Below are 49,829 nucleotides of genomic sequence, written 5' to 3' on the forward strand. Positions count from 1 at the left end.
AAGTGCTTTGTGCTAAAGCTGATTGGCACCCCTGACCAACAGATACGTTGCTTTTATTCCTTTTCCCAATCTTGCTTTATATAAGAGGAAAATACTATTTATATAGGAAGACTTTCGATACTTTTTGTTTAATTCCGTAAAAATGTCCTTCTTTCTAGGAAAGAACCAATTGTATACCTCTCTCACACTATGCTGAAATGTGTCATAGCTTAAGAATTGAAAGTCGATGAAATTCCAATAGAGAAACAGTCCACCTTTACTATCCTTCATTTGTCGTTTTACAGGCAGCTTCATCATGTTCTCGAGCATTGGATACTCACCATATACAATGGAAAGAGTACGAACCATCCTCTTCAACGTCCCATCTTTTCTGGCTTGCTGAAATAATTGATGAAGATCTATTCGATTGTTCAAGCCGTAAATCAACTGAATGATATCAAGGTAATATCGTGGAGAATCCAGATTATGCCTCCACCCATGCAGACAAATCATATAAAATGTATGTTGATCGGATAATCTTTTAATGTAGGAATGGCCTCCTAAAGACGTAGCCTCTTTCCAGAAAGGATCCATCTTTAAGTGTGAAGTATTTTCCTTCACAATACCCCAATGAATTTCTACTACAAGTGGAACAGGTGAACCCGGAATTCGTTTACTAAAGGAACAATGGAAATGGTCTGGGATCCATTCTTCCTCCTGTTCGAATCCTAAGGACTTTACAAGTTGCACCGTTTCTTTAATCGTTTCTTTCTTTATAAGGATATCAATATCCGATGTCCCCCTGGCAGCCAGATGACCGAAATACTCCTGGGCGAAATATACTCCCTTTAAAGGAATGGCCTCTATCCCGCCCTTTTCAAGCCCGTTGAGGATTTTGTCTGTTTCACTTTTGATAAGGATATTTTGGAATAGTACCTCATCATATTTTTGCTTTAGGCGTACTTGAAAGAATAGAGGTGTTTTTTCCAGGTCTCCCTTCTCCTTTAACAAATGATAGATCTGGGGGGAGGTGGAGTGGGATTCAATTTCTTCGATTGCCTGGTAGTAGTAAGCTGTGCTCTTGGGCAGGCTTGAAGTTTTTTCATAAAGTGAATGAACGAGAGATTTGACCAATGTGTTTCCCCTCCTGTCACGCGTTTACAGCAGTGATATGTGTTGGTTTTTCATCTTCAAAATACTGGAGTTGATGTAGCCGTTTATATAGACCTTCTTCATTTATTAAGTCTAAATGACTGCCTCTTTGTACAATTTTCCCTTCGTCCATCACTACGATAGAGTCCGCTTCCTGGATGGTGGATAACCGGTGCGCAATCACGATTGTCGTTCGCCCTTTCATTAAAGACCTTAAAGCGTTCTTCACATGATATTCCGTTTCACTATCTAGAGAAGATGTCGCTTCATCCAGTAAAAGAATGGGCGCGTCTTTCAATATAGCTCTGGCAATGGCTAACCGCTGCTTCTGCCCGCCAGATAGCCTTATACCCCTCTCCCCTATTTCTGTTTCAAAACCTTTTGGGAGAGATAGAATAAACTCATATACATTGGCCGACTTTGCAGCACTCACCATATCTTCATGTGACAAACCCGGTCGGGCTAACAACAAATTCTCCTCTATTGTTCCTGCAAAGAGGAATGTTTCCTGAGGTACATGAGCGATGGAACTGCGCAATTGAGCAAGCGTATACTCCTCCCTTGATTTTCTATTTATTAAAATAGTACCTAGTTGAGGTGTATACAACCCCTGCATAAGATTTAACAGCGTACTTTTACCGGCACCACTCGGCCCCACTATAGCCAATGTTTCCCCTCTTGGAACAGCAAGGCTGAACCCATCAAAAATTTTCTTTTCATCATCATAGCTGAAAGATACATTTTTGAATTCAATAGAGGTTAAACCTTTGAATAGAGGAGTATACTCATGTACGATAGGAGATTCGGCAGACTCCTCTAAAACGTGTACGACTCTTTCCAAAGCAGATACAGACCATTGAAACCCGGCCCATTGACTAGCTAATCCCGTTAGTGGATTCACAAGATAGCTGACCAGACTGACAAATGTAAGGAGGGACCCTACACTGATCACTCCCTTTGAAACATAGTAAGCCCCAAGGCACAAGCTAATCAGATAGGTGATAGAACTGACGAGCTGTCCCCCAGAACTGAACCATCCGCTAAGCTTAGCGTTCTCCACCTCCAATTCATATAATTTCTGATTTGCACTGGAATATTTTTTATAGATAAGCTTCTCCAACGTAAATGACCGGATCACCTGAAATCCCTGAAACGTCTCTGTTAAAGTATTGTTTATCTTTCCAATCAAACTGTGTATAAGACGGCTATTATTCCTCAGCAATAAGCCAAAATAAGCGCCTGCGAGTATCGCTAAAGGAGCTACTGAAACACTTATCAGGGAAAGCTTCCAGTGAATTTGAATTAAATAAAGAAACACTGCCATATAGGTGAGTGGAAGTCGGATCAAGTCCATCAGACTACTGCCGACTACCCCGTCCACGCTATTGATATCGTTCGTAAAATGAGAGAGCATGTCTCCAGACCGGCGAGAGGACACCTGCCTTAACGGAAGACAAAGAATGTGATGGAATAAATGGTTTTTCAAGTCTCTTTTTAAGCCATTTGAGGTAATGGTTTCAATCATAATCGAAAAGAAATTGGAAGCAATCCCGATAAGGACAAGTATGATACCAATCGGAATCAATCGTCTTAGCTCAGTGAAGTCACTCTTAACAGCAGCATCCGTCATCCTTCCGAAAAACCAGGCAAAGGCAATGGTCATAAAGATATCAACAAATAATAGCAGAAACATTGCCATATAAGCCTTCCACTGACGAAAAACAAAAGGCTTTAACATCTTAAACGTTCTCTTTAAATCATACAAGTTCATATATTGTCTTGCTAAAGCTGATAATCGATTGGTCCCTGTCTTCATCTGTCTCTCCACCTTTAAAACTAGTAACGCACAACTTTCCTATTTACATACATTCTCAACATGTGAGTCAATGAGGGGAAACGAAGGATGGCTTCCTTCCATAGAAGCGCGCCCCACGCCGAAGCAGACGAATGAATATTCCTTCTTTTAATGTACATAAGTTTTCCGATTACTTGTTGCGGAAGGATCGGTTCATCAAAACCAAAATTTGTGTCCCCTTTGCACATCAAGTATCTGTCACCATCTATCAGTGTTGTTTTAATATATCGATGTGATATCAACTGCCCCTGTACATTGTGAAACAATATTACATCCCCTTTTTCCAAATCAGGGAGAGCGCAGGTTTCAAATGTGCATATGTCCCCTTCTTTTATGTACGGGTACATGGATGTACCTTTTGCAGGGAGTTCGATCCATCGGTGCTCCCCGATTACTTTCTTGACTACCTCAATTGCATGGGGACTAACTCGCATATTCAACCAATCCGTAATGTTGAAGTTCCATTATAAAATCTCTAATATCATCTATTATCGTTTCGTGCGTTTCTGATATGTTAAAATGCCCAGCCACCGCGGCCGCAATTGAATCGATGGTTTGAGCACTTTCTAATAATGACCAGCAAAAGCCTCCCACTTCATTCACCTTAGTAACGGTATATAGATCTGTATTCAGGATAATCCACTCATCATCAAATTGAGAGGCTTCATATTTTTTTCTTTGGACGTATCTTTCACTCATTACGAAATCAGCTCCCAGAATGTATTGTTCTTTTGAAAATGAAGATCATACACCGGCACATTCCTAACTATTTCCTTCAAAAAGTCCAGTACCTTAACCACCTCATCTTCTTTATAAGGCCAGTAAAACACTTTATCCATCAGCTGCATGAAAGCATCCGATTGCTTCACTTGAGATCGTTCGTTGAATTTAGCCTGGAACAACAAATGAATACTGGATAAAGGGACATGCCCCTTATACCCCACCGTCTCCAGTTCACTTCTGAAAGGTGAATCATAGATACATATAGAATGATCAGTAACTTTTATTAATGTCGCTTCATCTGAAAGAAGTTCCCGGGGGGCTGATAGTTTGGCTGCTGTAGACTTCCCTGCACCTGAGTGCCCAGCAAAGATATGAGCTTGGTCGCCTCCCATTACACAAGAAGAATGAAGTAACAATCCCCAGTTATGGTGGAGAATAAATGAACTATAGAGGTTCATTAAAGCATGTTTGAGGGCTAGTTCATCGTAAGCAGAAATCGTTGCATTTCTGAAACAAGCATCAACCTCGATGAAATAATCTTTCCTTAGGTATACAACGTGATTCTTTTTCTTTATTACCTTCACCTCGTAGTCTTCGAAGGGAGTCCCGTACCCATGGTTAATACGTAGATTTAGATCAGGACCATCTACTTGGCCATCAGTAAAAGGGAATCTCTCCAACAGAAAAGGAAGGAATTCATTTGAAACCTGGATGATCTTACAATTATGGTCTGCAATCTTTATATATAATGAAGACATATGTTTCTCCTTTACATATCAAGTTGGTGATAAAGAGATCAACTTTTTGTACAATTGATCTCTCTAACTTGAAAATTATCTGTTTCTGCCTTTTCCGTTGCCTCCGCCTGGTTTTCCTCCTCCTCCACCATGCCACGGTTTGGGTCTTGGACCCGTGTAAGGGTCATTCGGATAATGAGTACCTCCATTACCATGTCCAGGGTGATCTAAATTCCCATGTCCTTTATTCCAGCTCTGGGCTGTTTCGAATTGGATTGGCTGGTGTGCGAGTACTTCAGGTTTAGTGTATGTTTCTTGTCTCTTCATCTTTTCACTTCCCTATTGTTATAGAATTCTTTACAAAGAACAGCAATATCTTGCATACTACTATTTTCCTAATTATATTACCAATGTTGTTCTTTTTAAAGAACATTTCGTCCGACATAATTCTACATTCATGGGAGGGCACGTACTTGTTTCTCTAGCAAATTACTGAACATGCTCTTTTTCTCTTGAGCTAATTGATGAAACGAACCTGATTGGACGATTCTGCCTTTATCCAGAACAATCACCTGATCCGCATTTCTGATAGTTGATAGGCGGTGTGCGATGACGATGATGGTCATTTTGCCTTTGAGTCGTTCAATCGCTTCTTGGATTTTGGCTTCGTTTTCGCTGTCGAGGGCACTGGTGGCTTCGTCCAGTATGAGTATCGATGGTTTTTTCAAGATTGCTCTAGCAAGTACAATTCTTTGTCTTTCCCCCCCAGATAAGCGGATGCCCCGGTCACCAATAAGTGTATCCAATCCTTCAGGCAGGTTCATTACAAATTCAGCTGCTGACGAGAATTGTAGTGCTTCCCAAATCTCTTCATCAGTGTCTTCCGGCTGAATCATTTGAAGATTTTCACGTATGCTCGCATTAAAGAGGAATGGATCTTGCGGTACGTAGCTGATTGATTTTCTAAGAGACAGAAGGTTTTTGGCGGTAAGTGGATCATTATCAATCAGCACCTCCCCTCTCTCAGGACGATTCAGCCCCATGAGGATATCAATCAATGTGCTTTTTCCGGCTCCGGAAGGTCCCACGATGGCGGACATTCGATTAGATGGAATTGAAATGTTTATATCCTTTAAGGAATCGGTATCATCGTATTTAAATGTCACACTTTTACATTCTATCCTATGGCTAAATTGTAATGGTAATATTTCAGTAGTGGATCTTTCCAAACTAAGTTCATTAGCCTCAGTGCATTCTTTTTGAAGTTGAATAAGGGAATGAAACGCAGGGATGGTAGAAGCGATTTGCTCTAAATTAGATTGTATTCCCGTAAAACGCGGCCATAGCCTGGAAAAGATTAAAATAATGATCAATAATTGCTGTGACTGACTTTTAAACAGGCTAACAGAAACAAATAGAAAAGCAGCAATTAAAACAGCCGATGTCACTTTGTATACCAGCTGTGAATTAGTACGAACCTTTAATTTTTCTTCTTGTTCCCTTCTAATCGTTCCACACCATTCTCTTAGCCACTTATGACGGGGCTCTTCCAGTGAATTGCTCTTTATATCTTTAATACCGTTAAAATGATCGGTTATGCCCGCTAAATAATTCTTTGTGACTTCGGTCGTTTGATCGCCAATCTTTCTTGATTTCATAATGAATGAACGAGAGAAAAATGCCAGAATGATTCCTGCGGCAATAACGAAAATGGTCATCGATGGAGAAAGCCAAAAGGCCACACCAATCTGAATAATAGTAAATACTGCTGAGGTAATGAGCTGAAGAAACATATTTGTCCCTCCGCTTACTCTACCTAGCTCTGTTGTTAGTGAATTAACCAAGTCAGTCTTTCTCTTTTTCATGAAAAATCCCCAATTTGCCTGCAATAGACCTTTATACGTTTCCATTCGCAGATGATTGATGAAATCCACTTGAATCATCATGTTTTTTCTGGAGATTCTTCTTTGAAATAATGCCTGCCCCGCTACCAACAAAATATATAATCCAAGTATTACACTTAAACCAGCCGTTGGAGAAATGATTTCCAAGAAAGAAAGGGTATGAATAAAGGGTATGTCAGCTGTATCAACCTGAAGAATACCGCTAACACTCAGCATGGGAATAAGTAATAAGATCCCAATCCCTTCTAGTAAACTTACGAAAACCATGCCGACTAAATTTAATATCAATACGTACCTGGAAAAAGAAAACAATTGCTTTGTAAAATACAAAAGAGCTTTCATTCTTTCACTCCTATAAAACTGCCTGCTTCTTTGCTTTCCTCCAAAACCATAAGGCCGGTCTCAGTGGAAAATACAAATAATGAAGCGATTTAGGTAAAGGCAAGGTCTCAGCATCTTCAGGATATGGATGTAAGAAGCTTAAAATAAATATGACCTTTTGTTTAAGGGACTTCATTGAGTATAAGTAATTCCTGTGATAGGTTGATACTTCCGGTGAAAGAGGCTCAGTATGCAGATTCACCAAACGCTCAAAATAAAAAATGGTCTTATTGGCCAACCTCACTGCTTCTTGTTTTCCAGCACATTCCTTCATTTCTTGATTTAGGGGCGTATGAAACAGCTTTGAGCTGAGAAGAAGTGCCTGTCCTGTCAGGTGAAGCATTTCGTATTTCCTTAGAATAGAATACAGTCTCTTCCAATTTTGACCTTGAAGAACCAGTCGATGAATATCAGCCAGCCATCGAAGCCTGGACCATCCGTGCCTTGCGCCGTGTGAAATGAGGAACATAAATAGATCTTCTTTTCCCAGCATATAAATAGGGACAGTGGAAATACTGCTTTGTCTTTTTCGGTTCCACAGATCTGTAAAGCTCGGTTCTCTACCAGGACCCGGACTTAACCTCCAGTGAATCTCAAGTTTTATTTGTCTTTGGGGATGAAAATACGTAACATGATGATGTCTCCACTTCCAATCGTTTAAAACGGTTGAGAAATAGTCATCTTTTACATAGCCCTCTTTAGACAAAAGACCGTCCACGGTCTCAATACTCTGCAGTGGAACCAGAACATCTAAATCTCCGGATGTCCTCATCGAGATGTCCCCATATAGCTCCTTGCCCAAAATCGGTCCTTTCAGAAAGATGGTCTTCACTTGATGGTGATGAAATAACTGACTGACTCGATTCATTTCACCCGTTAAATGAAGCATGTGAAGGGTGTTACGTTGATATAATCGTTGTAAGCTTTTATAAACATCAGGCGGAATTAAGCTATTCAGCTCTTTTATCTTAGAGAATAATTGAGGATAGAGACGGTGGTGTTTAGCAAGCTCCATAAACTGCTCCCAATTAAAATCTGGTGAAAAATCGAGCGATCCCGCATCAGTATCCACCTCAATCATCTCGAGTAAAATTTTCAGCTCAATTGGTATATTGTCGAAGTTAAGACTGGTATCTTTTATCAATAGATTCACCTTCATTTGTTAATGTGCAGTGTTTTGCAAACTTGCCAACGACCGTGAAATTCTCCATACCCTCCGCTCCAGTCAAATAGTAGGAGCCGCTTCTTAACCATGCATGGGCAATCAGAAAACCCTTCTCATCTCTTCCCGTGCCCAAATAAAGAGTACTTCCTATTTTTCTTCTCTTAAGCATTCTCATCGCTGCTATTGCCTTTACTAAACACTGACTTTCCCAAAACGTATACCGGCTCACAATGTTTACAGCATTCGATATATTCTTTAATGCTTTTTGATTATTCACTCTATTATTAAAAGATGTTTCTTCCATATGGCATCCAAGATGAGGGGAAAGCTTTGAAAAAGGGATTAACTTCATCACCCTTACCACCCCCAATTCAATAAATGCTTCACCTAGGAGGAGTTTTGTAGTTAAATCCATTGATAAAAACAGTCTAATGCGTCTCATATACTCACCTAATGTAATTTTTCATTTTATGAACGAATCAAGATGATCTCTTCTTTAAGTAACATTTCCAAAAAGGACAATACTTGTTGCTCGCAGATCTCTCTATCTACCTGGTATTCATTCAGAAGGTTGTCAATTAGTTCCCTCAAGGTTAACGGCATCTCAATAGCATCCCAAATGACTCCACCTATCTCCCCTAAGTTATAATACTTTCCATTGGAAATACTGAGCATTACCTTCTCACCACCCATATCGCTTACTATATTCCCTTCCACTTGACCCACGGTACTCTCTAAAGAAATCATCTGACTATTAATCATGAACAAGCTCCTCCTTAAGGACTGTTTCTTCAATTAATGTGGCTAATTCATTGGCTGTGAATCTGGATGTAGGTCTGGTTAAGCGGTACACTTCAATATTTTTTGCGAAGCTGGCAGTGTATTGTAAGTGCCATTTCCTTAAACCAAATCGCTTAACTAGAAAATTCCTATACGTGTGAAGGTAAAAAATATGCAAACGTTCCAATCCGTCTATAGGAGTCAATTTCACATTTTCACTTTCTGACTTAACAAGCTCGAAGACTCCTCCAAGTGGTAAGGGGTTATTTATGAAGTGATTTTCTACCGGAATGGCATACTTTGTTTCTCTTTTAAAAAGGGCAGTGAAGTTTGAAGTGTCCATATTAAATTCAATTAAACTTTCCTCCCAAAGCTTCTGTTGAGGATAGGAAGGATATACATAAGGTACTCCATATTCTTTGCTCGAAATGGCGATAACATCATCTGTTAATATACGGTGACCTTTATTGATCAACGCAGAAGTTAATGTGGACTTCCCCGCTCCAGATTCACCTATGATGGCATAAGCTTTTCCGTTGAAGGAAAATGAACTCCCATGGAAAGGCAGGATTTCTCTTTGGATTAGTAGAGCACCCATACAAGTACCTAATATGTAAAGACGGAGTTGTTCAAGGTAATCTTCTCCTGACGGGTCGTACAAAATTTCATTACCGCCTTGTATACAAAAGATTCCTACTCCAGGTGCTTTAAAAAGGAAATATCCTTCCTTTACTACGTACATCTTTGAATAATCTCCCACTTTTGCCCAAAGCTCTTTTAGACAGCTTTTTTTGACTTGAATACTTTTATGATAATTATATTCACTGCTTACCTTCAGCTCAGGGAAGTACAGGTCGCTGAATATGTTCAATCCAAAAGCAGAATAACTAAATGATTGTACCGACACCATCTAACATCACTCCAACGATATCAAATTTAACATAAGCCCTTATTCATTTTGGAAATGGATAAGGGCAATGTTATATTAATATCAAGTTATTAAAATTACCTGTTAGCTATGATGAAGGAATCCTTGCTCATCTTCATCCTCATAAGATTCATCTACATCTCTAATTCCTGGACCAGCCATTGTCAAATTGACGTTAAGTACTTCCAGCTTTGGTTCTTCCCAAATTTTCTTCATAATTTTCACCCCCTTTCAAATTGTTTTTTAATAAACCTATATACGATTAAAGTTCTCATGAGTGACCTTAACTCCGGATGGAAAGCTAAGTCTGGTGTTGGCTTATAATAATGTTTATCTATTCCACTCTGTATTTTTCTTAGGTCAACATATTCACTAACAAGTGGATCGTTAGTAAGTTGTTTTAGTTCATCTATAAATGAAGTCCATTCAGGCAGCATTCTGTAAAGCCAATCTGCCCCTTGAATTCCTCTGGTTCTCTGGTTCAACCTGACTTCGTCTGGCAAATAGTCTTTTGTAGAATTACGAATAAGAGCGCGATCCAACCCATTTTGCACAAACTGATTTTTTGGAACAGATAAGCAAAACTTTATCACTCTACTATCGTTAGTTGGATCACGTTTCCAAATGTTATATCGAAGGGATAGCTTGCACCCTGAAGTCCCGGAAGCATTCCACGTGTATTCTTTTTCAAAATGCTCCTTCCTTTGTTGAGCTGCATTTTTAGACTTGCTATTTTTCAAATCAAATCCTAGACTGTGTAATTTCTCTAAAACATTTGTTTTTTCAATTAATGCAGGGTTTACTAATGAAGGCAGTCGATAGTCTTGATTGCCCTTATTATTCTTTAGAAAAGAAGGAAGAGATTTTCTAGCTATCAATAAGTACAGTCTCTTTTTATTTGCTAACTTTAAATTCCTACTGTACAAATTAATTTCTCTTGAAAGACACCTCCATTTTAATTGCCTTAACAAAGTCGCATAATAATCTATTGCCGGTCCCCATGAGACCCCAAGGTTCCCCCTCCCACCATTTAACAAAATTTTCACTCCATCATTATTTGCGTTTTCAAATATTCCCTTTAACCAAAATGAATTTTCAAAAAATTTATAAGGCATTTCCATGATATCCAGCCATTCGTCAATTTCGGTTAAAGAACTTCGACCTTTAAAGTCCAAGAAGTTGCTTTCTACGTTACCTACGTGTTGAATTGTTTCATTAATAAGTGGCGTTTCATTGGCTATTCTGTGTTTAGGAGTCCAATCTAGAAATCCTTCTTCTGGTACATAACTATAAGTGTGCAATCTCTTATTTTGTTTTTGTAATGATCTAGCTGCAAAACTAACTACTGAGCTTGAGTCAAGTCCACCACTTAATTTTGCCCCTACCTTACTAAAGGTCCTCGTCCTGTTTTCAACAGCTTCTTGAAAAACCTCTCGGAATGCTTCCACATATTCTCCAGTGTTTTTTAATTTTATTGTTTCTTCACAAACCATTCGGCAATATTTCTTTATAGCAATTTGTCCATTTTCAACTGTAAGAGAATGTGCAGGAGGGATTTGGTTAATATTTTTGTGTATTGTATTTGTTACGTCTGCGACATCAATCATATTTTGTATAACAAGAAATTCCGCCAGCCATTCTTCATTTATTTCTCTCTTAATGAATGGAAGGGATAGTAATGAAGACATTACTGTACAAAATGCGAAACATTGATTGTCGTAAGAGTAATAGAGCGTTCTCGCTCCAGAAAAATCCCTGGCAGCAAATATTTTTCCTTTCCTTTCATCCCAAATGACAAATGCAAAATCACCAACCAAGTGTTTTGGGCAATCCTCTTCCCATTTTTCATATGCGAGAAGGATCAATTCACTGTCTGACATTTCTTTTCTAACAGACTGCCTAACTCCTAAGGTATTAAATAAGTCTTTTCTGTTATCTATAATGGCATCAGCGGTTATCGCTAATTTTCTTTCATTGTCATAGAAAGGGAGAATTTCACCGATGGATTCAGGAGTGATCCACTGAGCGTGACAGCCAAGAAAAATATGATCTTTCTTGTAAACTCTCACGTCATCTGCTGGGAACTGTTCCAATGAACCCATCATTGCGTGTATATGCTCCCTAGATACGGGTTCATGGTTTTGATGATATATCCCAGCAATCGCACTCATAAATTGACACCTCATATCCCCTCACGCAATTCTTAATTAAGAACACAAAGGGTGCACTATATTATTTTTGAAGAAAATCCTCTTGTACTACGTTGTTTTTTCGTTTGTTTATATATCGAACCAGCATCCACATCAGAAGGATGCCAATTACATTCTTAACGAGATCACCTATTGAAGAGGTACGGAATGGAACGAATAACTGATGTATCTCATCAGTAACGGAATATAAAAATGAAAGGATGATTGCAATGATTTCTTTGCGTCGGTTAAGGTTACCAAAAGCCCGCTGAAAAAGAACAATGAGTACATATAAAATGCCAAATTCAATTAAATGGAGTGACTCCAATAATAGGCCAGCAAATAATATTATACGTGGATCAAGAGTGAGACCGGTGTAATAGATGATTTCAGGATTAAAATGACTTGATTGGAACCAGATGAGTATCATGTAGCCTAAAATAAATAATCCCAAAACAATTTTCTTTAGAAAAAGAATCAAATTGTACTCATCCCCCAAACTGGTTATAAATACCTAATTTGTACTATATAAAGAACAATACTACAATTTTATAAAGAACGCAAGGTGTATTTAAGATTCTTCCAAAAGAAATTAGGCTATCCTGTTTTCTCTATTCATTAACGATTTATTAATTCTTAGCTGCTGAATGATTCGGTATGACTTCTTAAATACGTAACGTATAAAAAGGGATATGACTATACCTCCAACTAAATATACAAACCAAGGAAAAGCAACTCCAGGTAGTAAAAAATGATTGATGTAACTCACCAGGGGAAATGAAATTCCTGCATGCAGGATCAATATATACGCAGACTCTCTTCCTATATGACTAATGGCTCTAAACCAGTGGTGTATTCCAGTTAGTTTCCTTACTATTTCCAGACTAAGCAGACTACCCGCAACTCCGCTAATATAAAACAATAAAAGGTTTCCATATTCTCTTAAACCCATACTGACGGGATCATTGATAAAAAAAGCTGAACACAGGACCAAGCTCAAGCCGATGACTCCTGGAAATCGCGCTCCCTGTCTTAGGCAATCCCCTATAAAGATGAACAATAGTGATACCAATGAAATATCCAGTCCCCATGGAAGGTGAACCACGCTCCCAATCACTGCCCCGCCCCACCCAATTACCGCGTAAATAGCAAACTGCTGAGCTAATGCGAACCTTTGCAGATACTTCTGGCTGGCAGCATACATTAATAAAGACCCATATAAGCAAACCAAAAACCACAAAGGATAATTGAGTAGGCCCTCAATGTTTCCCTCAAGTATCCCCACTAATGGCTTATACCAGAGAAAACTTTCTTTAAAATCGCCAGTGAACTTCGTTGCAATCCAATATAAATATGAAAGTAAACACCCTATCACATACGGTATCAACAAACTTACGGAGCGTTTTTTCACTAGCAGATTAAAGTTCCCCCTATATTTCTTTGAATTGAATGTGTAGCCTGCTAGCATGAAAAATAAGGGCATTCCAAACGATTGTAGAAAGGCTGTGACCAGCTGCGGCATGTTGGAATGGACTGCAACTACCATTATGATGCCGAATCCTTTTAAGAGATCAAGGTCGATTAGTCTTTGGTTCATTGAGATCATCCTTATCTCATCCAGAGTTAAGATTATACTTTTATGATGACTGTACAAGTTGATTATTTATAGCGACAACTTTTCCATTGTTCATTCTGTATACAATATCGCAATTTTCGATGGTACTAAGTCTGTGAGCAATAATAATGAGTGTTTTATCGCCTTTTAATTCATCAATTGCCTTCATAATTTCTTTTTCAGTCTCATTGTCCAAAGCAGAGGTAGCTTCATCCATGAATAAAATTTCCGGGTTGTGATAAAGTGCACGGGCAATGCCTATTCTCTGACGTTGTCCTCCTGAAAGCCTTACTCCTCGCTCACCCACTGAAGTCTCAAGTTGCTCTGGGAGTGCTTCAACAAATTCTTTTAATTGTGCTTGTTCCAGTGCCCTCCAAACCGCTTCTTCATCTATATCTTTGTTATCTACTCCAAACGCGATATTCCCACGAATTGTGTCATCTGATAAGAAAATGGACTGCGGTATATATCCAATCTTTTTCTGCCAGGTTGATTTTTGTTCTTCCAAGTTTATTCCATCCACCAGTACTTGACCTTTTTCCGGGGTGAACAAGCCAAGTATAATATCCACTATTGTGGTTTTACCTGCTCCCGACTCCCCGATAAATGCAACTGATTGACCAATTGGGATAGTGAGTGATGCCTCTTTTACTGAGTAATTCTTTTGATTTGGATATCTAAATGAAATATTTTTCAATTCTATTGAATCATAATAAGTTTTTGAATCACTATTACCTGTTGTAATAGATTTGGCATGTACTTGTTTCTTTTCCTTATTTAAAAACAAGTCGTTATATACAACAGAGAGCGCTGGCTGGCTGTATTTTATGGTAGTGATTAACGAAACCACACGGGTGATAGATGGCATCAATCTAAATGCAGCCATAGCAAAGAGCGCCATGGTGGAAATGAGTTCTGATGTGCTTCGATCCTGGAAAACAATGATTAACATCGTAATGAGGACCACTGATACTAATAATGTTTCAATAAACAATCGCGGGACTTGTTCAAGCATTTTCATGTACCGGCTATTATTGGCTTTGATTTGGCTTTGATTTGCATAAGAATCAATAAAAAATTTCTCATTGCCTGCGACTTTCACCTCTTTACTTGCTCCCAATCCCTGGTTCACCCATTTGATCATCAATCCGCTTACAGCCTGCTGCTCTTTTCCTAAATGAGTAATTTTTTTCCTGAAAGATTTAAAAAAGACCATTACACTTCCTCCTAATAAAATCGAGGCTGTAATGGTGGCTAGGGGGGCTGTGAATAAAAGTAATAATAGAATACATAAGATTACAAGTACCTCAGTAATAAATTGGAAGCAAGAAATAATTATACCTTGAAATACTCTTGGAACTTCTACGTCAACATTTCTTAATAAGTCCGCTGAATTCCTCTGTAAGTGGAAGGTGTATGGTTTAGTTAGATACTCTTTAAATAATTCTTTAGATAATTTCACTTGCTGATTCAACACAATTCGGAACTGCACATAATTAAAGCAAAGTAAGTAAAGGTTTTTGACTACAAATACTGCAAGTAAAATAAGTATCGCACAAAATATAAATGAAGATTCTGAATTAAAATTACCCATTTTATATAGAAAAGAAAAAGTCGGCTGATCCTGGATTAGATTGGGGTTTGTTACAATACCTACAAAAGGTGCTATCAACCCTATGCCTAAAGTTTCAAATAATGCAGCAGCTATCATCAAGAAAAAGAGAGCTACTAATTTCTTCTTTTCTCTTTTATTAAATAGCTCTAATAGCTTTCCTATTGTACTTTTCAAATTGCTCAAACCTTTCCGTAAATATTCTATTTTTCAATTTAGTTAAATGCTATCTTCTTTTGTTGAAGAGCCTTTTCATTATTTAATCCTTCAGAGAACTTTTTTCTCTTTTGAGGATTGATTATTAGACTTTTCACACCTTGATATATTTCTTCGATATTCCCCCCTACCACTAATCCTGTTTCATTATTTATTATTTGTTCATTTGCTCCTGTAAAACTTGCCGAAACAATAGGTTTCAGTAAACACTTTGCTTCAGCTAGCGTTATGCAGTAACCTTCATGTCGTGATGGTTGAACATAAATATCACACCTCCGTATATATGGATAAGGGTTGGGATCAGCTCCCAGAAAAATAAAATGATTTTCTAAACTGTATTGAGCTACTAACTTTTGATATGTTTCTAGAGCATCACCTTCTCCAACACAATACCATTTAACGTTATATCCTTCCTTTACTAATCTTGCTAAAACTTTAATTGCAAGATCTTGCCCCTTTTCTTTAGATAACCTTCCTACTGTTAAAATTCTTATACCATCAAAGGTATCTTTGAAACCAACACCTAAGTTAGATTGTAATAAAACTGATTTTCTAGATAATATATTATTGAACACTTCTGTTTTTCCTCTAATGGATGGAATCTTGCTAACCAATTTATTTTCACCTTCATTTGAGACTACATATATTTTATCGAATTTTTTATAAAGGTTCTGACAAAGCCTTTTATTAAACCCTATTTTCGTAACATCAAAATGAATCCACTGTATTTTTTTTTCTGCTTTAATTTTCTTTGCAACAAAATAGCTTATGAAGTCCATTGGACCTGCATAAGCTATAGCAACATCATAGTTGTTTTTATATTCTGGTAGGTTTTTAAGGACATAGTTATAATAAAGCATTTTACTTCGTGAAATTTTTGAAAGTGTATAAACACAACCAAGCGCAATACTTTTCAATATTTTCCCCTGTTTAATTAATTCAACTGCCGTTGTTTTGACTGGTCTATTTAGTAATTGCTTATAAGCAGCATAGTCTTCCAAATATTCAACCTTAACTTCTTTAGGTATAGCCTCTAAGAATCCTCCATATTTCTCCAGCATTAAAATAGTTATTTCATACTGATCTATTGGCATCTCATTAATCATATTGAGCAGGGCCTTCTCGGTCCCACCTATATTCATATTAATAACCATAAACACTATCTTTTTCTTCATGCTTTTCTCACCCTATATAACTAGATTATAAAACTTCTCTATCTCCTCGATATTACCTTTCTTTTCAAGCTTTAAGTATTCGGTTATTTCATTTCTAAGATTATGGTTATGAATTAAACTTATTATTCCATCCGCAACACTTTCAGAATCCATGTTCACCACTAACCCATTTTTATTTTGAACCATCTGATTATAAACAGCGTCAAAATTTGTGGTCACTACAGGAACATTTAACATACGTGCCTCAGCTATCGCCAACCCAAACCCCTCAAATTTTGAGGTTTGAACATATATATCGGATTTTTTTATATAAGGGTAGGGATTTGCTTTTACACCTAAAAGAATGAAGTGATCAGTTAAATTGTGTGTAGTAACATAATGTCGTATCTCTTCTTCGAGAGGACCTTTACCCAAAACATACCATCTGAAGTTAATCCCTTTTTCCTTCAGCTTTTTACAAGCTTCAAGGGCAATATCATACCCCTTTTGACGAGCTAGCCTTCCAATAGTGAGAATCCTTACTCCATCAAAATAATCCTCATACCCATCTCCGATATCTGCCATATCAGAAATGAATTGAGGATTATTTATATCATAAATAACTTCCATTTTATTGTTATATTTAGGGAAGGTTTCCAAAAATACCTCTTTTGATGTTTCTGATACTCCAATAATTTTATCGTAATGATCATAATACTTACTCTGATACTCGCTGTCTTTTCTCTTCAATCTGTAAATCGCATTAACCCATGCTAATTTCTTTTTCGCTTTTACTTTTTCTGCCACATAGAATGTAGGGACTCCTTGGGCATAGCTTATTGCTACATCATAAGTTTTCGGGTTTGGCTCTATTACTCCAGATACACTTTGCCAAAATAATCTGGCCTTTTGAGGATTACTATATTTTTTCAACCTTATTTTGCTTGAGTATTTTATTCTGGAGAAGAGCATTTTGTAGTTACTTAAAGAAAATGAAAGAATTAAATTATCTTTGACCCTCTTCTGAGTGTAGATAGTATATTTTAGAGGTGGAAGTATATTTATCTCTTCAGGAAGGAGTTTTTCTAATTTATTCCCATGAGCAAATAACATTAAATCAACATTAAATTTAGATAAGTCCAGCATGGATAGTAACGTCACTAGGCTTTTTTCTGCCCCTGCTATTACTAATGAATCAATTACAAATAGTAAATTTTTCTTCAAAACTTCCTCCTCCTTTACTACCCAATAAAAAATTATCGATTTCTTTAAAATGAATTTCAGACTCTAGCTCAATATTTTTATGGAGCATGCTCTTTTGAAAATCGGATTTGAGGTTAATTTCATCAAATTTAAGAGTGGAAATATCTTTTATATAATGACAATCATTTTACATATTTAAATCTTTAAGAACATTATAAGTTTTTTCACTATAAATGATTGGCACTACTTTTTGCCCGTTCTTAAGTGCAAGAATTATTGAGTGGAACCTAGTTCCTAAAATAATCTCGCACGATTTAAATTTATTGAGGAAACTTTCTATATCACCCTTGTAATTAACTATTTCTATATTTTGATTATTAATTTCTCTTACGATATCTTGGATAATATCCAAGTCCCCTTCATTTTCACAAAATGAGAAAAATTTTACTCTATAGCCTTTACTTAAATAGTTCTTTGCTAATTCAATTATTTTATTATTATATAAGTGATAGTAATCTTTTAGTCCCTTTCTATTTTTCAGATTAATAATAGAAAAGCCCGCTATTTTTTCTTTCTCTTCACTTCTTTCATTACTCTTTAGACCAAACACTATATCTGGAGCTAATCTCACATTTTCCAATTCTTTAAATAAATTGAACGATTCACTATCTCTAAAACAAATATCGTCACACTTTTTAAATAATTCTCTATATTTTTGAATAAATTCTTCATCGTTATAAGGACCAAAATTTGCACCAATAATGAATGTCTTTTTGCTCATAGCCTTAAACTTTGTTACAAGATAATTCCTTTCTTTGAGTTTCTTTTTCCACGATGAGCCTTGCATAAAAATAGATCCTCCAATATTAATCAGAGCATCATATTTCTTGAAATTAAGTATTAAATCATTTAATTTAAAAAATACATTATAATATTTTCTACCTATTTTAACCTCTCGATAGGTATACAAAATCTTTACATTTTTGTAGTCTTTAAATATCTTAATATAATTTCTATTCGCAGTGAGTAAATCCCATTTGACATTTGGGTACCTATCAAATAATACTTTTAGAAAAAGATCATCGCCTGTATTAACTGCAAAATATGCACACACTAAAACCCTATTTTTCATCATTTCACCCCTTAGCCTGTTCTTACAGACGATTTTAACCTTCTCTTTACAAATTTAATATGTGAGTAGAATTTACTTCTTATTGGTATTTTAAAATCTGTGAGTATCATTTCTTAATATAGTTCTCTCTAAAGAGGATCTTCTTTATGAACACTAATAACTTGGGCAATATAGTTTTTTTCTTTCGTTAAAATAATTTTGCATATTAAATATTGAATTATAACTATTAAGTTTACCTAAAAGATCTAAAGTTAATAATGTTCTCAAACAAATTAATGCTACTAGAAATGCATCAGCCCTTTCATTGGTAAGAAAGTGTTGGAACATATTTTCTAGTTCATACCACAAATATTTTCTCTTCACATCAATATCAATTTCAGCTTGTAATCTAGTTCCACTCTTAGATTTTACAAGCTTAGGCTGATTAATAATGATCATTGAATAGCTTCCTTTCTTTTCTTTTCCTTAATTAATTTTCTCAATCCATTTGAAATCACTAAAAATTGTGTATTGTAATTTATCATAGTGATTAAATATTTATATTTATGACTTAACCTGTTATTTTTTATTATTTTTCTATAATATTTCCTAATGTAATACTGAAGTTTATTCAAATATTCAAGTTTCTCTCTGTTATCTTCAATTTCATTTAAAATATAATACATATTGTCTATACACCCATAAGTAAAAGCAGATAGATATTCGTTTGAAAGTTGAGGATACTTTTCATTCATAAAAATAAGAATCTCATCCCAGCCAATAAATGCTTCCAATCTTCTTTTAGAAAAATTAGAAGTTAATATACTATTATTTCGCTTTACATAAATGTAGCCTAAATAATTTGTATAAATTGTTTTATTAGAATTAGCAAATAGCTTATAGGTCGTTGATAAGTCTTCATGAATCCTCCCTTCTGGAAACTGAATGTCTTTAAAACACGTTTGATTAAAAAGTTTATTGCATAACGAGAATCTATAAAGATGACCTTTGAAAAGTTCCTTCATAGCTTCTATATTGTTTAAACTCTTTTGAAACGACATATTATCAATATTGATTATTTTTCCGTCTATTTCTCTCCCGAGTTTACATATCGATATATCACTTTTTGTTTTTATACAAAGAGTATATAGCTCCATATACATATGAGGTTCTATTCGATCATCCCCATCAACAAAACCAATATAATTTCCTTTTGCAGCTGCAACACCTGAGTTCCTTGAGGAGCTTACTCCCTCATGTTCTTTATGAATCACTTTTATATTTAAATGACCCTCTGAGTAACTATCACAAATTAGCCCACTATTATCAGTAGAACCATCATTCACTAAGATAATCTCAATGTTAGTAAACGTTTGATTTAAAATGCTATCAACACAGTCTCTTAAATACGGTTCAACATTATATACAGGAACGATAATACTTATTGCTGGATTCATGGTATTCTCCCATTTATATTTTTATTTTTTCCTTCACCATCGTCGAAGAAACGCCCTTCGTATAAGGAAAATAAACAATCCCCACCCCAACGTGATCAAAGCGCTTTTCCAAGTCATCAAAAAGAGCATTCCCTTTCCAATCATCACCAACAAACATGACGTCGAATTGTAAATGCTCCCATGCTGAGAATTTATCTCTATTTACTTGTGGTACAACCTCATCTACGTATTTAATTCCTTCCACAATCGCCATGCGATCTGAGAATGATATGACGGGCTTTTTATTTTTGTAACTCATGACCAGTTCATCGGTGCTTACTCCGACTACAAGGTGGTCGCATTGTTCCTTCGCCTGTCTTAATATGTTTAGATGTCCCACGTGGAATAAATCGAAAACTCCTGTAGTATAACCGATTTTATACTGCTTCATGTAAACCTCTCCTTTTATCACCAAAGCATACTTCATTAATTTTATTGAATAATAGCTTTGAAGAAATTCCTCTTTCATAGGATCCTATTGTAGATAAAAATGCTTGGACTTCCTGTTTATAGGTGCGTTCATCAAAAAGTTCGATTTTCCTTACCAAATCAGCGTTCGATTGAGCGCTTATGAATGGAAGTTCTTTCAGATTAAAATAAAAGCTTCTTTCCTTTTCCAGATATTGTTTTACATCTGGCACATACAAAAAGCATGGTCTATTTGTAAGCGAATAATCAAACATCAGTGAGGAGTAATCTGATATTAGAACATCCGAGATAAGCAATAACTCTTGTATGTCATTATATGCTGTAACATCTATTACATTTTTTTGTTGTACCATTTGATTAGACTTTGACAATAAATGTGGATGAAGTTTAACCAGGACCACCCAGTCACCACCAAATTTCTTCTTAGCTGCCTTTATTAGTGACTCGTATTCTAAATCATATACATCCAGACTGTGGTCTTTTCTAAAGGTTGGAGCATATAGTAGAACCTTCGTATCAACTGAAAGGTTGTATTGGTATTTTATTGCTTTCACTTTATCTTGATTAGATCTCAACAGCACATCATTTCGCGGAATTCCTGATTCGAAAATTTCACCTTCATACCAAAAAGCTCTTTTGAAAATTTCTGTACTATATCTACAACCAGAAAGTAAGAGATCACACTTTTTCGAATCTCTCTTAGCCATCTCTACGTAATGGGGAGGCAGAACCGTTTCAGCATCTTTTTCAATTTGTTTAAGCCTCAAAGAGCTATGCCAGGTTTGAATATAATATTGATTTTTTCGTTTTATAAAGTAGTCTGTAGTTCTGAAATTGGTAATGATAATCTTTGAAGTACACAACTCATAGAAGTATCGTAAAGACATCATTTTTACTTTTCTAATATTGGTTATATGCTTTGTCGAATCCAAATCCGTGAATGCCCACACGATGTCGTATGTACTTTGGTGATCGTGTTCTTTAATATATTCCGAGATATACTTTGGATTATCACCGTACTGAGCACCGTAATAACTAAACAAAAAGATTTTATTATTTTTTATTGGAAGAAGGTTAAATAAATGTATGATGCAAAGGACAATCATTCTTTTGATAGACTCTACTAGGTTTTTCATTTATAACGATGCTCCTTTTGTGGTCTTTGTCATTTCTAAATCCCTCTTCTTAGGCTGAAACTTTATTCTCTCCATGCCTTTTTTCAACATAAGGTACGAAATATTAGCCAGTGGATGAAAAGAAAAAAGGAAAAGTTGACGGTTCAGATCATCTTCCAGGGCTACTGCTTTATTCATTTGACCTCTATGGACCTTGATATAACGATGTATGTCTCTCTTCTTCACTCCGTCCTTATCTATCCTCCTATTCCGAAAAAGAAGATTGTAATGCATTAAACTGTTCTGCAGAATACTCCTATATACCTCGTCTTGATAATGTGGATAGTGTTCTTTTACAAATTCCAGCCTTTCTTTTAATCCTGTCAGGATGTCGAGGTTCCTGATGGAGTATGTGGCTACAATACTGTCACTCCGTTGGTAGTAGTGGCAGAGTGGTTTTTGAAGGAGTACGAACCTTTTCACTCTTTTCATCACCTGATGAGCCCAAAAAACGTCTTCGAACAATACACCTTTTTTAAAAGGGATATCCTTAATCATTTCCGTCCTATAGAGCTTTCCCCAAGCAAAGTTTTTCACTTTATCGTTTTTAATCAGTTCGTACATGGCTTCCTGATTGTTCAGCAAAAACATACTCCCGTCACTAGAATAGTTGTTGCTGTCAAACAGCAGCTTATCATCATAGGCATAATAAAAAGCTGATTGTACTAAATCAGCTTGATGTTCATGCCTGCAATGCAGCATTTCTTCTATCATGGTTGGTTCGAGCCAGTCGTCACTGTCGACGAATACGGTGTATTCCCCCCTCGCCTCTTTCATGCCTTCATTTCTGGCATCTGATAAGCCACCGTTTTCTTTGTGTATGACGATGATTCTGGAATCTTTGTATTTAAATTCTTCGGCTATCTCTCCACATCGATCGGGAGATCCATCATTTACAAGAATAATTTCTAAATGGGGATACGTTTGGTGTAGTATGCTCTTAATACATCTATGGATATATTTTTCTACTTTGTATATGGGAACAACTACGCTTACGATTGAATGGTGCAAGGTTTGTTCCTCCTTATACCAACTGATATAGTTTGTTTAGTTCTGTATGATTGAAGTAGTCTGATCTTTCACAGTGTTGGATAAGAGCTTCTCTCATCTGTTGATCGTTATATAACTTCTCAATCCCCTCGGCTATCCCTTCGATAGACATCTGACATATATCACCGTCAATGCCCATTCGCACCTGGCTTTTAGCCGTGGCATAATTAGTAATCAATACCGGCTTTGCTAAGATCTGTGCTTCCACAACGGTTACAGCCTTCCCCTCATACCTGGAAGGCTGTACATATAAGTCGGCCGCTTTAATATAGGGGTAAGGGTTCATCTTTTTCCCTAGTAATATAAATGAGTCCTCAAGTTTCAGTTCTTCTATTAATTCCATTATGGAAGCCTCATCCCCTCCGTATCCAACGACGTACCACACTATGTCTTTATAGCCACGATCATGTAATACTTTTAGTGCTTTGACAGCTTGATCGATTCCTTTAGCATAGGAGAGACGTGCGACTGTTATTAATTTGAATCTCTCGTCTTTCACCATAGGATTGTCAACGAAATCATGCGCTAAGTCCTTTACAAAATCGGGGGACGTGATGTTTTCCATCACACACACTTTCTTATGAAGGGAAGAATATTTATTGATAAATGCTTTCTTACATTCTTCAGACACAGCCATTATTTTGTCGTATTGCTGCCACATCTGGAGGTCCATATCCCTATCTGTTTCAACCGTTGAAAAATCTGTGTGAATCCATGCTATCTTAGTTTTAGCTTTGACTTTTTCAGCTACAAAATAATGTGGCCATAAATAACTGATGGCGATATCGTACTCTTTCTCCATTTTTGGTAAGAATGGGAGGGCATACTTCCACATGTATTGCATTTGTTTATAACCTGATTCTGCGTTTTTTTTGAGGTTTGCCTTATATTTCGCAAGCATCCTTGTTAAGCCAATGGCCCAGTTCCCATTTTTCATCACCGCTGAAACCGGCATTCGAAACGTTTTGTATCTATTATTCTCTGGTAGCAGGGTTGGTCCTGCAGGCAGTAGTTCCATAAAGTCACCTGTATGACTGTACAACATCAGATCAACCTGGTATAGGTCGTAATCAAAATGATTCAACATACTGATGAGGCTTCTCTCAACCCCTCCGACTTCCATATCAAACGAAGCGATCAATACTTTTTTCATTAGATCCTCCCTTCTCTATCTCAACTCCATATAGGTTCTGGAGCTTTGAGATTCCCGCTTCCGGTGAATAATGATTTCTCTCAAAGCTCTGTTTGATTTTATGGATGTTCTTTTCTTTCCTTTTTGCCTGTCTTACTATAGCCTCGGCCCATACATCAGGTCCGTCCCTCAAAGGGAGCTGTGTGACCAAACCCAGTTGCAGGTCGGCTTCTGGTTGAATGGCTTCGGATACGACACATGGAAGACCGCTGGCTTGCGCTTCCAGGAGGACAAGTCCCAGACCTTCGTATAGGGAAGGAAAGACAAAAACATCCATACTATGTAACATGGTTCCAATGTCTTCCCGGATTCCTACAAGTCGGATGTTTTCATTGATCCCTTCATTTTCAATCCTTTTTTCAATATGGTTTTTTAGATCCCCTTCCCCTACCAGCAACAGTTTACAATTTGGATTCCGTTTTATTAAACTCTTCATCACGTCAAGCAAGAAATCGTGGTTCTTAGCCGGGATGAATCTGCCAATGTGTCCAATGACAATTGATTTCCCCAGGCCTTCTTCTATCTTGAATTGACTAACGAGTGATTGAGGACTCTTTAACAACTTCTCAAAGTCTATCACATTAGGAAAATAGGAATAATTGGCTCGGTGTACAGCTTCCCTGCCAAATAAGTACTCTCCCGCTTCTTTACTGCAAGCAAGCAGGTGTGTGGAAAAGGTACCTATCATTTTTCTCATAGAGGCGATATACATCTTTCTTATCCAGCTATCTTCTTTATCTAATGTTGTATGAGCATGAGATATCCGCACCTTTACTCCTGCTAAATACGCTGCTACACTTGCTATGCCGCAGTGAAATAAAGTATGGGAATGAACCGCTTCGTAAGGTCCATTCTGTTTGATTGCCTGGTAGAGCTCCTTTATTGATCCGGTTTGGGATAACCTTATCACCTTCCCGCCAAGCTCAATAATTTCATGATCATAATGAGCCTTCCCTCCACTGTAAGAAACGAAATCAAATTGAATCTTATGATGATCCATATTCCGGTACAGATTCATTAACATGGTTTCCGTCCCGGCTCTGTTCATCGCTCCCACTATGTGAAGGATTCGTTTAGGTACATCCATCGCTATCCCCTCCCCTGATTATTTCTCTTCCACCTTATGATTCTGCCACTTTATAAATTCAATCACCGCTTTATATTGTTGTAATTGCTCTTTCTCAATCCCTGAATCCTTCAACTCATTTATAAAATCCAGCCACTCGCTCTCCAGGAGTTCCCTATTTTCTTCAGGTGAATTGAATTGAAGAATGGTTGTTAAATCCACGTCTAATACAGTCGAGATTTTCTCTATGACTTGAATAGAGGGATTCTTATTTAAGTTCCTCTCTAAATTACTCAGATAGGATTTAGATACATTTGCCCGATCTGCAAGTTCGGATAAAGTGAGTCCTCTGCGTTTTCGAATACTACCTATATTTGAACCTATCATTCATCTTTACCTCATATTTTTTGACATCATATTATATCCTGCCTTGCGTACACACCTTCAATCGTATTCATTACACACTCAACAATTCTCATTTGTTCTTCTTCCGTCATGCTTGACCCTGATGGAAGACAAATACCTCTGGAAAACAGTTGCTGAGCGACATCTTCATCCTCACTATGAGAGAAGTAAGTTGCCTCCTTAAATAACGGTTGCATATGGAGAGGTTTCCATACTGGACGTGCTTCAATATTTTCTTTTGCCATTGCTTCAATTAACTGAGATGATGTTATTCCTGTTTCTATCTCATCAATGGTGAGGGTTGTAAGCCATCTGTTGGTCATACTGTTTTCCAATTCCGGCATGAATGAGATCCCCGGGATTTGGGATAAGGATTGCTGGTAACGTTCAAAAATGAGCCTTCTGGCTTTTACCCTTTCATCGATTACCTCCAATTGGGCCCTCCCAACACCGGCTAAGATATTACTCAGTCTGTAATTGTGACCTACCTGGCTATGCTGATAATATGGGGCAGGGTCTCTTGCCTGGGTAGCGAGAAACCGAGCTTTCTGCAAGGACTCAATATCGTTGGAAACCAGCATCCCCCCGCCGGATGTTGTGATAATTTTATTACCGTTAAATGAATAGACTCCGAAATGTCCAAATGTCCCGCTGGGTTTTCCCTTATAAGTGGAGCCCAGTGACTCGGCTGCATCTTCTACAACGGGGACCTGATAATGTTCACAGAGAGTAAGAAGTTCATCCATTTTCGCACTTTGACCATATAAGTTCACAATGATGACGGCTTTTGGAAGCTTTCCTTGAAAGGCAGCGTCTTGTAATGCCCGTTGTAGCGCCTGGGGAGACATATTCCATGAATCGTAGTCCGAGTCTATAAAAACCGGATCTGCCCCTTGATATAGAATGGGATTCGCACTTGCCACAAATGTCAGTGTTGAACAGAAAACAGTATCCCTCCGGGTGACTCCCAATAAAGAAAGAGCCAAGTGGATGGCAGATGTTCCCGAATTAACGGCCACCGCTTCACTGGCTCCTACGTATGAGGCTAACTCTTGTTCAAATGCGTCCACATTCGGACCTAATGGGGCAATCCAATTGGTCCTGAAGGCTTCCTTAATATATTCTTGTTCCCTTCCACTCATATGAGGAGGAGAAAGGTAGATTCTCGGCTTCTTCATCTAACAACCACCTTTTCTCTACATGATATCTTTCACTACTCCAAGGCTCCTATTGATGATCCTGGCTGGTGTCCCCACTGCCTTACAATGAGCAGGGACAGATCGAATGACCGTCGCCCCGGCTCCAATGATCGACCACTCCCCGATTTTCACACCAGGAATGATTGTAGCACCAGCCCCTATATGTACACCTTCGTCGATCGTTACGTTTCCTGTTAATGTGGCATGAGGGGAAATATGTGAGTAATCCCCTACTGAATTATCATGTTCAATGACAGCTCCGGTGTTGATGATACAGTGATCATGGACGTGGGCAGCTGCATTGATCACAGCTTTTGGCATTACAACTGTTCCATATCCAACTGCTGCCGTATTGCTTATGACTGCAGTAGGATCGATGACGGTTAAATACTGCTTACCAGGAAGCTTTAACTTACTTACCATATGCTTTCTAACCATATTACTGCCAATTGCTACGACCACTTTCATCTCTTTATCCAGTATTTTATGAATGGAAGTCAATGGAGCATACACAATCCCGTCAATGATTTGCTCGCTTTCATATTTGTCATCTACTATGGCATGAACACTGTACCCCTGCCTTATCACCATCTCCTGAACGACTTTACTATGCCCACCATTTCCTATCATTACGACCTTCATATCAGACCACTTCTTTCGACCCTTTGAACTTTTCCATCGTTACATGATTCTGGCCGGTGATTCCCTCTTTTTTGATCACTTTGATGAAGGTTTTGGCAAGAATTTTCATATCGAGAGAGAAACTTTGATTCTTGACGTACCAAACATCCAATAAGAATTTTTCTTCCCATGAGATTGAATTCCTCCCGTTCACCTGAGCCCATCCGGTTATTCCGGGCTTCGCGTGATGCCGAATGTATTGTTCTTCAGAATAAAGTGGCAGATACTCCATTAACAATGGCCTTGGACCCACTAAACTCATATCACCCTTCAACACATTGTATAACTGGGGAAATTCATCAAGACTATATTTTCTAAGAAATCTTCCAAGAGGAGTCAATCTCAGTTCATCCGCTATACCATCACCATTTAACATGGTTCTGAATTTATATAGTTTGAATGGTTTCCCGTAAAGCCCCGGCCGTTGCTGACAAAACAATAGAGGTGACCCCATTTTCATCTTAATGCCTAACATAATTGGAACCATTAACGGGATCAAGACCAAAAGTAAAATCGATGAAATACTAATATCAATCATTCGTTTGATCATTTGAAATCACTTCCTTGATGATCAGGTATCGATCTCATTTGTAGTACAGAGGGCGATGATGTTTTCTTTTATTTCGTTTAGAAATTCCCTTGTATTCACTTCTTCTGATTGAATACCCTTTTGATACATTGTTTTTAAAAGCTCCTGAAGATCTTGGACTGTTAGGTTTTCAGTAATATTCATATTCTTCTCCTTACATTGAACATAAAAAAAGCAGCTGCTATGAGTAGCACCTGTACCTAGTTCTTCACTAATATTTTGGATGGTTTCTCGTAACCAAACGGATTATGTTGCTGCCATCTCCAAGAATCCTTACACATCTCATCAATCCCTTTAACCGCTTCCCAGTTTAGTTTCTCTTTCGCTTTTGATGTATCAGCATAGCAAACGGCTACATCTCCCGGCCGCTTTTCCACTACCGTATATGGAATGGTTTTCCCAGCTGCTCTTTCATATGCTGATAAGACTTCAAGCACACTGTATCCTTTTCCGGTGCCTAAATTATATGCATCGATTCCGCTAGTAGTAAGCAGTCTTTCCAGAGCTTTGACATGACCAAGGGCCAGGTCGACCACATGAATATAATCTCTTACCCCGGTGCCGTCTACTGTTGGGTAATCGTCACCAAATACTTGGAGTTTTTCCAGTTTCCCAATCGCCACTTGAGAAATATATGGCATGAGGTTATCGGGGATTCCATTAGGATCCTCACCAATCCGCCCACTTTCATGAGCCCCTACAGGGTTGAAATAACGAAGCAGGGCAATGCTCCATTCACGCTCAGAATCATAAAGATCCTGCAATAACTCTTCAATCATCTGCTTTGTACGACCGTATGGATTTGTCGCCTTTAAAGGGGTCTCCTCTGTAATCGGTACCGTATTCGTCGCCCCATATACAGTGGCTGATGAACTAAATACAAGTTTATTCACATTGAACTTTTTCATGACTTCACAGAGAGTGATGGTGCTATTCATATTATTTTCATAATATTTAAGTGGAAAATGAACCGACTCCCCAACCGCCTTGGAGCCGGCAAAATGAATCACCGCCTCAATCCCGTTATCTGTAAATACCTTTTCCAGACCTTCCCGGTTTTGCAAATCAAGACAATAAGTTCGAAAGTATTTTCTTGTTATTTCAGACACCCTTTTGAGCGCTTCCGGCTTACTGTTTGAGAAATTGTCCACAACGACAATGTCATGGCCAGCATTCAATAGTTCAATGCATGTGTGGCTTCCGATATAACCTGCCCCGCCAGTAATCAATATAGCCATATTCATCCTCCGTTCTTACCAATTAATATAGTCACTCTTGTAAAGAATGTTTAAACTAATAACACTTTCGTAAAAGTAATACAGAAAATAACAACTGACAATTCCAAGATAAATGATTTTTCGATCTTTTTTTTCAAACAATCTTACGATCCAGGATATGAGGATCAGCTGGTATAAACTGAAATAGATTGAGAACCTGGCAAAGATCCAATTCTGAGTAGAAATCAACATAAACACCAGCCCAAGGAGAGCCATATTAACAATCACATCACTATCAGGGAAGATCTCCCGTAACTTATCCCTCCCAAGATAGGCAATGATAATGGGAACCATCTCAACGAGTACTCTTAAGATGTTCGCGCCACCTTCCGCAAAGTCTTTATAGTGGCCGTATTGGGTATCCTCAATGGCTGAAAACAAGAATGAGGTGAACTGGTCAAACCCCACTACAATGATGAGAGCGAAAATGATGAGTACAACCGTTGATTTGGACCATGCCTTTGAACGAACTAAGAAATAAATAGGAAGTAATATAAGTGCGCTTTGATGAAAGAATGAAGCGATGATGACAATGGCAAAATACTTAACCCAATTTCCATCTATTAAATACTTTGTGGCTGTGAAAATGATTGCCGCCGCAAGCAGCTGTCTGATCCCATTCATCGATATAAGAAATAATCCCCCGGCTATATACACATATAAGCTAAGCTCAAGCATCCTTGAGTACTTGTATAATACGAAAAATATAAGAGTATTAGTTAATAACGCTGTTGTAAATAGCAGCACTTGTGGATCTTCAGAGACATAATTTTTCAATACCATTTGAAGAATGCCAAAACCAATATCCTTTTGGCTTAAGATATACTCCCAGGTGAACTGGCTTACTTCAAATGCATGCTTATAGAAGTAAGTATCCCCGATATTTGAGCGAAGTCCCGATACAAGTACAAGGGATAACAAAGCCCCAATCGCTATCAGCTTATTCGGCCGGATAGGAACCGGACTTGTCATTGTCATCGTCCCTGTTGAAGCGGCATACCTGGAGAAAGAGGAGAAAAGGAAGACCAGAAAAAGATTAATCCATAAAATCGTCATTACTAGGATCCTTTCAATAGAAAATCATCTGTCAATTAACAGCTATTTTTGTCCTCTGATTGATGTAGAGATATAAGATGATTCCAAGAGGGAGCGCCAATAAAGTTAATCGTTTATCAGGCGTTTCACTCATGAAATTCCAATTCCGACTGATTAAACTACTCGATACATAATGAATCGCCTGCCTAAATTTAAACGTCGTACTGGCGAATGGCAATTTCATCAGTTCCTTCCGGTAAAAGGCAAACCCTTTTGGATTCTTTCGATACTGATTCAACATATTCACAGAAGATCCGTCAGCTAAATATTCCACACGACAGATCACTTCATTCATCAGAAGCATTTTATATTCCTTATCAAGCATGAAATACTTATAGGCAAGGCCGACGTATTTTTCCTGATAGAAGATTGGATAAGGGTATTTCTTCGTTAACTCTGTGCGGTAGACTAATTTTTTGTCCCCTGTTACTCCGTATTTATTATATAAATCGAATAAGGTGGAAGAGCCGACTGTGTCTGGTAACTTTGTTCCGATGACATCCCCATCATGATAGGCATCCAACCCAATTATTCCACTTACTTTAGAGCTACCATGATCATTCCAAAACGACAGGATTTTTTCAACAGCATTGTCTGGCATATAATCATCGGAATCGATGCATACGTTCAGCTCTGTATGGATTAACTGATAGGCGGTATTGTGGGCTCCATGCATGCCCTGATTTTCCTGCCAGTGGTAGATAATGTGAACATGTTCCTCCTTGATCCATTTCGCCACAAGTTCATTTGTATGATCTGTTGACCCGTCATCAATGATCAGCCAGGTGAAATTTTTATTCGTTTGCCTTTTTAGACTTTCATAACACTGACCAAGACAGTATGCGCGGTTATAGGTTGGAGTGAAGACCGTTAATTGCTTCATCCCGTTCTTCCTCCCAGCATGATGTATGACTTCTCAGTATCTTCTGCTGTTTTACGAATGTCATATCCTTTAAGAGTAAGAGCCGCATGTGAGATATTTCTTGCTGACTGTGTATGTTTCTCATTCACGATCTGTTCCACCCAAACACTCTTATTTGTAATAGGTAAGAAACGGACTAACTCATTTCCCATATCTACTTCATCTGTAATGGTTTCTGAAATATAACATGGCAACCCTGCACCTTGTGCTTCAATCAATGTAACCGGAAGACCCTCGTGAAAAGATGGAAACATGAAAGTATCGAATGCCTGTAGTAAATAAGGAATGTCTTCCCTTACCCCCAGAACCATGACCGCTTGTTGTAAATGCAGGCTTCTTATTTTGTCGTTGATCTTCCCTTTTAAAGGTCCGTCCCCTACCAGGACCAGTTTTGAATCGGGTATTTTTTTGTGGATTTCGGCAAAGGTTTCGAGTAAGAACATATGATTTTTTTGTTCACAAAACCTTCCAACGTGACCTAAAACCAGTGTATCTTTATTTAGCTGAAGTTCAGCTCTAACCTGATTTCGAATATAGAAGGAAAATTGGAATTTATCGAACTCTATTCCGTTTTTTATAAGCTGTGCTTTATTTGCCTGATTTCCGAATAACCACTTAGAGGCAGCAATTGAACAGGCAAACAAGTGAGTAGCACTCCGTTTTATCTGCTGGCCGACTACCCATTTATACACCTTTGCCCCTGTTCCCCCCTCACTCTGGGTATTATGACTATGAGCAATTCTTACAGGGACACCCGCTTTCTTTGCAGCTCTTAATACCAGCCCACTCATCTTATCCAGATGTGAGTGAACAATTTGATAATAGGAGTGTTCTTTAAAGAACATATCTAATTCCTCCACATACCCTGAGTGCCCCACTTCTGTCACGTAGGAAATCCTATGGATCTTTCCGCCCATCTCAAGAATTTCAGAATCGAAAACACCTTCTTTGCATGTTAAAAAATCGAATTGAACCTTCGTTCGATCGATATTCCGGTAAAGATTCATGATCAGTGTCTCTGCTCCGCCACGGTTCATATTCACGACCACATGCAGAACCCTTAATGGACTGCCCATTTTTCCACCTCCTTCTCTTTCATATAAGATTGGTAAACTCGACTTTTTTCATTTACTATTCTTTGGACACTAAATGTACTCTCTATCATGTCTCTTCCGGTCATTCCCATCTGCCTTCTTATGTCTTCTGACGCAGCAAGGAGTTTAAGCTTATTCGAAAAGCCTTCAACGTCTGTTGAGGATACAATCCAACCATTTTGATGGTCCTTCACCAACTCCCGGTGCCCCCGATTCTCACTCGCCGCCACAGGCAACCCACAAGCCATCGCTTCCATCATATTTACCGGAAGTCCTTCACGCAGACTCGATGCAACCGCCACATCACACATTGGAAGAAGTTCGGGTATATCCTTTCGAAATCCCAAAAAATGAACCATGTGATCAACTTCTAATCTTTTTGCCAGCTCCCTGCAATGATTTTGCAACGCTCCTTCTCCAGCAAGCAACAACTTGGCATGTGGGACCTCTTCTTTGATATGTGCTAACGCTTTAATCAGCATTTGTTGGTTTTTGTTCTCGTTGAATTCGGCAGCATAAAATAATAAAAAGTCATCTGGTTGATATCCAAATGACTTCTTTCTTTCTGCTTTATCCTTTTCAGAAATAGGTTGGAAGGTTTCGGTGTTCACTCCCACTCCATGCACATGTTCAATAGAGGGAATATTGAATCGGTGTTTGGCCAAGGTATAGTCTTCTTTGTTAATCGTAATAAGGCAATCTGTATACCGTGACAGCAATTTTTCAATGGGATAATAAAGCATCCAGTTTTGAATGGGCGCACCCTCGCAAAAATGAAACCCATGTGCTGTATAGATGACCTTTGTACCATACTTTCTTGCCCCACGTGCTGCCAATCGAGCCAGCACTCCTCCCATAGGCGTGTGACAATGAATCAGCCTATAATGTTGGTGTTCAATTATATCTTTTAGCTCTTGATAGGCCTTTATGTTAGTCAGAGAAAACGGTGATCTTTGAATCGGAATCGTAAACTTCCTATCCACATAAGGAAGCTCGATTTCACCACTTGCCGCTACATGGACCTCCCAGCCTTGTTCCTTGAACCATTTCATATAAGGTAAATGGAAAGCTTTAAAGTGGTAGTCGACGGTTGCGCAAAACAGGATTGAATGAACCATTCCCCTCACCTCATTTCACTTTCTTAGCTACTTCCCGGTTCATGACGTTTGAGAGGTAATCCAACAACTCGGCTTTCAAATCGTCACGCTGTAAAGCGAATTCAATCGTCGTTTGGATAAAGCCCATTTTCTCCCCCACATCATAACGGGTCCCTTCAAAGTCATAGGCGTATACCGCTTCGTGATTATTCAGTTCGGCAATGGCGTCCGTCAGCTGAATCTCTCCTCCCGCTCCCGGTGGCTGATTTCCAAGCACATCGAAGATTCGCGGACTTAGGATATATCGACCCATGATGGCCAAATTCGAAGGGGCTTCTTCTCTAGCCGGTTTTTCCACTAGCCCGTTCACTCCATAGAACCGTTCACCGATTTGATGAGAATCAACAATTCCGTAACGGGATACTTCTTCTTTGTTTATTGTTTGAACTCCCAGAATAGAAGATTGATATCGGTTGTATTGCTGGATCATTTGTTTGAGGCATGGGGTCTCAGCCCTTACGATGTCATCGCCAAGTAAGACGGCGAATGGTTCGTCTCCCACAAATTTGCGGGCACACCAGATGGCATGGCCTAATCCTTTTGGTTCCTTTTGACGGATATAGTGGATGTCTACAAGTTTCGAAGACTTCTGAACTTCAGATAATAGTTCGAATTTGCCTTTATCCAGTAGATTTTGTTCGAGTTCGAATGAATGATCGAAATGATCCTCGATGGCTCTTTTTCCCTTTCCTGTGACGATGATGATATCTTCAATCCCCGACTCAATGGCTTCTTCGATTATATATTGAATCGTTGGCTTGTCGACAATCGGCAGCATTTCCTTTGGCATGGCCTTTGTAGCTGGAAGAAACCTTGTTCCAAGTCCAGCGGCAGGGATGATTGCTTTTCTGACTTTCATTGATTTATCACTCCTATTAGCTTGATATCGACATGACTGGCTTCGGTTTAATGATTTCTTTTGTATTGGCTAACGCAACTAATTTTTCTCTTAATGTATCTCGATCCATATCATTAAAGGTTTCGATGATTTCATCGATTTCTTCTAAATAAAGATGTGCGGTTTTCCCTATATAGATGTTCGGATAGATTTGCTCTTCGTGAATCTCTTCATCCTTCAGAAGTTCCTCGTATAGCTTCTCCCCGGGTCTCATTCCTGTAAACTTCAGTCCTACTTCCTCGATGGAATGCCCTGAGAGTTTAATCAGATTTTTTGCTAAATCGACTATTTTCACCGGTTCCCCCATGTCCAATACGAAGATTTCCCCGCCTTGAGCGAGCGCCCCTGCTTGAATAACAAGTCTTGATGCTTCAGGGATGGTCATGAAGTATCTGACCATATCGGGATGAGTGACCGTAACCGGTCCACCTTTTTCAATCTGTTTCTTGAATAAAGGAATGACGCTGCCCCTGCTGCCTAATACATTTCCAAATCGGACGGCGACAAAACGTGTTGAACTCGTTTGATCCATGCTCTGAATGACCATTTCAGACAATCGTTTCGTGGCACCCATGACACTTGTCGGATTCACCGCCTTGTCGGAGGAGATCATGACAAAGGTTTTGACTCCGCTCCAGCTTGCCGCTTTTGCAATATTTGTTGTACCGATAAGATTGTTCTTGACCGCTTCTTCCGGGTTTCTCTCCATGAGAGGTACATGCTTATGGGCAGCCGCGTGATAGACGACATCCGGAGTGTATTCATTCATCACTTGGATCATCTTCTTCTCATCCTGTAAATCAGCAATGACAGGGATGAACTCAATTCTCTTTCCGGCAAATGATTCTTTCAGCTCCATCTCAATGGAATAAATGCTGTTTTCACCATGCCCGAGGAGGATTAATTGTTTCGGATTGAATTGGGAAATCTGGCGAGAGATTTCAGAACCTATAGAGCCCCCTGCACCTGATACAAGCACCACTTTGTTTGTGACATATTCAGAGATGCTGGACATATCGATTTCCACTGTATCCCTGCCTAATAAGTCCTCCACCTGTACATCCCTGAATTGATTAACTGATATTTTCCCAGTGATCAAATCCTCCAGCATCGGAAGGGTTTGCGTCTTCGCTTTCGTTTTCAAGCATTCCTGGAAGATGGTATTCAACTCTTGTTTGTTAAGAGAAGGAATGGCAATAATGATGTGTTCAATATCATATTGAGCTACCACTTTTTCAATTCGATCCACGCCTCCGACGACCGGGATGCCTAATATGTCCAATTTCTGCTTTCTAATATTGTCATCAATGAATGCAACAGGGACCAGATCCCCGTCGTTCTTTAGCAGCTGTCTCGTGACCATTGTGCCGGCTGCTCCGGCTCCCACCACCAACGTCCGTTTTCGATTATCCACCATGGATATAAAGGTGTCCCGATAGACTCTCCATACAAACCTTGAACCTCCAATGAGCATCAAGTGAAGCATCCAGGTAACGGCAAGAAGTCTAAATTGAATTTCCTGCAGTGCTAATTGTTGAACCATCGCTCCTGATAGCACCGAATAACTCACTACTTTAAAAATAATTAATAATTCCCCTATGCTTGCATATTCCCACGCTTTCTTATAAAGCTTGTGCTTCATTGAAAAGATTTGGTGACTGATGAGCATTGTAATAGAACTGATGACGACCGGAAGGGTTATGACTTGGATGGTGGAGCCGGTCAGCATTTTGCTGACGAATACAGCGGTCAGGACGATAAGCGAATCAACTAGAATGAATAGAGATAATCTCTGCCGGTAGGTCATGCTATGCCTCCTTTCCTTCTTCAAGTACTTTCAATCTTTTATAAATATCGTAGTCTAATAGCCTTCTTATTTCTTTCAGCTGTTCTTTCGAGGCATCCTGCTTTATATACCTGATCGCTTTCTTAATTGATTTAGGCTGTTCATCTAATAGAATCATATCTTCATACCATCTCCTTTTATTAAATAATGTCCTTATGTACGCTATCTTCCGAAAAAAGATCTCCTACATAAAAACATTAAAATGTGGGCATCTAACCCATCCTCACACCACACCATCGACGACTTAGCGTCTAAGGTTTATTCAACCCACAGCATGACCGAGTACCTCCATGGATAACGGTAAGGAGACATCACCGAGAAAATATTCAAATTTAACGCACATCTAATTCTCAATAACGAACATAAGAATTAAAATTTTTTATCCTTCATTTAAAATGGCTCCAACAATCTTGGCATGGGCCAGTTCCAGCACTTTTTTCGTTTCAATCGCCAGTTCGATCTCTGTTTTCCCTTTATTCAGTACCAGTACCACTCCATCGCATTGATTGGCTATGACTCTCGTTTCTGTGGACTTTATCGCAGAGGGAGCATCAATCAGCACAACATCATATAACTCAGCCAGCCTCTTAAGAAGTTCCTTCATTCCCCTCGTTTCTAATAATTCAGCAGGGTTAAAGGAATGAGAACCGCTTGTCAATACTTCCAGTCGACTGACCTCTGTTTGATAGAGCGCATCCTCTAACGCCGTGTGACCGGTTAATACATTGGTCAGTCCCTTCTCATTCGGAATTTTAAAGATCGAATGGATGATCGGCTCCCTCAAGTTGGCATCAATGACGAGTATTTTCTCTTTCTGTTGCGCCATGGAAACCGCTAAGTTCGCGACCATGGTTGATTTCCCTTCCCCATCCTTGGGAGATGTAACGAGAAAGATTTTGTTCTCACTTTTATTGATGAATTTCATATTCGTCCTGATTTCGCGAAACTGTTCAGAAATAATCGATTCTGGATGAGAATATGTGACGAGATGCCTGCGTTTCATCTTACTTATTTGTTTCTTTCTATTTAATGCCAACTGTGTCACCCCTTAACTCCATTTCAGGTTGAGATTTCCGCTTTAAGACAAATTTCTTCTTATTCATATTAGACACCCTGCCAAGCACGGTAATATCCAAGTACTCTTCGATATCCTTATTCGTTTTAATCGTCTGATCCAGTGAATCCAATAAGAATGCTAGTCCGATAGCTGTAATCATTCCTAAGATACAAGCGATAATTGTAATCCGATTACCGGATGGATTGATCGGATATGGATTTTCTTTTGCTTCGGATAATAATTGAACCTCTTTGAAATCTAATATTGTAGCGATTTCACTCTTGAAAAGTTTGGCTGTCGAATTCACAATCGCCATGGCTACTTTAGGGTCGGCATCAACGGCTGAAATTTTTATGACTTGTGAATCGTCTATTTGAGCCACTGTAATTTGATTGGCGATTCCTTCCGGTGACCGTGAAAGATTCAATTCATCCCTGACCTTCTCCATAACGATTGGATCCTTTATCATAACCATTAACGTATTCATATTTCCGCTGTCTGAGCCGATGATCACCCGTCGGGAAGATTCATAAAGGTTCGTTTGTGTATAAGAATTGTATACATAACCCGCAACCGTGGTGATGAATGTAATAATAATAATAAGCCACACCCGTTTTTTGATGACCTCATAATACTCTCTTAAATTTATTTCTCTTGCGACATTGTTCACAATATAATTTGATTGTTTTGTACTTCCCATGGAAACCACCTTTATTGGAGTTATTTTAGAAACAAGTATGAGAGAATACCTAATTCATTATAACGAACAACCAGAGCAAAAAAAGAATCCTTCCTGGAAAACTCATTTAAGATTTTATAATTCGAGCTAATTCCCCTTTTTATTTCTCTTCCAATCTATTCCTCTTTCATTTTAGTTCTGTATAAAGAACATGTCAACTATTATTTTCAGAAAATACTAATTCCTTGGGTACCAAGTAGCAGTTCGAAGTATAACTAACTGTATTTATATGCTACTTTAGATATAACTAGTACTTGTTTTACTTATACAAAATAAAAACCGGTCAGCCCAAACGGACCAACCGGTTTTTTCTATTCAATCTTTACTCAACCGTAACCGACTTCGCCAGGTTACGCGGCTTATCTACATCGCAATCGCGGTGCAGGGCAGCATAGTAAGAGATTAATTGTAATGGGATGACAGAGATAAGAGGTGTTAACAATGGGTTAACCTCCGGGATGACGAAGCGATCTTCTTCGTCTTCTAAGCCTTTCATGGAAATGATACAAGGGTTGGCTCCACGAGCGACTACCTCTTTCACATTTCCTCTGATGCCTAGGTTTACTTCTTCCTGTGTTGCAAGGGCAACGATCGGTGTACCTTCTTCGATAAGGGCGATCGTACCGTGTTTAAGTTCTCCTCCGGCAAATCCTTCAGCCTGGATGTAAGAGATTTCTTTCAGCTTCAGGGCGCCTTCAAGACCTACATAGAAGTCCAGTGAACGGCCGATGAAGAAACAATTGCGAGTAGTAGCAAGATATTCGCGTGCGATATCTTCAAACTCTTCTTTCGTGTCGCAAAGAGCTTCCATGGCAGTCGCCACGATACCCAGTTCTTGAACAAGATCAAAGTCCTCGTTGTTTCCACATGCCTGGCCGGCAACGTGTGCAAGGATCGCAAGCACTGCAAGCTGAGCTGTGTACGCTTTCGTTGAAGCAACAGCGATCTCAGGTCCTGCATGAAGAAGCAATGTATAATCCGCTTCACGTGACAGGGTAGAACCCCCTACGTTTGTGATCGTCAATGATTTATGTCCAAGCTCTTTGATCTGGACAAGTACGGCACGACTGTCTGCCGTTTCACCACTTTGAGAGATGAAGATGAACAATGGTTTCGCAGAAAGCAAAGGCATGTTGTAGCTGAATTCGCTTGCTACATGAACTTCTACAGGGATTCCTGCGCTCTTCTCGATGAATTGCTTTCCTACAAGACCAGCGTGGTAGCTCGTTCCACATGCAATGATGTAAACACGATCCGCTTCTTTCATCGCGCCGACGATCGGCTCATCGATGTGAAGCTCGTTGTTCTCGTTTTGGTAAGCCTGGATGATTTTACGCATCACTAGTGGCTGCTCATCGATTTCTTTCAGCATGTAGTGAGGGTATGTTCCTTTTTCAATATCACTGGCATCGATCTCAGCCGTGTAAGGAGCACGTTCCATTACTTCACCGATTAGGTTTTGAATTTCTACCTTTTCTTTCGTTACGATGACCATTTCTTTATCCATCAGCTCAACGTATTGATCCGTTACTTGAATCATCGCCATCGCATCACTTGCCACTACGTTGAAGTCTTCTCCAAGACCAACAAGAAGTGGACTTTTGTTTTTCGCTACATAGATGGTTTCATCGTTTTCAGAATCTAAAAGGGCAATCGCATAAGAACCTTTTAGAAGCATCAGCGTTTGACGGAACGCTTCCTCTACTGTATTTCCTTCTCCCACGATCTTTTCAATCAGCTGTACGATGACTTCAGTATCCGTGTCACTCTTGAACGTTACGTCTGTCAGGTATTCTCGTTTAAGCTGGGAGTAGTTTTCGATTACTCCGTTATGAACGATCGTGAATCGGCCTGAATTGCTTTGATGAGGGTGAGCATTCACCTGGCTTGGTACACCGTGGGTAGCCCAGCGAGTGTGACCGATTCCTGTGTTGCTTGATACACTGTCATCGACGATACCGCGAAGGTCGGCTATACGACCCTTCTCTTTGAAGACATGGATGCCTTCATCGTTTTGAACGGCGATGCCTGCAGAGTCATACCCGCGGTACTCAAGCTTCTCAAGACCTTTTAAAAGAATTTCCTTTGTATCTGAACTTCCAATATATCCAACAATTCCACACATAATTAATATATCCTCCCTGAACATGCAAGGGGGCAAGAACTCTTTTGGGGACAACTTGCCCCCTTATCTCTGTTTGTCATTAGTATTTTAGGTCACTTTTTCCTTCCCTTTGTGCATTAAGTTGCCTTAACGTTTTAAGGACGGAACTTTCGGTTCGGTGACATATACGAACCGGGAGGCATCCGCCGAATGCTCGATAAACCTCCACCTCGTCAACTGAACGATCCTTGTCGTATCCATCGCTCAGCCCTGGCGCTTTATTTACATCTGTTACCCACTATCCACCTTTCCTTCTTGACTCACATTCCCATTTTATTTGAAAAACGAAAACAAAATCATCATACACCAGCGGGTTTCCCTTCGTCAATATAAATCTGACAACATCAAGAAGTTGTTATCCCTTTGTCATCTTCCCGACACAGTACAGTGATAAACCCTTTCAAAAGGACCCTACTAATTAAATATGCACAAGAGGTACGTATTGACCCCTTGTGCATGAAAAATCAACTATTCGTTCAGACCCATTTCCTGGTCGACGACCTGTACGATTTGATTCACATATTGCTCACAAAGTTCTTCCGTAGGTGCTTCTGCCATTACACGCACCAATGGCTCTGTTCCGGAAGGACGTACAAGAATACGGCCATTTCCGTTCATTTCTTCTTCCACCTTTTGAATGACGTTTTTCACCGTTTCGTTATCCGTGACATGGTGCTTATCCGTCACTCGTACATTCACAAGCTTCTGAGGGAATTTCTGCATCTCACCGGCAAGTTCGGATAGTGATTTACCCGTCACCTTCATAATATTCACCAGCTGAATTCCCGTTAAAAGGCCGTCCCCTGTCGTATTGTAATCGAGGAAGATAATATGGCCAGACTGCTCACCGCCGAGTGTATAGCCGTTTTTCTTCATTTCTTCTACAACGTAGCGATCTCCTACGGCTGTCTGGATGCTTTGGATACCATTCTCTTCAAGTCCTTTATGGAACCCCAGATTACTCATTACAGTAGATACGACGGTAGACTGTTTTAATTGCCCTTGTGATTTCAAGTACTTACCGCAGATGTACATGATCTGATCGCCGTCGACGATCTGTCCGTGCTCATCAATGGCGATGATTCGATCTCCATCTCCATCAAAGGCTAGACCCAGATCTGCTTCTTTTTCTTTCACCATTTCAGCCAATGTTTCCGGGTGAGTGGACCCGACACCTTCATTGATGTTCAATCCATTTGGAGATGCTCCCATTGTGGAAATATCGGCATCCAGATCAGCAAACAGGTGAGTGGCAAGAGCGGATGTAGCACCGTGTGCACAATCTAACGCGATATGCAAACCATCGAAATCTTCGTCTACTGATTGTTTTAAATACTGCAGATATTTCTGACCGCCTTCAAAATAGTCGCTTACCTGTCCAAGGTCCGCGCCGGTCGGACGGGGAAGCCCGTCAACGGTTTGGTCCAACAGATCTTCAATTTCACTTTCCTGGTCATCGGAAAGCTTGAAGCCATCCGGGCCGAAGAATTTAATTCCGTTATCGGCTACCGGGTTATGAGAAGCGGAAATCATGACCCCTGCCTGAGCTCCCAACGCTTTCGTTAAATAAGCGACACCAGGAGTTGAAATCACGCCTAAGCGCATCACTTCAGCACCTATTGAAAGAAGTCCCGCTACAAGAGCCCCTTCCAGCATATGTCCGGAAATCCGGGTATCCCGTCCAATCAATATTTTGGGACGTGTAGCATCCTTTGTCAGAACGTATCCACCAAATCGACCGAGCTTAAATGCTAATTCCGGTGTCAACTCGGTATTCGCTACACCTCTTACTCCATCCGTTCCAAAATACTTACCCATTGTCATTCTCTCCTTTTTACAGCTCTTATGCTGATGTGTTCTTTTCTTTGATTTCTACTTTTACCTTTTTTTGCGATAGGGTCCATTCAACATTCTCCGGCCCATCCGCTTCTATTTCTACCTCATGTTCTCCGGGTTCGAGCCCTGAAAGATCGAGAGCGAGAGAGAAATCTTCTTTCTTAACATTACTCACTTCTTCGTTCTCACCTTTCAGTGCCACATCCACTACACCGTTTTCAGGTTCCATGATGGTGTACTCATAATCGTCAGCCAATCCTTCAGGTTTGAGTTCGATTCCAGATAAGCTCTTTTCCTCGGTAGTGTTCACATCAACTGTGACTTTCACTTCCTCGGGAGCCACTTTATTCAATCCATCCTGGAGGGCGAGTGGTACAGTAATGGTCGAATCCTTCGTGATCTTGGAAAGATCGACTTCTGCCAGGAGTTCTTCCACTGTGTCGAGTACATCCTGCCTTCCAAAGACCGTTGCCTCTTTAGGTTCTACTGAAATCGACTCAAGGGTAGTACCCTTCGGAAGACTTCCCTTTTGTTTAATGGTGACTGGTACGGCCTTACTCGGATTCACAACTGACACGGTCACATCCACCACTTCAGGGTCTATCTGGACGTCCAATTTGTTGTATTCTCGGTCAAGTACCTGCACCCTGGCTTCCCTTGTCACATTTTCATTGATCTCTTCATCTACATCGAGTGTGGCAATGACGTAGGCAACCCGCTCTACTTCATTCTTTGAACCTGTCACCTTCACGGATTTCGGATCCACGGCAAGACCTTCTGCCTCATATCCATTCGATAGAATACTCTCATTGAATTTAGGTTCAATGGTGAATTCTTCCGTGACCTTTTCCTGGACGGAAATATTGGCGAAATCAGGGTCGATCTTTACATCCAATTTATCAGATATGTTCTGAACCTGGATATCCACCCGGTGTTCCCCTATTCCGATATCATTTAAATCAACATATACTTGAAAGTCTTTCAGGGTTTTCGTCTGTTGGACAATCGCTTTTGATCCTTCCACGGTCACATTCACCGTATCCGGCAAGCCTGACACTTCCAAGTTCTCCCTATCGTAGAACACTTCAAGCGGGACATCCTGGATCGTTTCAATCGCATTCTGGGACGTACCGTTACTATTATTAGCCGTCTTCTGAATATCGTCAAAGTTCACGGATAGATAAAGAATGAAGGCTAACATGAGTCCGACGATACGCATGAACCAACGGCTTTCCATGAATTTATCCATTTTCTTTCTTCCCCCTAAAGCTCCATTTTGTCGAGGAAGCATTCGTCTTATCGCCAATGAGCTCTAACGTAAGAATTTCCCTGAAGCGCTCCAGAGAGAGGTCGCGATGCAACTCTCCATTCTTCGTAATGGAGATAGCTCCCGTTTCTTCCGACACAACAATGGTGATGCTGTCTGTCACTTCACTGACACCAAGTGCGGCCCTGTGCCTCGTCCCCAGTTCCTTAGAGATGAAAGGACTTTCTGACAACGGAAGATAGCACGCAGCGGCTGCGATTTGATTCTTCTGCACAATCACCGCTCCATCATGGAGTGGTGTATTCGGGATGAAGATATTAATGAGCAGCTGGGACGAAATTTTCGCATCAAGGGGTATACCTGTTTCAATATAATCACTCATCCCCGTTTCCCTCTCAAGAGTAAGGAGGGCCCCGATCCGGCGCTTTGCCATATAGCTTACGGCTTTTGTCATGGATTCAATCATCTGCTCCTGCTCTTCTTCCTCCTGCATTCCTGTCCTTGAGAACAAGCGTCCCCGACCAAGCTGTTCGAGGGCCCTGCGGAGTTCAGGCTGGAAGATGATGATGATCGCAAGGAATCCCCACGTGAGGGCTTGTTCCATCATCCACCCCAGTGTATCGAGACCAAAGATACTACTCAGGCCCCTTACAATGATGATGACAAAAATACCTTTTAATAATTGTACTGCTTTCGTTCCTTTTATCAGCATGATCAGTTTATAGATTACAAACCATACAACGAGTATATCTACTATATCAGAGACATAATCCAGCGCGGAGTAATCCGAAAAAATATCGATAAACGGCATATTACATCCTCCAATAGCTTAATCGAAAGCGTAAGCCGCCATGTGTGGCTTCTCCATTTTCGTAACGTTCCTATTATAGCATATTTTATCACTATCAAATGAAAGACACCCACGGCTTCATGATTCTTTCTTTTCTCTTCATGAACTCACGTTTTTACATAAAAAAAACTGACACGAACATCATAAGTGTCAGCCCTTTAGGCACGGACCTTACATTCCATCCCCTCTATTTTATCCTACTTTTCTTCAAGTTGCGAATTTCCCCAATCCAACGTGTCTTTAGCCCCTTTTTTGATCTGGTACCAAAGCCACTCAAACGCCTCATCGATTTCATGGATCTCTCCTGTCACACTGCCTGCAGAAGCCAAATATTGCTTACCGTTGATGACGGTCACGTTCCCTGTGACTTTTCCTTCTATTTTCACATCTCCGTTCCGGACGGTCAAGTCACCCTTGACGACTTCCCCCTCAGGTACGACAACCGTATGATCCTGAACGACTAATTTAGTATTTTTCGTAAATGAGAAGTCCTCATCATTCCAGGAGGTAAGGAAACTTCCTGTCATAAAGAAAAGGAACAGGGCCGCAGCCGTAAGTAGCGGGTGGTGACGGAACCATCTTTGTACCCCTACCTTCTTCTTCTCTTTCGGTAACCCCGCCATGACTTTATCTGTAAAGTCTGCAGAAGCACTGATATGAGATGTGCTTTGTACAAACGCAATCGCTTTTTTCAGCTCATGGAAATGATGCTGACACTCACTGCATTCCTGCAAATGATGTTTCAGCGTTTCTTCTTTTTCCCTATTTAAGTCTCCATCTAAATAATCGTGCATATAGTCGATGATTTCTTCAGGACAAGGCTTCATGTTCACTCACCCTCTCTACAGTGATCGTAATTGTTTTCTGAGAGCTTCCCGCCCTCTATGTACTCTCGTTTTAACCGTTCCTAACGGTAAATCCAGGATGTCGCTGATTTCTTGAAGCGGGAGCTCTTCAATGTATTTTAAAACGATGACCGAACGATATTTCTCCGGTAACTTGGAAATTTCTTTTTGTATGGTCTCCTGCAACTCCATATTCTCCACTTCATCCTCAGGGAGCTGAACATCAGCAGCCACCTGTGAGTACATCGTCAATCCTTCCGTTCCTGCCACCTCTGCATCCAGGAAGTAATCCGGTTTCTTCTTACGGATCCGGTCGATACACAGATTCGTCGCAATCCTGAACAGCCAGGTCGAAAACTTTCTTTTTTGATTAAATGTCTCTATATTTACGTATGCCCTAATAAATGCCTCTTGCGCGATATCCTCTGCTTCATGACGATTCCCAAGCATCCGGAAGCAAATTTGGAATACTTTATCTTTATAAAGCTCGACCAATTCTGCAAAGGCATTTTGATCACCTTTCAATACTTGTTTTATCCGTTTGTTCACTAACGCTTCCATTTCACAACCTCCGCTCTATGCGGCTATATTTATATACGTAGTACCCTATCAAAAGGTTTCAATTATTTTATATTATTATCCTAACAAATTTTCAGGGAAATGTGTTTACATTTATTAGAAAAGGGGTATAAAGGAACTACTATTTCTATTGCGGGAGGATCTCGAAATGAGGAGAAGAATGAATGATTTATTATTTCAAATTGAAGACTGCCGTCGCCAAATGGTCGAACTAGCATTAAAGTCTTCCTTTGCCGATGAGCAAGTAGTTGATTTGAGTACTCGTCTTGACGATCTGTTAAATCAATATCAAGTGGTCAAGCACCATTGAAGGAAAATAGATGAAGGCTGGAATCCATAGAGGGTTCCAGCCTTTTTTGAATTTACTTATAGTAACTTTTCTCCAAAAAGAGATCCCATTAATGCAACAGCAACCGTAGCCGTTTTATTCTTTTCATCCAGGATAGGATTTACCTCAACGAATTCAGCAGAAGTGATCAATCCGGATTCCTCAAGCATCTCCATCGCCAGATGACTCTCCCGGTAGCTGATCCCCCCAAGGACAGGTGTGCCTACTCCTGGGGCATCACTTGGATCCAACCCATCTAAATCAAGTGATAGATGAACCCCATCCGTTCTTCCCTTCAAGTAATCAATGGACTCTTCCATAACCCTTGTCATACCCAGGCGGTCGATTTCATGCATCGTATACACTTTGATGCCTTTTTCCTTAATTAACTCTCTTTCTCCTTCATCTAAAGAACGCGCTCCGATGATGACAATGTTCTCAGGTTTGATCTTGGGAGAACTTTGCCCGATACCCGTTAACTCCTCGTGGCCGATCCCAAGGCTCACTGCAAGCGGCATCCCATGGATATTTCCGGACGGAGATGTATCTCCCGTATTTAAATCACCGTGGGCGTCATACCAAATCACCCCTAAATTCTCATAATGAGGGGAAACACCTGCCAATGTTCCAATCGCAATGCTGTGATCACCGCCAAAGATCAATGGGAAATCCCCGCTGTCAATGACCTCATTCACCTTACCGGCAAGTGTTTCACTCGCTTCAGCAACCGCTTTCAAATTTCGTAAATTTGTATCAGGATTATTATGTACACGCTCAGCTTGACCAATCTCGATATCACCCAGGTCTTTAATGTCATATCCGAGATTCTCAAGTCTCTCAACAATACCTGCATAACGAATGGCACTCGGTCCCATGTCCACACCTCTACGCATTTGACCTAAATCCATCGGTACACCAATAATTGAAATATTTCTTTTCATCAAAAATTCCCCCTATTCTAAATTTACGTCCTGTCCCTATTGTATCCCTAGTGGGACCGATGACTCAACCGGACAGGATTGTGCATATATATGCGTGGACAGAGGGGTTTTTGATGATTGGGTGTGTAAGAATATTAGTTAAACAAAAAAACCTCAAATCTCCTAAAAGATTCGAGGTCCAGTCATGTCGTATGTATGATGATTTTTTCGCTTCGTTCGTTAGCGGATAAAGATTTCTGCATTTGCAAAATATCTTTGGTGGAGCCTAGCGGGATCGAACCGCTGACCTCCTGCGTGCAAAGCAGGCGCTCTCCCAGCTGAGCTAAGGCCCCATATAGAGAAATTCTCACACCAAGAGATGTGAGAAAATGTGTGATGAGCCATGAAGGATTCGAACCTTCGACCCTCTGATTAAAAGTCAGATGCTCTACCAACTGAGCTAATGGCTCGTAATGGCTGGGCTAGCTGGATTCGAACCAACGCATGTCGCAGTCAAAGTGCGATGCCTTACCGCTTGGCTATAGCCCAATAATTACGTGAATGGCATAAAAAATGGACATTTATAGGATGTCCATTTTACACTGAAATATACAAAATGGTGGAGGGGGGCAGATTCGAACTGCCGAACCCGAAGGAGCGGATTTACAGTCCGCCGCGTTTAGCCACTTCGCTACCCCTCCAGCTATAAAACAATGGTGCCGGCAAGAGGACTTGAACCCCCAACCTACTGATTACAAGTCAGTTGCTCTACCAGTTGAGCTACACCGGCATATATAAACTTGTGATGAATACTGCGTAATGAAAGCATTTCATGGAAAGATATTTTGCTAACGCAAAATCCAATGAAGTTTATTTTACTTTCGTAAAAAAACCTGGTGGAGGATGACGGGATCGAACCGCCGACCCTCTGCTTGTAAGGCAGATGCTCTCCCAGCTGAGCTAATCCTCCGTTATGTATATATATATTTACTTTTTTCTTCAAAAAGTAAATGGTGACCCATACGGGATTCGAACCCGTGTTACCGCCGTGAAAGGGCGGTGTCTTAACCGCTTGACCAATGGGCCGGTTTTTTAAAAAAATAAAAGCTTCCAACCGGGCTCGAACCGGTGACCTCTTCCTTACCATGGAAGCACTCTACCTGCTGAGCTATGGAAGCAATGGCTCCGCAGGCAAGATTCGAACTTGCGACCGATCGGTTAACAGCCGATAGCTCTACCACTGAGCTACTGCGGAATGATTTGGCCTGGCGACGTCCTACTCTCACAGGGGGAGATCCCCCAACTACCATCGGCGCTGAAGAGCTTAACTTCCGTGTTCGGCATGGGAACGGGTGTGACCTCTTCGCCATTATCACCAGACATATTGCTTACAATGACAAATATTATTATATAATATTTTCAGTAAAAATCAAGGTATAAATGAAAATTCATTCCCTGAAAACTAGATAAAGAATTGATGTCAAGAAAGCCGAATATCGACCATTGTTGTATCTACTATTACAAGTAGACAGTAATCCAGCTCCGGCGGCTAGAGACTCGAGGTCATTTCAGTTCAATCAGCTGAGGGTAAAAAGCACCCTCTTCTGATTGCCCAGAAATGCTTGTCGTCTCTGTTCAAGCCGCCTCCGCTTTATAATGTGGTTAAGTCCTCGATCGATTAGTATCAGTCAACTCCACATGTCGCCATGCTTCCATCTCTGACCTATCTACCTAGTCATCTTCTAGGGATCTTACTCACTTACGTGATGGGAAATCTCATCTCGAGGGGGGCTTCATGCTTAGATGCTTTCAGCACTTATCCCTTCCGCACATAGCTACCCAGCGATGCCTTTGGCAAGACAACTGGTACACCAGCGGTGCGTCCATCCCGGTCCTCTCGTACTAAGGACAGCTCCTCTCAAATTTCCTGCGCCCACGACGGATAGGGACCGAACTGTCTCACGACGTTCTGAACCCAGCTCGCGTACCGCTTTAATGGGCGAACAGCCCAACCCTTGGGACCGACTACAGCCCCAGGATGCGATGAGCCGACATCGAGGTGCCAAACCTCCCCGTCGATGTGGACTCTTGGGGGAGATAAGCCTGTTATCCCCGGGGTAGCTTTTATCCGTTGAGCGATGGCCCTTCCATGCGGAACCACCGGATCACTAAGCCCGACTTTCGTCCCTGCTCGACTTGTAGGTCTCGCAGTCAAGCTCCCTTGTGCCTTTACACTCTGCGAATGATTTCCAACCATTCTGAGGGAACCTTTGGGCGCCTCCGTTACTCTTTAGGAGGCGACCGCCCCAGTCAAACTGCCCACCTGACACTGTCTCCCACCCCGATAAGGGGCGCGGGTTAGAATTTCAATACAGCCAGGGTAGTATCCCACCGATGCCTCCACCGAAGCTAGCGCTCCGGTTTCCAAGGCTCCTACCTATCCTGTACAAGCTGTACCAAAATTCAATATCAGGCTACAGTAAAGCTCCACGGGGTCTTTCCGTCCTGTCGCGGGTAACCTGCATCTTCACAGGTACTATAATTTCACCGAGTCTCTCGTTGAGACAGTGCCCAGATCGTTACGCCTTTCGTGCGGGTCGGAACTTACCCGACAAGGAATTTCGCTACCTTAGGACCGTTATAGTTACGGCCGCCGTTTACTGGGGCTTCGATTCGCACCTTCGCTTGCGCTAAGCACTCCTCTTAACCTTCCAGCACCGGGCAGGCGTCAGCCCCTATACTTCGCCTTACGGCTTCGCAGAGACCTGTGTTTTTGCTAAACAGTCGCCTGGGCCTATTCACTGCGGCTCTCTCGGGCTTGCACCCTACCAGAGCACCCCTTCTCCCGAAGTTACGGGGTCATTTTGCCGAGTTCCTTAACGAGAGTTCTCTCGCTCACCTTAGGATTCTCTCCTCGCCTACCTGTGTCGGTTTGCGGTACGGGCACCTTTTTCCTCGCTAGAGGCTTT

General features: G+C 40.1%; 49 protein-coding genes, 9 tRNA genes and 2 rRNA genes (1 of these 60 only partly in view). 1 reads left to right on the forward strand and 59 read right to left on the reverse strand.

Going from position 1 to position 49,829, the window contains the following annotated elements:
- Nucleotides 1-12: 12 nt before the first annotated feature.
- From ACSQ2E_RS21760 to sigW, 47 genes are all read right to left on the reverse strand, one after another.
- On the reverse strand, nucleotides 13-1,113 hold the full coding sequence (locus ACSQ2E_RS21760; RefSeq protein ID WP_435994086.1) for a nucleotidyltransferase domain-containing protein: 1,101 nt from the start codon (nucleotides 1,111-1,113) through the stop codon (nucleotides 13-15).
- 16 nt (nucleotides 1,114-1,129) lie between these two features.
- On the reverse strand, nucleotides 1,130-2,947 hold the full coding sequence (locus ACSQ2E_RS21765; protein ID WP_435994088.1) for an ABC transporter ATP-binding protein: 1,818 nt from the start codon (nucleotides 2,945-2,947) through the stop codon (nucleotides 1,130-1,132).
- A gap of 20 nt (nucleotides 2,948-2,967) precedes the next feature.
- Nucleotides 2,968-3,420 (reverse strand): signal peptidase I, encoded by a 453-nt coding sequence (locus tag ACSQ2E_RS21770; protein ID WP_435994090.1) that lies wholly within the window; start codon nucleotides 3,418-3,420, stop codon nucleotides 2,968-2,970.
- Nucleotides 3,410-3,685: a PqqD family protein gene (locus ACSQ2E_RS21775; protein ID WP_435994092.1), complete on the reverse strand. Its 276-nt coding sequence runs from the start codon at nucleotides 3,683-3,685 to the stop codon at nucleotides 3,410-3,412. The genes ACSQ2E_RS21770 and ACSQ2E_RS21775 overlap by 11 nt, the downstream gene beginning before the upstream one ends.
- On the reverse strand, nucleotides 3,685-4,467 hold the full coding sequence (locus tag ACSQ2E_RS21780) for a hypothetical protein (protein ID WP_435994094.1): 783 nt from the start codon (nucleotides 4,465-4,467) through the stop codon (nucleotides 3,685-3,687). The genes ACSQ2E_RS21775 and ACSQ2E_RS21780 overlap by 1 nt, the downstream gene beginning before the upstream one ends.
- 75 nt (nucleotides 4,468-4,542) lie before the next feature.
- A complete protein-coding gene (locus tag ACSQ2E_RS21785; RefSeq protein ID WP_435994096.1) occupies nucleotides 4,543-4,773 on the reverse strand; it encodes a hypothetical protein in 231 nt (76 codons plus the stop codon).
- A 128-nt stretch (nucleotides 4,774-4,901) separates the two neighbouring features.
- Nucleotides 4,902-6,692: an ABC transporter ATP-binding protein gene (locus ACSQ2E_RS21790; RefSeq protein ID WP_435994098.1), complete on the reverse strand. Its 1,791-nt coding sequence runs from the start codon at nucleotides 6,690-6,692 to the stop codon at nucleotides 4,902-4,904.
- Between the two features lie 10 nt (nucleotides 6,693-6,702).
- On the reverse strand, nucleotides 6,703-7,875 hold the full coding sequence (locus ACSQ2E_RS21795; RefSeq protein ID WP_435994100.1) for a nucleotidyltransferase domain-containing protein: 1,173 nt from the start codon (nucleotides 7,873-7,875) through the stop codon (nucleotides 6,703-6,705).
- On the reverse strand, nucleotides 7,853-8,338 hold the full coding sequence (locus ACSQ2E_RS21800; protein ID WP_435994102.1) for a lasso peptide biosynthesis B2 protein: 486 nt from the start codon (nucleotides 8,336-8,338) through the stop codon (nucleotides 7,853-7,855). Before ACSQ2E_RS21800 ends, ACSQ2E_RS21795 begins: the two co-directional genes overlap by 23 nt.
- Nucleotides 8,339-8,364: 26 nt before the next feature.
- A complete protein-coding gene (locus tag ACSQ2E_RS21805; RefSeq protein WP_435994104.1) occupies nucleotides 8,365-8,658 on the reverse strand; it encodes a lasso peptide biosynthesis PqqD family chaperone in 294 nt (97 codons plus the stop codon).
- Nucleotides 8,651-9,586, reverse strand: a complete 936-nt coding sequence (locus ACSQ2E_RS21810; RefSeq protein WP_435994106.1) for an aldolase — start codon at nucleotides 9,584-9,586, stop codon at nucleotides 8,651-8,653. Before ACSQ2E_RS21810 ends, ACSQ2E_RS21805 begins: the two co-directional genes overlap by 8 nt.
- A 102-nt stretch (nucleotides 9,587-9,688) precedes the next feature.
- Nucleotides 9,689-9,820 (reverse strand): paeninodin family lasso peptide, encoded by a 132-nt coding sequence (locus ACSQ2E_RS21815; protein WP_159361005.1) that lies wholly within the window; start codon nucleotides 9,818-9,820, stop codon nucleotides 9,689-9,691.
- A gap of 5 nt (nucleotides 9,821-9,825) precedes the next feature.
- Complete coding sequence (locus tag ACSQ2E_RS21820; RefSeq protein WP_435994108.1) at nucleotides 9,826-11,775, reverse strand: asparagine synthase-related protein; 1,950 nt, start codon at nucleotides 11,773-11,775, stop codon at nucleotides 9,826-9,828.
- 61 nt (nucleotides 11,776-11,836) lie between these two features.
- Nucleotides 11,837-12,274 (reverse strand): VanZ family protein, encoded by a 438-nt coding sequence (locus ACSQ2E_RS21825; protein ID WP_435994110.1) that lies wholly within the window; start codon nucleotides 12,272-12,274, stop codon nucleotides 11,837-11,839.
- 111 nt (nucleotides 12,275-12,385) lie between these two features.
- Entirely contained in the window at nucleotides 12,386-13,390 is a 1,005-nt protein-coding gene (locus tag ACSQ2E_RS21830; protein ID WP_435994112.1) for an acyltransferase family protein, read from the reverse strand.
- Between the two features lie 40 nt (nucleotides 13,391-13,430).
- Nucleotides 13,431-15,197: an ABC transporter ATP-binding protein gene (locus ACSQ2E_RS21835; RefSeq protein WP_435994114.1), complete on the reverse strand. Its 1,767-nt coding sequence runs from the start codon at nucleotides 15,195-15,197 to the stop codon at nucleotides 13,431-13,433.
- A gap of 38 nt (nucleotides 15,198-15,235) precedes the next feature.
- Nucleotides 15,236-16,411, reverse strand: a complete 1,176-nt coding sequence (locus ACSQ2E_RS21840; protein ID WP_435994116.1) for a glycosyltransferase — start codon at nucleotides 16,409-16,411, stop codon at nucleotides 15,236-15,238.
- A gap of 12 nt (nucleotides 16,412-16,423) precedes the next feature.
- Nucleotides 16,424-17,614, reverse strand: a complete 1,191-nt coding sequence (locus ACSQ2E_RS21845) for a glycosyltransferase (RefSeq protein WP_435994118.1) — start codon at nucleotides 17,612-17,614, stop codon at nucleotides 16,424-16,426.
- 166 nt (nucleotides 17,615-17,780) lie between these two features.
- Entirely contained in the window at nucleotides 17,781-18,728 is a 948-nt protein-coding gene (locus ACSQ2E_RS21850) for a polysaccharide pyruvyl transferase family protein (RefSeq protein ID WP_435994120.1), read from the reverse strand.
- A gap of 150 nt (nucleotides 18,729-18,878) precedes the next feature.
- On the reverse strand, nucleotides 18,879-19,163 hold the full coding sequence (locus ACSQ2E_RS21855) for a hypothetical protein (protein ID WP_435994122.1): 285 nt from the start codon (nucleotides 19,161-19,163) through the stop codon (nucleotides 18,879-18,881).
- Nucleotides 19,160-20,161, reverse strand: coding sequence for a glycosyltransferase (locus ACSQ2E_RS21860; protein WP_435994124.1), 1,002 nt, complete (start codon nucleotides 20,159-20,161; stop codon nucleotides 19,160-19,162). Before ACSQ2E_RS21860 ends, ACSQ2E_RS21855 begins: the two co-directional genes overlap by 4 nt.
- A gap of 13 nt (nucleotides 20,162-20,174) precedes the next feature.
- Nucleotides 20,175-20,591, reverse strand: coding sequence for an adenylyltransferase/cytidyltransferase family protein (locus ACSQ2E_RS21865; protein ID WP_435994126.1), 417 nt, complete (start codon nucleotides 20,589-20,591; stop codon nucleotides 20,175-20,177).
- Entirely contained in the window at nucleotides 20,578-21,765 is a 1,188-nt protein-coding gene (locus tag ACSQ2E_RS21870; RefSeq protein ID WP_435994128.1) for a CDP-glycerol glycerophosphotransferase family protein, read from the reverse strand. The genes ACSQ2E_RS21865 and ACSQ2E_RS21870 overlap by 14 nt, the downstream gene beginning before the upstream one ends.
- Nucleotides 21,766-22,815: a glycosyltransferase family 2 protein gene (locus ACSQ2E_RS21875; RefSeq protein WP_435994130.1), complete on the reverse strand. Its 1,050-nt coding sequence runs from the start codon at nucleotides 22,813-22,815 to the stop codon at nucleotides 21,766-21,768. It abuts the gene before it with no gap.
- Between the two features lie 13 nt (nucleotides 22,816-22,828).
- The gene (locus tag ACSQ2E_RS21880) at nucleotides 22,829-24,007 is read right to left on the reverse strand and encodes a glycosyltransferase (RefSeq protein WP_435994132.1); all 1,179 of its coding nucleotides are present in this window, start codon (nucleotides 24,005-24,007) and stop codon (nucleotides 22,829-22,831) included.
- On the reverse strand, nucleotides 23,979-25,133 hold the full coding sequence (locus tag ACSQ2E_RS21885) for a glycosyltransferase family 1 protein (protein WP_435994134.1): 1,155 nt from the start codon (nucleotides 25,131-25,133) through the stop codon (nucleotides 23,979-23,981). The genes ACSQ2E_RS21880 and ACSQ2E_RS21885 overlap by 29 nt, the downstream gene beginning before the upstream one ends.
- Before the next feature lie 18 nt (nucleotides 25,134-25,151).
- Nucleotides 25,152-25,499, reverse strand: coding sequence for a helix-turn-helix domain-containing protein (locus tag ACSQ2E_RS21890; RefSeq protein WP_435994136.1), 348 nt, complete (start codon nucleotides 25,497-25,499; stop codon nucleotides 25,152-25,154).
- Between the two features lie 26 nt (nucleotides 25,500-25,525).
- On the reverse strand, nucleotides 25,526-26,695 hold the full coding sequence (locus ACSQ2E_RS21895; RefSeq protein ID WP_435994138.1) for an aminotransferase class I/II-fold pyridoxal phosphate-dependent enzyme: 1,170 nt from the start codon (nucleotides 26,693-26,695) through the stop codon (nucleotides 25,526-25,528).
- An 18-nt stretch (nucleotides 26,696-26,713) separates the two neighbouring features.
- Nucleotides 26,714-27,358 carry an acetyltransferase gene (locus tag ACSQ2E_RS21900; RefSeq protein ID WP_435994140.1) on the reverse strand — a complete coding sequence of 215 codons (645 nt, stop codon included), beginning with the start codon at nucleotides 27,356-27,358 and terminating at the stop codon, nucleotides 26,714-26,716.
- A 1-nt stretch (nucleotide 27,359) separates the two neighbouring features.
- The gene (locus ACSQ2E_RS21905) at nucleotides 27,360-27,944 is read right to left on the reverse strand and encodes a sugar transferase (protein WP_435994687.1); all 585 of its coding nucleotides are present in this window, start codon (nucleotides 27,942-27,944) and stop codon (nucleotides 27,360-27,362) included.
- Between the two features lie 24 nt (nucleotides 27,945-27,968).
- Nucleotides 27,969-28,130 carry a hypothetical protein gene (locus ACSQ2E_RS21910; protein ID WP_435994142.1) on the reverse strand — a complete coding sequence of 54 codons (162 nt, stop codon included), beginning with the start codon at nucleotides 28,128-28,130 and terminating at the stop codon, nucleotides 27,969-27,971.
- 56 nt (nucleotides 28,131-28,186) lie between these two features.
- Nucleotides 28,187-29,224, reverse strand: a complete 1,038-nt coding sequence (gene galE, locus ACSQ2E_RS21915; RefSeq protein ID WP_435994144.1) for a UDP-glucose 4-epimerase GalE — start codon at nucleotides 29,222-29,224, stop codon at nucleotides 28,187-28,189.
- Nucleotides 29,225-29,239: 15 nt separating this feature from the next.
- Nucleotides 29,240-30,319, reverse strand: coding sequence for an EpsG family protein (locus ACSQ2E_RS21920; protein ID WP_435994146.1), 1,080 nt, complete (start codon nucleotides 30,317-30,319; stop codon nucleotides 29,240-29,242).
- Between the two features lie 31 nt (nucleotides 30,320-30,350).
- Entirely contained in the window at nucleotides 30,351-31,241 is an 891-nt protein-coding gene (locus ACSQ2E_RS21925) for a glycosyltransferase family 2 protein (protein ID WP_435994148.1), read from the reverse strand.
- A complete protein-coding gene (locus ACSQ2E_RS21930; protein WP_435994150.1) occupies nucleotides 31,238-32,356 on the reverse strand; it encodes a glycosyltransferase family 1 protein in 1,119 nt (372 codons plus the stop codon). Before ACSQ2E_RS21930 ends, ACSQ2E_RS21925 begins: the two co-directional genes overlap by 4 nt.
- A complete protein-coding gene (locus ACSQ2E_RS21935; protein WP_435994152.1) occupies nucleotides 32,341-33,492 on the reverse strand; it encodes a glycosyltransferase family 4 protein in 1,152 nt (383 codons plus the stop codon). The genes ACSQ2E_RS21930 and ACSQ2E_RS21935 overlap by 16 nt, the downstream gene beginning before the upstream one ends.
- A 10-nt stretch (nucleotides 33,493-33,502) precedes the next feature.
- A complete protein-coding gene (gene galU, locus ACSQ2E_RS21940) occupies nucleotides 33,503-34,390 on the reverse strand; it encodes a UTP--glucose-1-phosphate uridylyltransferase GalU (RefSeq protein ID WP_435994154.1) in 888 nt (295 codons plus the stop codon).
- A gap of 16 nt (nucleotides 34,391-34,406) precedes the next feature.
- The gene (locus tag ACSQ2E_RS21945) at nucleotides 34,407-36,236 is read right to left on the reverse strand and encodes a polysaccharide biosynthesis protein (protein ID WP_435994156.1); all 1,830 of its coding nucleotides are present in this window, start codon (nucleotides 36,234-36,236) and stop codon (nucleotides 34,407-34,409) included.
- Nucleotide 36,237: 1 nt separating this feature from the next.
- The gene (locus ACSQ2E_RS21950) at nucleotides 36,238-36,393 is read right to left on the reverse strand and encodes a hypothetical protein (RefSeq protein ID WP_435994158.1); all 156 of its coding nucleotides are present in this window, start codon (nucleotides 36,391-36,393) and stop codon (nucleotides 36,238-36,240) included.
- A 261-nt stretch (nucleotides 36,394-36,654) separates the two neighbouring features.
- Nucleotides 36,655-37,311, reverse strand: a complete 657-nt coding sequence (locus ACSQ2E_RS21955) for a CpsD/CapB family tyrosine-protein kinase (protein WP_435994160.1) — start codon at nucleotides 37,309-37,311, stop codon at nucleotides 36,655-36,657.
- Nucleotides 37,298-38,032 carry a YveK family protein gene (locus ACSQ2E_RS21960; protein ID WP_435994162.1) on the reverse strand — a complete coding sequence of 245 codons (735 nt, stop codon included), beginning with the start codon at nucleotides 38,030-38,032 and terminating at the stop codon, nucleotides 37,298-37,300. The genes ACSQ2E_RS21955 and ACSQ2E_RS21960 overlap by 14 nt, the downstream gene beginning before the upstream one ends.
- A gap of 361 nt (nucleotides 38,033-38,393) precedes the next feature.
- The gene (glmS, locus tag ACSQ2E_RS21965) at nucleotides 38,394-40,196 is read right to left on the reverse strand and encodes a glutamine--fructose-6-phosphate transaminase (isomerizing) (RefSeq protein ID WP_435994164.1); all 1,803 of its coding nucleotides are present in this window, start codon (nucleotides 40,194-40,196) and stop codon (nucleotides 38,394-38,396) included.
- A gap of 507 nt (nucleotides 40,197-40,703) precedes the next feature.
- Nucleotides 40,704-42,053, reverse strand: a complete 1,350-nt coding sequence (glmM, locus tag ACSQ2E_RS21970; RefSeq protein ID WP_435994166.1) for a phosphoglucosamine mutase — start codon at nucleotides 42,051-42,053, stop codon at nucleotides 40,704-40,706.
- A 25-nt stretch (nucleotides 42,054-42,078) separates the two neighbouring features.
- A complete protein-coding gene (locus ACSQ2E_RS21975; RefSeq protein ID WP_435994168.1) occupies nucleotides 42,079-43,320 on the reverse strand; it encodes a CdaR family protein in 1,242 nt (413 codons plus the stop codon).
- The gene (gene cdaA / locus ACSQ2E_RS21980) at nucleotides 43,313-44,149 is read right to left on the reverse strand and encodes a diadenylate cyclase CdaA (protein WP_060674761.1); all 837 of its coding nucleotides are present in this window, start codon (nucleotides 44,147-44,149) and stop codon (nucleotides 43,313-43,315) included. The genes ACSQ2E_RS21975 and cdaA overlap by 8 nt, the downstream gene beginning before the upstream one ends.
- Before the next feature lie 236 nt (nucleotides 44,150-44,385).
- Nucleotides 44,386-45,015, reverse strand: a complete 630-nt coding sequence (locus tag ACSQ2E_RS21985) for an anti-sigma factor family protein (protein ID WP_435994170.1) — start codon at nucleotides 45,013-45,015, stop codon at nucleotides 44,386-44,388.
- Nucleotides 45,016-45,030: 15 nt separating this feature from the next.
- Nucleotides 45,031-45,594, reverse strand: a complete 564-nt coding sequence (gene sigW / locus ACSQ2E_RS21990) for an RNA polymerase sigma factor SigW (RefSeq protein ID WP_098438494.1) — start codon at nucleotides 45,592-45,594, stop codon at nucleotides 45,031-45,033.
- Nucleotides 45,595-45,760: 166 nt separating this feature from the next.
- On the opposite strand from sigW, the gene ACSQ2E_RS21995 reads away from it, so the two are divergent.
- Nucleotides 45,761-45,922, forward strand: a complete 162-nt coding sequence (locus ACSQ2E_RS21995) for an aspartyl-phosphate phosphatase Spo0E family protein (RefSeq protein WP_034765819.1) — start codon at nucleotides 45,761-45,763, stop codon at nucleotides 45,920-45,922.
- Between the two features lie 56 nt (nucleotides 45,923-45,978).
- Here ACSQ2E_RS21995 and rocF read toward each other — a convergent pair whose 3' ends face one another.
- The 12 genes from rocF to ACSQ2E_RS22055 all read right to left on the reverse strand — a co-directional run.
- Nucleotides 45,979-46,881 carry an arginase gene (gene rocF, locus ACSQ2E_RS22000; RefSeq protein ID WP_435994173.1) on the reverse strand — a complete coding sequence of 301 codons (903 nt, stop codon included), beginning with the start codon at nucleotides 46,879-46,881 and terminating at the stop codon, nucleotides 45,979-45,981.
- 256 nt (nucleotides 46,882-47,137) lie between these two features.
- Nucleotides 47,138-47,213: transfer RNA gene (locus ACSQ2E_RS22005), tRNA-Ala, on the reverse strand.
- A gap of 44 nt (nucleotides 47,214-47,257) precedes the next feature.
- A tRNA-Lys gene (locus ACSQ2E_RS22010) sits at nucleotides 47,258-47,330 on the reverse strand.
- A gap of 4 nt (nucleotides 47,331-47,334) precedes the next feature.
- Nucleotides 47,335-47,409, reverse strand: a tRNA-Gln gene (locus tag ACSQ2E_RS22015).
- A gap of 68 nt (nucleotides 47,410-47,477) precedes the next feature.
- Nucleotides 47,478-47,561, reverse strand: a tRNA-Tyr gene (locus ACSQ2E_RS22020).
- Between the two features lie 13 nt (nucleotides 47,562-47,574).
- A tRNA-Thr gene (locus ACSQ2E_RS22025) sits at nucleotides 47,575-47,650 on the reverse strand.
- Nucleotides 47,651-47,754: 104 nt separating this feature from the next.
- Nucleotides 47,755-47,830, reverse strand: a tRNA-Val gene (locus ACSQ2E_RS22030).
- Nucleotides 47,831-47,871: 41 nt separating this feature from the next.
- Nucleotides 47,872-47,946 (reverse strand) — tRNA-Glu (locus ACSQ2E_RS22035).
- Between the two features lie 19 nt (nucleotides 47,947-47,965).
- Nucleotides 47,966-48,038, reverse strand: a tRNA-Thr gene (locus ACSQ2E_RS22040).
- Nucleotides 48,039-48,040: 2 nt separating this feature from the next.
- Nucleotides 48,041-48,115 (reverse strand) — tRNA-Asn (locus tag ACSQ2E_RS22045).
- An 8-nt stretch (nucleotides 48,116-48,123) separates the two neighbouring features.
- A 5S ribosomal RNA gene (rrf, locus tag ACSQ2E_RS22050) occupies nucleotides 48,124-48,240 on the reverse strand.
- 278 nt (nucleotides 48,241-48,518) lie between these two features.
- A 23S ribosomal RNA gene (locus tag ACSQ2E_RS22055) occupies nucleotides 48,519-49,829 on the reverse strand (it continues 1,625 nt past the right edge of the window).

The sequence above is a fragment of the Rossellomorea sp. LjRoot5 genome (genome assembly GCF_964253455.1).
Classification (GTDB): domain Bacteria; phylum Bacillota; class Bacilli; order Bacillales; family Bacillaceae_B; genus Rossellomorea.

What these genes read in the sequence shown, in the direction of transcription:
- ACSQ2E_RS21930 (WP_435994150.1), bottom strand. Translation starts at nt 32,356, where the DNA reads ATGGGCAGTCCATTAAGGGTTCTGCATGTGGTCGTGAATATGAACCGT.
- ACSQ2E_RS21985 (WP_435994170.1), bottom strand. Translation starts at nt 45,015, where the DNA reads ATGAAGCCTTGTCCTGAAGAAATCATCGACTATATGCACGATTATTTA.
- ACSQ2E_RS21975 (WP_435994168.1), bottom strand. Translation starts at nt 43,320, where the DNA reads ATGGATAAATTCATGGAAAGCCGTTGGTTCATGCGTATCGTCGGACTC.
- ACSQ2E_RS21910 (WP_435994142.1), bottom strand. Translation starts at nt 28,130, where the DNA reads ATGAATATTACTGAAAACCTAACAGTCCAAGATCTTCAGGAGCTTTTA.
- ACSQ2E_RS21900 (WP_435994140.1), bottom strand. Translation starts at nt 27,358, where the DNA reads ATGAAGGTCGTAATGATAGGAAATGGTGGGCATAGTAAAGTCGTTCAG.
- ACSQ2E_RS21925 (WP_435994148.1), bottom strand. Translation starts at nt 31,241, where the DNA reads ATGAAGCAATTAACGGTCTTCACTCCAACCTATAACCGCGCATACTGT.
- ACSQ2E_RS21960 (WP_435994162.1), bottom strand. Translation starts at nt 38,032, where the DNA reads ATGGGAAGTACAAAACAATCAAATTATATTGTGAACAATGTCGCAAGA.
- ACSQ2E_RS21890 (WP_435994136.1), bottom strand. Translation starts at nt 25,499, where the DNA reads ATGATAGGTTCAAATATAGGTAGTATTCGAAAACGCAGAGGACTCACT.
- ACSQ2E_RS21785 (WP_435994096.1), bottom strand. Translation starts at nt 4,773, where the DNA reads ATGAAGAGACAAGAAACATACACTAAACCTGAAGTACTCGCACACCAG.
- ACSQ2E_RS21880 (WP_435994132.1), bottom strand. Translation starts at nt 24,007, where the DNA reads ATGAAAAAAGTATTGATCGCTTCGTTTGATATGGAAGTCGGAGGGGTT.
- glmM (WP_435994166.1), bottom strand. Translation starts at nt 42,053, where the DNA reads ATGGGTAAGTATTTTGGAACGGATGGAGTAAGAGGTGTAGCGAATACC.
- ACSQ2E_RS21840 (WP_435994116.1), bottom strand. Translation starts at nt 16,411, where the DNA reads ATGAAGAAAAAGATAGTGTTTATGGTTATTAATATGAATATAGGTGGG.
- ACSQ2E_RS21870 (WP_435994128.1), bottom strand. Translation starts at nt 21,765, where the DNA reads ATGAAAAACCTAGTAGAGTCTATCAAAAGAATGATTGTCCTTTGCATC.
- ACSQ2E_RS21860 (WP_435994124.1), bottom strand. Translation starts at nt 20,161, where the DNA reads ATGAATCCAGCAATAAGTATTATCGTTCCTGTATATAATGTTGAACCG.
- ACSQ2E_RS21800 (WP_435994102.1), bottom strand. Translation starts at nt 8,338, where the DNA reads ATGAGACGCATTAGACTGTTTTTATCAATGGATTTAACTACAAAACTC.
- ACSQ2E_RS21810 (WP_435994106.1), bottom strand. Translation starts at nt 9,586, where the DNA reads ATGGTGTCGGTACAATCATTTAGTTATTCTGCTTTTGGATTGAACATA.
- sigW (WP_098438494.1), bottom strand. Translation starts at nt 45,594, where the DNA reads ATGGAAGCGTTAGTGAACAAACGGATAAAACAAGTATTGAAAGGTGAT.
- ACSQ2E_RS21770 (WP_435994090.1), bottom strand. Translation starts at nt 3,420, where the DNA reads ATGCGAGTTAGTCCCCATGCAATTGAGGTAGTCAAGAAAGTAATCGGG.
- ACSQ2E_RS21765 (WP_435994088.1), bottom strand. Translation starts at nt 2,947, where the DNA reads ATGAAGACAGGGACCAATCGATTATCAGCTTTAGCAAGACAATATATG.
- ACSQ2E_RS21855 (WP_435994122.1), bottom strand. Translation starts at nt 19,163, where the DNA reads ATGATCATTATTAATCAGCCTAAGCTTGTAAAATCTAAGAGTGGAACT.
- ACSQ2E_RS21815 (WP_159361005.1), bottom strand. Translation starts at nt 9,820, where the DNA reads ATGAAGAAAATTTGGGAAGAACCAAAGCTGGAAGTACTTAACGTCAAT.
- ACSQ2E_RS21780 (WP_435994094.1), bottom strand. Translation starts at nt 4,467, where the DNA reads ATGTCTTCATTATATATAAAGATTGCAGACCATAATTGTAAGATCATC.
- ACSQ2E_RS21775 (WP_435994092.1), bottom strand. Translation starts at nt 3,685, where the DNA reads ATGAGTGAAAGATACGTCCAAAGAAAAAAATATGAAGCCTCTCAATTT.
- ACSQ2E_RS21920 (WP_435994146.1), bottom strand. Translation starts at nt 30,319, where the DNA reads ATGACGATTTTATGGATTAATCTTTTTCTGGTCTTCCTTTTCTCCTCT.
- glmS (WP_435994164.1), bottom strand. Translation starts at nt 40,196, where the DNA reads ATGTGTGGAATTGTTGGATATATTGGAAGTTCAGATACAAAGGAAATT.
- galE (WP_435994144.1), bottom strand. Translation starts at nt 29,224, where the DNA reads ATGGCTATATTGATTACTGGCGGGGCAGGTTATATCGGAAGCCACACA.
- ACSQ2E_RS21995 (WP_034765819.1), top strand. Translation starts at nt 45,761, where the DNA reads ATGAGGAGAAGAATGAATGATTTATTATTTCAAATTGAAGACTGCCGT.
- ACSQ2E_RS21935 (WP_435994152.1), bottom strand. Translation starts at nt 33,492, where the DNA reads ATGGTTCATTCAATCCTGTTTTGCGCAACCGTCGACTACCACTTTAAA.
- rocF (WP_435994173.1), bottom strand. Translation starts at nt 46,881, where the DNA reads ATGAAAAGAAATATTTCAATTATTGGTGTACCGATGGATTTAGGTCAA.
- galU (WP_435994154.1), bottom strand. Translation starts at nt 34,390, where the DNA reads ATGAAAGTCAGAAAAGCAATCATCCCTGCCGCTGGACTTGGAACAAGG.
- cdaA (WP_060674761.1), bottom strand. Translation starts at nt 44,149, where the DNA reads ATGCCGTTTATCGATATTTTTTCGGATTACTCCGCGCTGGATTATGTC.
- ACSQ2E_RS21850 (WP_435994120.1), bottom strand. Translation starts at nt 18,728, where the DNA reads ATGATGAAAAATAGGGTTTTAGTGTGTGCATATTTTGCAGTTAATACA.
- ACSQ2E_RS21945 (WP_435994156.1), bottom strand. Translation starts at nt 36,236, where the DNA reads ATGACCTACCGGCAGAGATTATCTCTATTCATTCTAGTTGATTCGCTT.
- ACSQ2E_RS21830 (WP_435994112.1), bottom strand. Translation starts at nt 13,390, where the DNA reads ATGAACCAAAGACTAATCGACCTTGATCTCTTAAAAGGATTCGGCATC.
- ACSQ2E_RS21805 (WP_435994104.1), bottom strand. Translation starts at nt 8,658, where the DNA reads ATGATTAATAGTCAGATGATTTCTTTAGAGAGTACCGTGGGTCAAGTG.
- ACSQ2E_RS21820 (WP_435994108.1), bottom strand. Translation starts at nt 11,775, where the DNA reads ATGAGTGCGATTGCTGGGATATATCATCAAAACCATGAACCCGTATCT.
- ACSQ2E_RS21885 (WP_435994134.1), bottom strand. Translation starts at nt 25,133, where the DNA reads ATGGATGTACCTAAACGAATCCTTCACATAGTGGGAGCGATGAACAGA.
- ACSQ2E_RS21865 (WP_435994126.1), bottom strand. Translation starts at nt 20,591, where the DNA reads ATGAAGCAGTATAAAATCGGTTATACTACAGGAGTTTTCGATTTATTC.
- ACSQ2E_RS21790 (WP_435994098.1), bottom strand. Translation starts at nt 6,692, where the DNA reads ATGAAAGCTCTTTTGTATTTTACAAAGCAATTGTTTTCTTTTTCCAGG.
- ACSQ2E_RS21950 (WP_435994158.1), bottom strand. Translation starts at nt 36,393, where the DNA reads ATGATTCTATTAGATGAACAGCCTAAATCAATTAAGAAAGCGATCAGG.
- ACSQ2E_RS21895 (WP_435994138.1), bottom strand. Translation starts at nt 26,695, where the DNA reads ATGAAGAAGCCGAGAATCTACCTTTCTCCTCCTCATATGAGTGGAAGG.